We start from the raw sequence: 56,299 nt of genomic DNA on the forward strand, positions 1-56,299 counted from the left end.
GTCGGCTGCCGGCGGCTGGGAGAGCTTCGCCGAGCCCGCGGCCACGCTCGTGCACACCTTGCCGACCCAGGCCACCGCGGCGGGATCGGCGTGCCGGCCGGAGGCCGCGGGTGCGTCCGAGGAACAGGCGGTGCACGACAGGAGCACGGCCGCCGACATCGCGAGCACCGCGCTGTGCATTCGTTTCATGGTTTTCGAGGCTACGCAGCACGGTCGTCGGCGGGCAAGAACGGAATGCTGTATTGGCACGCGCGTCAACATTTCCGGATCGGTGTTTGTCATGTGCGTCAGCGGCGCTTTGCCTCGCCAGGCCAGGGGAAAGTCGCCTGCGCCTGCTAGGAAACCGGGCGCGGCGGCGTGCCGATGTGACAATTTGCCGAACTGGCCGAGGGTTTTCCGGAAAAGCTCTTGATCGGCGCTGTCCGCAGTCGCTAGCTTGCTGATCGGTAGCGATTCCGGTTAAAACGCTCCGCCTTTTCGTATCACTGTTGATACACGGAAGGACCATCGTGAGTCACCCAAGAGGCAAGAAGAAGATGGCGGCCGCCGCGGCCGCGGGTGCGGTGGGGCTCGTCGCCGCCGCGCTGGTCGTCGGGGCGCAGGCCAGTGCCGCCGACCCGATCTCGCTGACGCTGAACTACCACTGCACTTTCCCGCTGGTGGGTTCGCAGTCGCTGAAGGTGGTGATCAACACCGACCTGCCGAAGACCGTGAACGCCGGGCAGGCGACCGGCGCCTTCGACATCAAGGCGGTGTCGACCATCAACGCCGACACGGTCAGCGGTCTGGCCCTGATCGGGGCCACGACCCTGGAAGGCAGCGCGACCGCGAGCGCCAAGGTGGCCGCGCCGGGCCTCGACCTGCCGGTCAGCGTCCCGATCGCGCTGGACAAGACGAACATCCCGCCCTCGGGCGAGATGAACATCAACGCGACCGGCAAGACCCCGTCGCTGACCTTCACCCAGGCCGGCCAGGCGAAGATCACCGTGGGCGACCTGGCTCTCAAGGTCACCCCGCGCAAGGCGGACGGCTCGGTCACCGGGATCACCCCGGACGGCACCATCAACGCGCCGTGCACCCAGGACCCGGGCCAGAACAACACCCTCGCCACGATCACCATCAACGGCGGCGGGACCTCCACGCCGCCGCCCCCGTCCTCGTCGTCCGAGACCCCTCCGCCGACCTCGGACACCCCGCCCCCGACTTCGGACACCCCGCCGCCGACCTCGAGCACCCCGCCGCCCGGCGGCAGCAAGTTCGTGTTCGGCATCGACGGGAAGACCTCGCTCAAATCGCTCGGCAGCACCGCGCCGATCAAGGGCGGGTTCGACGCCGACGTGGACATCGCGGCCAAGAAGTTCACCGGCGACCTGAAGATCGAGCCGACCAAGACCGACTTCAAGCTGCTCGGGTTCCTGCCGGGCAGCGCGACCGTCAAGGTCGTGGCGAACGGCACGCAGAGCGGCGAACTGGTGGGCACCGGGTTCAAGGCGCACATCAAGTTCGACGTCTTCCTGCCCACGGTCAGCCTGTTCGGCTTCCCGATCAGCAGCGACCCCAAATGCGGCACGGTCAGCCCGTCGACCAGCGAGATGAGCACCGGCGACGGCTTCGACCTGCTCAAGGGCGGCAAGCTGTCGGGAACCTACGCGCTGTCGGCGTTCCGGAACTGCGGTTCGTTCAACGACTGGATCAGCGGGTTCGCCAAGAGCGACGGCAACTCCCTCGACCTGAACCTCGCCCGCCAGTAGCCCGATCTGCCGGTCCCCGTCGCGGCGCGGCGGGGACCGGCGCCATGCCCCGGAAAGGGGGACCACGTGACGAAAGCCCGCTCGCTGCTCGCGGCAGGTCTGGCCTGCCTCGCCGTTTGCGCGGCCGCCCCTCCCGCGTCCGCGGCGACGCGGGTGGGCAAGGTGCTGGGCTACACCTGCCCGTTTCCCTTGATCGGGGAACAGAAACTGGCCGTCGAGGTGAAGGCGTCGTTCGACCTGCCGTCCGCGCCGGGCGGCCCGGTCACGACCTCGGGCCTCGAGGTCGCGGTGACCGTGCCGGACAAGGCCGTGCGCGGCCTGGCGCTGGTCGGCGCGGCGAGCATCGAAGGGACGGCGTCCGCAGGGATGACGCTGGCCAACGGCCCGCTGACCAAACCGGTGGCCGTGCCGCTGACCGTGCCGAAGGCGGCGCTGCCGCAGTCCGGGCCGTTCACCGCGCGGGCGACCGGCTCGGTGCCGCCGATCCCGGTGCCGAACGCGGGCAAGGCGACGGTGACCCTCGGCGGGTTCAGCACGCGGCTCACGCCGAAGAAGGCGGACGGTTCGTTCACCGGACTCGGCTCGTTCACCTCGGACTGCACGCTCGACCCGGGCCAGGACGCGGTGCTGCTGAGCTTCGACGTCGGGACCGCGCAGAGCGCGTACGACTTCGCTCTCACCGGAACGACGACGTTGAAAACCTTGGGGACGACGGTGCCTCTCGCCGGGTCTTTCGCCGTCACCACGCAGCCGTCGTTCAGCGGAGCCCCGGTGTTCGACCAGGCCCGCGCGGAGTTCAAGCTCTTCGGGTTCGTGCCGGGCACCGCTGATCTGCGCTTCACGCCGGACGGCCAGCAGACCGGCGAACTCGCCGACGGCGGATTCGTCGCGCACTCGAAGCTCGCTCTCGCACTGCCGCAGGTGTCGCTGTTCGGGCTTCCGGTCGCCGACGCGGGCTGCCGGGCGAGCGCGCCGATCCCGGTCGATTTGCGCACCGGCGGCGGATTCGCGCTGACGACGGGCGGATCGGTGGCGGGGACGTACGCGATCCCGCCGCTGACCGGGTGCGGGGCGCTGACCGCTTATCTCAGCTCTCTCTTTCAGGGAGAGGGCAACACGTTCTCCGTCGCGCTGACGCCGCGCTGACCGGAGGTTCGCCCAGACCCGGGGGTTCGGAGGCGGGGCACGGTGCTGGCCGGTGATCCTGGCCGTCACCGTGCCCCGTTGCGGGGTATTCGCTTGCGGGGCAATCCTTCTGCGCGGCCGGGTGCGCGTGGCGTTCGCCCGGCACAAGCGGCCGTCGGACTGGTCGCTTGCATACTGTCCACATAGGACACACGGAGACCCGGGCGCGGAAGACCCGGACCACCCGGCCTTCCGCGCCCGTGCGCGGATCCTGTCCCGGATTACTGCCCGGCGTCGACCCGGGCGGCCGCGAACGCCGCCGCTTCGCCGGCGTTGCGGGAGTAGCTGAGGTGGGCGAGGATGTTCGTCCCGGCCGGGCGGCAGATCGGGTCCCCGGCCGCGCAGAACTCCTTCGTCCGGTCCTGGTACTCGCCGGTGATGTGCTTGCCGAGCTTGGCGATCGGCGGCCCGAACGTCAGCAGCGCGGCCACCCGGGGCGCCACCTCCGGCGGGAGCGTCGCGACGATTGGCCCGCCGACGAGGGCGCCTTCGCTGCTGACGCCCACAGAGTTCGCGACCACGTTCGCGCCCTGCGAATAGCCGACGAGCACGAACCGCTGATTCCGGCACGCTTCGGCCTGGTGGGTGACGTGGTCGACGAGGTCCTGATTCCCGAGCGAAGCGGAATCGGGCTGCAGGCTGGCCGGGTACTCGACGGCGTAGGAGCTCACCGATTTCCCGGGAAGACCGGCTCGCAGGGCGGCGAAGACCGGGCCGCCGACGATCACCCCGAGCGGGCCGGGTTCGCCGGTGCCCCGCGCGACGACGACGTCGACGTCGGTGCAGGCGGCGGCTCCGGCCGGGGAGCCGGCGAGCACGGGGATCCCGGTGCTCGCGAGGAGGGCGGCGAACAGGCCGGCGGGACGGGCAAAGCGCATCCGGATCACCTTTTCTCAAGATCGCGACGGTGCGAACGCACGGAGTCTGGCGGCGCCGGCGCCCGCTCCGCATCGGCGATTCTGCGTATGCGCGGAAGATGCGTAGTTTCGACGACGCCTCCGCCCGGTCGCGGCGGCCACGATCCGGACATGCTCACCGACGAGCCGGTCGCGGCGGCAGTGCTCGACGAGGTCCGCCGACGGCTGCCGGAGTCCGCGCGGCTGCTTGACCGCGGTGCGACGCGGTTTCTCGCGTTCGTGCTGGGCCGTGGCTCGACCAGCGTTTCCGTCGCGGCACCGCTGGGCGCCGAGACGTTCCGCGCTCTCGGCGCCGCCGAGCTGCGGGCGACGGGCGATCTCGACCGGCTGCATCGCGCGCTCACCGCAGGTGCCCGCCGTGCGCTGCCGGTGCTTGCCCGTTCTCCGGACTTCGCCGGTGCCGTCGAACGGTTGCTGGCCGGGGTCGACGCGATCGCCCGGCTGGCTGCCGAAGGCGCCCGAGCCGCGGCCAAGGGCGATCGCGGACGTGCCCGGTCCCGGCTGCTCGCCGAACTCGGCAAACCCCGGCCAGCGGCGCTCGACGCCCTTGCCCGAGAAGCGGGCTGGCCGCTCCCGGACACCGTCGTCGCGGTGGCCCTCGACGCGGGCGGGCCGAGATCTGCCGACGACGTGCTGTGCGACTGGCGCGCGCCGGAACCGTGGGCGGTCCTGCCCGCCGCGGCGCCGGTGCCGGACTTCGGGGTCCGCGCCGCGATCGGACCCGAGGTCGCCCCGGAGGACACCGCCAGGTCGTTGCGCTGGGCTCGCCGCACCCTGGGCCTGCTCCGCCGCGGCGTGCTCCCGGACGCGCGCCGCGTTCGCTGGGACGACCACCTCACCACGCACTGGCTGCTGGCCGACGACGTCCTGCGCTCCGCGCTGGAAACGAGCAGCCTCGCGCCGCTCGAAGTCCTCGCGCGCACGGCACGGGACCGGGCGGCGGAGACGTTGCTCGCCTTTCTCACCACGAGCGGCAGCGCCCCGGAGATCGCCGGGATCCTCGGCGTGCACCCGCAGACGGTGCGGAACCGCTTGCGGACCCTGACCGCGCTCTTCGGCGACCGGCTGCACGATCCGGAGGAGCGGTTCGGCCTCGAGATTTCGCTGCGGGCGCGCAAGCTCCGGCCGACCGGGTAAGGAGCCGCCGAAACGGGTCCGCCGAATTCTCGTCAGCGAGGCGCCTAGTTCCCCGGACGGCCTCGTTCCCGGGGCCGGAGCGTGCCGGCCCCGGTCCTCCCGCGTGGACAACGGCTCCGGGTTCCGGTCAAATGGGCTGGACCTGGACAGCTGCGGGAGTGGGAGCGATGGCGGCCGGGACAGCGGAGCTGACGAGTTACGTCGGGCGCGCCGGCGCGGGCGACGAGGTGCGGCGGCTGCTCGGCGAGTACCGGCTGGTCACCCTGACCGGGCCGGGCGGCGTGGGGAAGACCCGGCTGGCCGGGAGAGCCGCCAGCGCGGTCACCCGGGCGTTCCCGGACGGGGTCGCGATCGTCCCGCTCGGCGAGCTGCAGGACGCGAGCCTGCTCGCGCAGGTCGTCGCCGACTGCCTTGGCCTGCACGACACGGCCGACCGCAGCGCGCGGGACGCGGTGCTGGCCTACCTGCGCGAGCGGAAGCTCCTTCTGCTGCTGGACAACTGCGAACACCTCGCCGACGGATGCGCCGCGTTCGCCGCCATGCTGCTGCGCCGCTGCTCGAAGCTGGCGATCCTGGCGACCAGCCGGTGCTCGCTCGACATCGCGGGGGAGTGCGTGCTCCCGATCGCCCCGCTCGCGGTTCCCGCGGACGACGTCGCCGACCCGGACGAGGCGCTGGCCTCCGACGCCGTCCGGCTGTTCGCGGACCGGGCCTCGGCGGTGGTGCCGTCCTTCCGGCTCACCGGGAGCAACACCCGGCACGTGGTGAGCGTGTGCCGTCAGCTGGACGGGCTTCCGCTGGCGATCGAACTCGCCGCGGCTCGGCTGCGCACGTTGTCGCCGCGGCAGATCGCGGAGCGGGTCGGGGAGAGCCTGACGCTTTTGACCACCGGCGCCAGGACCCTTCCGGACCGGCAACGCACCTTGCGCGCCGCCGTCGAGTGGAGCTATTCCCTGTGCGACGGCACCGAACGCGCGGTGTGGGAACGCTGTTCGGTGTTCGCGGGCCCGTTCGACTTGTCCGCGGCCGAGGAACTCGCCGAGACCCGCGACGGCGAGGGTCCCGCACTGGACCGGGCGGCGGTGCTGGACGCCGTCGACGGCCTGGTCGGCAAGTCGGTCCTGATGCGTGTCGACGGCGAGACCCGGGTGCGCTACCGGATGCTGCACGTCCTGCGCGAGTTCGGGCAGGAACGGCTGGCGGCTGCCGGAACGGCCGAGCTGTTCGCGCGCCGGCACCGCGACTGGCACGACCGGTTGCTCGAGCAGGCGAGCGGCGAATGGTTCGGCCCGCGGCAAGACGACTGGCTCGCCCGGCTGTCGGAGTCGCACGCCGACATCCGGGCCGCCTTGGCGTGGTCCCTGCGCACCGCCGAGGACGCACTCGTCCCTTTGCGCATGTCCACCTGCCTGGTCGAATACTGGGCGGCACGCGGGGCCGCCCGGGAGCTCCGGGAGTGGATCGACCGCGCGCTGGCGGCGGCCGCACCCGGCGCGCCGGGGCGGGCGCGAGGCCAAGCCATCGCCGCCTTGTGCGCGGCACTGCACGCGGACGTGCCGCGGGCGCGCCAGCGGCTCGATCTGGCGGCGGCCGTCGAGGACGAGGACGCGGCGCCTTTCGTCGCCCACGCCGAGGCTTTCGTGGCGATGCTCGTAGTCGAACCGCGCGTCCTCGAACACGCCGCCGAGGCGGTGCGGATCTTCGGCGAGCGAGGCGACCCGCGCCGGCAGATGCACCCGATGTTCCTCCAGGGAATCGCCATGGCGTACCGGGGAGATCTCGCCGGGGCCAGGGGCCTGCTGGGACGGATGCGGCGGATGTGCGCGGAGGCGGGCGACAAGCGGTATCGCTCGATGGCGTTGTTCGGGCTGGGCGTCGTCGAGGTCTGGCTGGGCGGCGACCTCGACGCCGGAGAGCGCGCGCTGCGCGAGGCGCTGGAGATCGATCTGCAGGGCCCGGACGTGCTGTCGGCCGCCTACCGGGTCGACGGGCTCGCGTGGGTCGCGGCGAAACGAGGCGACGCGGCGCGCGCCGCCGGCTTGTTCGGCACCGCCGCCGCGCTCTGGGAGCGGTGCGGCAGCGAACCGGACGTCGCGGTGGCCATGCCGCACCGGGAAATGATCAAAGCGACCCGGGACGCGCTCAGCGACGCCGCCTTCGAGAACGCCTTCGCCGCGGGGAAACAGCGGAACCCGCGCGACATCCTGGCCGCCCCCGACCCCGCGCGGCCGGATCCGCACCCCGGCCGCCCTCCCGCGCTCGCGCCGCTGACCCGGCGCGAATCGGAGATCGCCCGGCTGGTCGCCGCCGGGCTGAGCAACCGCGAGATCGCCGCGCGGCTGGTCATCGCGCAGCGCACCGCGGAGACGCATCTCCAGCACATCCTGAACAAGCTGGACTTCGTGAACCGGACCCAGGTCGCGATCTGGGCGAACGAGAGGAAGTCCTGAGCGCGAATGCTTCGCGCCGGCGCGGTCGCGTGATGTCCTATGTGGACAGATAGAGGGCGCTCGGCCGACGCGCGCGGGGAAGGCGTCTCGGGAGTACCTGCGACCACGGTGGACAGTCGTCGACTTTCAGGCCCGGGCCCTGTCGCTGGTACTCCACGAAGACAGAACTCGTTGCTGCCACCGGGAAACGGATCCGTTCCCGCTGCGGTCCGAGGGGGCGTTCTCCGCGCCGGATCGCGCTCGAGAGGTTCCGGCGTCGCCGCTGTGGTCCGCCCGATGGCCGGTCAGCTGGTTGGGCGCGTTCCCGCCGAATCGCGCAACCGCGCCGGGAGGCGACAAGGGGTCCGGACCGGCGGGTGGCGTTGACGCAACCTAGCGTCCGGACAGCCGAAACCGGCCGGGAAAACCCAGCCGGTCTCGGTGCGGTCCGTCCGGGCGGTCAGGCCGGGATCGCGGTCATGTGCGCGGCCAGGGCCGCCCGGTCGAGTGGCGGCGGCACTGGGCTGAGCTGTCCGCGCCGATGCCCGCGCAGGACGTCCGCGACGAACTGGGCGACGGCGGCCGGGGGCGGGGCGATCTGACGGCCGAGGCGGCAGATCACCGGCGGCTGGTCGTCGCCGCGCGGTTCGATCGCGATGGACCAGCCGAGCCGTTCGTCCCAGACGAGCATCAGGTCTCGCCGGGGGAGATCGGCGGTGCGGGCGGTGAGCCCGAGATAGGCGGTCGCGGTATCGGTCACCTCGCAGGTCACCGCTTCGGCCGGGACGCCGATCCGCTCGGCGATCTGACGGGTGTAGTGGGTGAGCGCCGTCGCCAGGTCGGGTCCCGGCGGGCCGGTTCCGGCCGCGGGTTCCAGGCCGAGGATCGACAGCAGAAGAATCTTGTCCTGCCGGTCGCGGGCCATCCGGGCGACCGTGCGGGCGGCGCGGTCGCGGTGGTCGTCGCGCTCGCGCAGCCCGTCGGCGTGGGAGGCGGCGAACCGGGCCGCCGGGCCCTCGGCGGGGCGCGGGGAGATGATCGACGTCATGGCCGGCGCCTCGCGGCCGGCCGGAGAGCCGGATACGACGGCGGGGCGGCGGGACGGCCGCGTCGCCGCGGCCGGCCCGCCGATGCGGTGGTGGTCAGAGGACCGACACCGCCGTGGCCTGCGGGCCGCGGTTGCCCTGGCCGACGTCGAACCGCACCCGGGCGTTTTCGTCCAGGCTGCGGAAACCGCCGCCGGCGATTTCCGAGTAGTGGACGAAGACGTCGGCGCCGCCGTCGTCGGGGGCGATGAAACCGAAGCCTTTTTCGGCGTTGAACCACTTCACGGTGCCTTCGGACATTCACGAACTCCTTGTCGCGTCGAACATGCGGCACGGCCTCGGACGAGGCGGCCAGGCTGCGAGCGCGGGAAATCAGAAGCCGGAAAGGCATATGCCGACACTCGCCAAAAACCTCTGCGGGCGTCAGGAAAAACGAACACAAAAATCTTCAACCGCCCCTAGTGGACCACAGCCGGGCGGCAACCGTCAAACGATCTGCGTTTTCCAGCCCTGACGCGGCGAGTCCCGCCGGGAGGGCGTAGCGTGGCGGTCAGCGGGTTCGCGCCGTGCTTCCCCGGCACTGGTCACGCGGAGCCGTGACGACGCTCTTCCGCCTGCGATCACCGCGGTCGCCGAAACGGCGCGACCGGTCGTCTTTCTCTTCCCCGGCACCATGATCGGCGCCGGTCCAGCATCAAGGAGTTCTTCTGTTCCGCACATCCGCACCTTCCCGGCACGCCGCGGCACCGGTCCCGCAGGTGCACTTCAGCCATCCCCAGTCGCACCCCGCCGCCTACGGTCCGCCCGAGGCGGGCCCGCACCCCGTGCGCGCCGTCCGGTTCTCTGCCTCAGCGGCCGCGCTGACGACCCGGCACCGGTGACGCCTTCCGGCCGGTCCAGGGGCTGACCGCCGCCGGACGAGACGACCCCGCAGAAGGCACACCCGTCACCCGGACCGGACGCGAACTCATCCTCGCGCCAGGATTTCCGGCGCGCCGCCAAGGGTTTCCCGGCTGGAAACGCCGACGGGGATTCCCGGCAGTCCGTGCCGGGCAATTTCGCGTTCTTCTCCGGACCGTCCCGCACCATGGTGTCCCGCAGGTCGCAGCGGGCCGCGAATGCGGCGTCCGCGGCCATGATCATTCCATCGCCCGTTCGCGGCGGACGTCGAAGAGGAAACTGCGCGGAAAACCCTTTCGTGCTCGCGGTTTCCGGACCGGATCAGGCTGGATTTCCCGGCGCGAGGCCAGCGCGCAGCGGACCCGCCAGCAGCCCGGGTGTGCTAAAACTTGCTTCTAGCAAAGGGGCCCTCGTGCACCAGCTCACTCTCGGCGTCATCGCGCGTTCCCGGAAAGAGAACGAACGGCGGTTGCCGATCCATCCGCACCATCTCGACCGGATCGACGCGGATCTCCGGCGGTCCATTCACCTCGAACACGGCTACGGCGAACCGTTCGGCGTTCCCGACGAGCGCCTGGCCGGTTTGGTCGCGGGCCTGCGCACGCGCGAGCAGCTCATCGCCGAGTGCGACGTCGTCCTGCTGGCCAAACCGCTCGCGGAGGACGTCGCCGAACTGCGGCCCGGTCAGGTGCTGTGGGGCTGGCCGCACTGCGTGCAGGACGCCGAGCTGACTCAACTGGCCATCGACCGGCGGCTGACCGTGATCGCCTTCGAGGCGATGAACCACTGGCGGAGCGACGGGTCCTTCGGCCTGCACGTCTTCCACAAGAACAACGAGCTGGCCGGTTACTGCTCGGTGCTGCACGCACTGCAGCTGATCGGGCTGACCGGGGACTACGGCCGTCGGCTGCGGGCCGTGGTGATCGGTTTCGGCGCGACGGCGCGCGGCTCGGTGACCGCGCTGAACGCGCACGGGATCCACGAGGTCGACGTCCTCACCGCACGGGGGCTCAGCGCGGTCGGCTCGCCGATCCATTCCGCGACCATGGTGCAGGTCGAGCACGACGCGAACAACCCGGGCGACCTCCGCCGCAGCCACGCCCTCACCGGCCGCGGCCGGGTGCCGCTCGCGGGATTCCTCGCCGAGCACGACATCGTCGTCAACTGCGTGTTGCAGGACACCGGCGCGCCGCTGACGTTTCTCGTCGAGGACGACCTCGCCGCGTTCGCCCCCGGCAGCCTCGTCGTCGACGTCTCGTGCGACGAAGGCATGGGCTTCAGCTGGGCACGGCCGACGACGTTCGCCCAGCCGACCTTCCCGGTCGGCGACGGCATCACCTACTACGCCGTCGACCACAGCCCGTCCCACCTCTGGAACTCGGCGACCTGGGAGATCAGCGAAGCCCTGCTCCCGCACCTGCGGTCCGTCCTTTCCGGACACTCCGGATGGGACGAGCACGAAACCGTCCGGCGCGCCGTCGAGATCCGGGACGGCGTCGTCCGCAACCCCGCGATCCTGTCGTTCCAGCAGCGCTCGCCGGACTATCCGTACCGCCGCTCGCTCTCGTGAGAAGTACCGCCAGCCCTCCGCGCATGAGCGGGCGCTTTGTCGCTGTCCACAATGGATATTGTGGACATGACCCTGACGAGTGGCCTGGGCGTGTCACTGGACTGTACGAAGAAGCCTGCCCGGATAAAGTGCTGTCGACGCGATAGAGACGCAGCCGACAGCAAGGGAATCCCATGGGCCACCATCACAAAGACAACGACGACTTGCGCGAGGACCGGCGGGAGCAGGAAGAGCACCGTCAAGAGTTGCGGGACGAGGTGTCCGAGGAGACTGACGGCGAAGCGGGCGACTTCGGCTCTCAAGACAGGCGACGCGAGGAAGGCCGGAGGTCGCTCTGACGCTTGAACACGCGTCGAAAACCGCGTTCCGCCGTAAATCGGTGACTCGCCACGACGAGAACGGTCAGGACTCACCGCTTTTTCGTTGGCACCTCAGGGAATTATCGGCAGCCAGTGCGTGTACGGCCTACAGCGCGGGCCGGTGTTCCGCGTCGTAAGCCCAGGGGCGCAATTGTTCCAGCGCCTTGCCGATGCGGAAGACCATGGGGTCGTCGTACGTGTGCCCGACGATCTGGAGCCCGGTGGGCAGTCCCCAGCTGGAGGTGCCGCTGGGGACGTTGAGCACCGGGCAGCGGTTGTTGATGTTGAACGGCAGGGCCATGGCCGCCCACATCGGCTCGCCGACGTCCTCGCCGTGGACGGTGATCCGCTCGCCGGTCAGGTCGTCCCCGGCCGGGACGCCGGGCACTGCCGTGGTGGGGCACAGCAGCGCGTCGAAGGAGGTCATGGCCTCGGCGAGCTGGCGTTGCATCCGGTGTTCGGCGCGCAGTCCGGTCAGGTAGGTGATGTGCTGCCGGGCCAGGGCCATTTTGTCGGCGAAGTCCTGGGCGTAGCCGGAAAGCTGCTCGCGGTGCTCGGCGGCGGCCTCGGTGACCACCATGCCGAAGATCTGGGAGAAGTGCGCGGCGCTGGCGGTGAGGATGTCTTCCCTGGTCCAGGGCAGGGTGATCTCCTCGGCCCGGGCGCCCGCGTCGGCCAGCGCCTGGGCGGCGGCCCGGGTGTTGGCGGCCACTTCGGGATGCACCTCGTAGGCGCCGAGGTCGAGGCAGAGCGCGAGCCGCAGCCCGGTGATCGGGGCGTGCGCGGTGGGCAGTTCCAGTTTGGGGCGCAGCGAGGTGTGGTCGCGGGGGTCCGGGCCGATGAGGGCGTTCGCGAAGGCGAGGCAGTCGTCGACGGTGCGGGCCATGGGGCCGTCACCGCGGTAGTGGTCCTGGACGAGCGGGCCCATGCCGGGGATGCGTCCGTAGGGGGCTTTGAAACCTACGGTTCCCGTGTAGGCGGCCGGAATGCGGGTGGAGCCGCCGATGTCGGAGGCCGAGGCCAGAGTGGTGGTGCCGGACGCGAGCGCGGCGCCTGCCCCGCCCGAGGAGCCGCCGGGGGAGAAGTGCGGATTCCAGGGATTGCGGGTGACGCCCCACAGCCGCGAGTGGGTGAAAGCGGCGAGAGAGAATTCCGGGGTGGCGGTGCGCGCGTGGATGATGCCGCCTGCCTCCAGGATCCGGTCGACGACCGGGGCGTTCTCCTCGGCGACGGTGCCCACCCGGGTCAGCGAGCCCTCGGTGAGCGATCGCCCGGCGATGGCGTGTTTCTCTTTGACCGCAACCGGAATGCCTTCCAACGGGCGCGGGTCGCGGTCGCCGCGGCCCAGGTAAGTCTGCTCGGCCTGCTTCGCCTGAGCCATCGCCTCCTCGTACAAGGTCTCGGTGAAGGCGTTGACGACCGGCTCGGCCTGCTCGGCGCGGTCGATGACGGCCCGCATCAGCTCGACCGGCGACAGCTCACGGGTGGTGAACAGGCGCAGCGCCGCCGTGGCGCTGAGGTACGCGAGGTCGCTGCTGTCTGCGGGACGCGAGGTCATGGGCGGAGTCCTCCGGGAGCGGGTCTGCGGTCGTGCTGTGCCAGCGCTCCCTGATGATCGGCGGAACGGGGGGCACACCGGCCGAATTGCAGGAATCCTTCACACCTCCGTCGTGGACGCACGAATCAGCGATTCCCCCGGAAGCGCTGGACGAGCTCCCGCTCCTCCTCGGCGGCGTGCTCGTCGGTCCAGAGCCACAGCGGGATCGACCGCAGGCTGCGCCCGCGGGGGTCCAGGAGACGGCCGCCGCCGCCCTTCATCGCCCACAGCGTCACCGCCCGGTCGGCGATGGCGAGTTCGGGAAAGCGCCGGGCCAGGCGTGCCTCCAGTTCCGCCAGGTCACCGGCCGAACGCAGCCACACCGCCAGCAGCAGGTTGTGCTGGCCGGACAGCGCCAAGCACATCCGCGTCTCCCGCATCCGGCTCAGCGCCCCCGCGATCCGCGTGGTCTCGGCGGGCGGCGCGGAGCACCAGAGGTGCGCTCCGACCGGCCAGCCGGAGAGGTGCCGGGAGACCTCGGCGCGGAAGATCAGCGCCCGGTTAGCGGTGAGCACGTCGAGCCTGCGGCGCACGGTCGCCGGGCTGAGCCCGGTGCGCTCGGCGAGATGGGCCAGCGAGCTTCTGGGTTCCTCGGCCAGCTCCCGGGCGATGGGGAGGTCACGGAGGTGGACGGTGCGCGCGGGGCGCTGCCCGGGCGGTCTGCCGGCGAGGCGTTCGAGCTCCGCGATCCCGGCGTCGTCCAGCCGGTCGAGACGCCACTGGCTCGCGTCGGAGTGCACGGCCGTGCAGAGCTGGACGCGGGACGCGGAGATCCCGTCCACCCGGCCCAGCCGGAACCCGAGATAGCGGGAGAGCTCGGCCTGGTCCCGGAAAACGGCCTGGACGAGCAGGTCGCGGGCACCGGTGACGTGTTCCATGCTCAGCACGTTGCAGTCGCCGCCCAGCTCGGCCGCGACCTCGGTCAGCCGGCCCGCCGAGCAGTCCACCTCGATCAGCGCGAGCAGGATTCCCGGGCCTTCGACCTGCGCGGGGTAGCAGGACAGCCAGGCCACTCCGGCGTCGGCCAGCCGCTGCCATCGGCGCGCGGCCGTCGTCGCGTCCACGCCCAGCGCCGCGCCGATCGCCTGCCACCCCGCCCGCGGCGCGATCTGCAGCGCGGTCACCAGCCGCAGATCCAGCTCGTCGAGCGAGCTGACTGATTCCTGCGTGCGAGGGCTCGGCATCGTTGATTCCCGGCAATCTGACTGGCGTATGCGATGTGACCGGAACCATATCGCCCACACCTCGCCACGACCGCCGGGAGTGCCCGCGTACTGAGGAGCGCCGATGTCCCCTGCCACCCGCACGTCGCCGAGCTCGGACTCCAGAGCAGGCCCGTCCGCCTCCGCCACCGCCGTGGTCGCGCTGCTCCTGGTCTTCGAATTCGTCAACGGCATCCTTCAGGGCACGATCTCCCCGCTGCTGCCTTCCATCGGCCGGGAACTCCGCCTCAGCGCCGCCGATCTGACCTGGATCACGTCCTCGGAGCTGCTGGCCGCCGCGGTCAGCGTCCCGGTGTTCGGCCGCCTCGGCGACCTGCACGGCCACCGCCGCCTGCTGCGGGTGGCGATCGCCGTGGTGGCGCTCGGCTCGGTGGTGGTCGCGCTCGCCCCGTCGATGCCGGTGCTGCTGGCCGGACGGGTCTTGCAGGGAGCGGAGGCGGCGATCGGCACCCTGGTGATCGCTTTGTACCGGGACCGGCTGCCGGCGGGCCGGGCGCGGACCGCGATCGGCTGGCTGGCCGGGGTGCTCGCCGCGGGCATCGCGATGGGCGCGATCCTGGTCGGCGCCCTGGCCCGGCCCCTCGGGTCGGTGCATCTGGCGCTGCTGGTCCCGGGGATCCTCGCGGTGCTCTGCGTGCCGCTGTCCTTCTCCCGCAGGCTGCCTGAATCCGAACACCGGGCGCGGGGAAAGGTGGACTGGCCCGGGGCGGTGGTGCTCGCCCTCGGAGTGGTCCTGCTGCTGTACGGGGTCTCCGTCGCGGAAAACCACGCCTGGGGCTCGATCGCGGTCCTCGTCCCGCTGGCGCTCGGCGCACTGCTGCTCGCCGGATGGGTGGGCCTGGAGCGCCGCGCCGAGCATCCCCTGGTCGATCTCAAAGAGACGTTCGGCCGGGAAATCTTCCCCATGTTGATCTGCACCTTCATTTTCGGGGTGTCCTACTTCGGCAACCAGGCCGCGGGCACCACCTTCCTGGCGGCCGATCCCCGGCTCACCGGCTACGGATTCAAGCTGGACGCGCTGGGCATCTCAGCCGTCACGCTTCCCTCGGTGGTGCTGGCGGTGGTCGGCTCGCTGCTCACGAAGCAAGCTGCTCGGCTGCTGCACGGCTACCGATGGGCGGTGACGACCGCCTTCGCCGTGATCGGCCTCTGCTACGCGCTGATCGCCTTCGCCCACAGTTCGTTGTGGTACTTCTTCGTCAGCCAGGCGATCGGCGGGCTGGCCGGAGGTGTGGCTCTCGGCACCATGCCGGTGGTGGTGGCCGAGGCGGTGCATCCCACCCGCACCGGGGTCACGACCGCGGTATACAACAACTTCCGCACCCTGGGCGGCACAGCCGCGGGCGCCCTCACCGCCTCTGTCCTCAGCTCCTTTACCCTCGCCGACCACAGCACGCCCAGCGTTGCGGCCTACCGCACCCTGTGGATTTGCACCGCATTGCTCTGTTTGGCCGCCGCTGCTGCTGCGGCCTGCGCCCGCCGCTCGGAATGACGCGCGGTATCGTCCGGCCGCGGTAGGAACGCGCGGCGACGAGAAGGCCGATTCCCCAGACCAAGAACTGCGGGATTCCGTAGACGAAGGCCAGTGTCCGCGGCCAGCCAGGACAGGTAGGGGCCGCCGCCGACGGCGTACCAGTCGTGGAACTTGTTCTCGTCGGCCCACAGCGGAATACCGAGCGCCCATACCGAATGGAACGGGATAAATCCGACGTTCGCGGACAACGGACAAAGAATGCTGCTTCGCATTTTTCCAGAGGTCTGCTGGCCACCACATCCGCGCGGAGGTTGATGACCATTCCCGCCCGGGAGCGAATTCGGCGTCGGCTTTGCCGTCGCGAGCGAGCCCGCGACGGCAGTCCGTTTGACCGGATCTTTCGGCCTCAGAGCATATCTCGCGGTATACCCGGGTATGTTCTCCCACGCGGGCCCGGTCGCTCCACCCCCCCCTCGACGACCGGGCCCGTCTCGTCGACCGCCGCGGCAAGACTCGCCGTCGGCGCGCGGCAGGGAATGCGGTCGGCGCGTTGCCCCTGCTACAGCCAGTCCCGTTTCTTGAAGGACAGGTACAGGCCGACGGACAGAATGACGATGACCAGCGTGGAGGTCCAGAATCCGGCGGTGCTCTGGAAACCCGGGTAGGGGACATTCTGTCCGTAGAAGCCGGTGACGGCGGTCGGGATGGCGATGATGGCCGCCCAGCTGGTGACTTTCTTCATGATCGTGTTGAGGCGGTTGCCCTGGATGTTGAGCTGCGTCTCCCGGATCGTCGTCACCAGGTCGCGCAGCGACTCCGTCCATTCCGAGGCGCGGAGCACGTGGTCGTAGATGTCCTGGAAGTAGGGCTGCAGTTCGGCGTCGACGAGGTGCATGTCGCGTCGCATGACCGTGTTGACGACCTCGCGCATCGGAAGCACGACGCGCCGGATCCGCACGAGGCTCTTGCGCAGAGCGAAGGACCGCCGCTGCATGTCGGCGTAGCGCGGACGTTCGTCGAACACGAGGTCTTCGAGCGTCTCGATCTGCTCGTCGAGCGATTGCACGACCTCGAAATGACCGTCGACGATGTGGTCGAGCAGCCCGTGCAGCAGGAACCCGACGCCGTTTTTGGCCAGGTCCGCCGCGGAGTCCCAGCGGGCGACGACCGCGTCGATCGGGAAGTTCTCGTCCTTGCGGACGGTGACCAGGGCCTGGTCGGTGATGAAGGCCGCGAGCTCCGACACGAGCAGCGTCCCGTCGGTGCCGAGCGCGGCCGAATAGGCGGTCAGGAACGAATGGGAGTCGTACCGGTCGAGCTTCGCGCGTTGGTGTTCGTGCACCGCGTCCTCGACCGCGAGGGGGTGCAGACCGAGTTCTTCGCTGATGGCTGCCAGGTCCGCCTCGGTCGGAGCGCAGAAGTCCAGCCACACAGTCGTGTGGGGGTCGGCGAGGTAGTCCGACACTTCCGCGACCGGGATCCCTTCGGCCGCGAGCACTCCGTCGCGATATACCCGCGTGCGTGACATGACGCGCCCACTCAGAAGGAGAACGCCGGGTTGTCGGCGTCGGCACGGGAAGAATTCGCGGCAATCATTACGTCTCCAGGCACATCGCAGAACCTACCCCGTTCGCGGCGAACGGGCCACCGGCGCAACCTCTACGAGAACCGCTGTGAGGACGCTGAGAACCGCGGGGCGCGGTTGGCGAAAACGAGGTTTCGGAGCAACGGCGGCGGGGGATTCCCCGGATGTCCGGTCCGGCGAGGTCCGGTGAGGAAAGGATTCCGGCAGAAGGGGCGGGCGACGGGAATCCGTTGGTGAGGCGGCCAGCGACGAGCAGTGGAGAAGGTCATGCTGGCATTGCTGGGTTTGCTGTTGGTGATCTGGGTGGCGTGCATCGTGGTCGGGATCGCGGTGAAGGGATTGTTCTGGCTGCTGGTCATCGGCGCGGTCCTGTTCGTCGCCACCGGGGTGATCGGCTTCGTGAGGCGCGAAGCGTTGGGGCGCGGCAAAAGCTGATCCGCGACCGGGTCCTGTCCTGCGGTATGCGAAGTGCGGTCGATCAGGGAGGGACTTGAGGGGAACCGGTCGTCGTCGTTGCCGCGCTGGTGTTTTCGTTGAGTGCGAAGATTCCCCGCCGCCGCGGGATGCAGTTCGATGTCCGAAGTGGACGGAACTGCATCCCGCGCACCTGGCGGGGCGTGTTTCGGCGGTCGCCCCCGGCGACTGACAGTGCCGGACGTCAGCCTCGCTGCGGGTGATCCAGTGCCAGCAGCATCGCCGCCGACCAGCTGAAGCCGCGTGAGTTCATCGGCGCGCCGGTGGTGGGGTTGTAGTTCTCCATCAACGGCCCGTTGCCCGACATGCCGGCCGCGTTCGAGCGCAGCTGGTCGGCCAGTGCCGCCGAGTCGGTGCCGTATCCGTAGCGCTGCAAGCCCGTCAACGCGAAGTACGCGTGGTCCAGCCAGACCGCGCCGCGCCAGTAGCCGGTCGGCTGGTAGTACGGCGAACTGGCCGAGGTGGTCGGGAACGGCATGCGGGTGTCGAAGTCGGTGGGGGACAGGAGGTTCTTCCGCGCGGCTGCGGCCTGGCCGGGGGTGGCGACGCCGGCCCACAGGGGGATGGCGCCTTCGATTCCCTTGCCGCGTGCGGTCAGCCGCCGGCCGGTGCCCAGTTCCGTGTCGTAGAACCAGCCGGTGGCCGGGTCGAACATGGTGCGCTGGACGGTGGCCGCGACGCTGGCCGCCGAGGCGCGGTAGGACTGGGCGGCCCGGCGGTCGCCGAGCCGGTCGGCGATCAGCGCGAGGGTTTTCTTGTCCATCGCCAGGTAGGAGTTGAGATCCACCGATTCCTGGGCGAGCGACGAGCCGATGACCTGTCCGGACGGTGAGGTGTTGTCGACGACGGTGGTGCCGAGCTTCGCGTCGAAGCGCGGTGCGTTGTCCATTCCGCTTTCCCATGCCGCCGCCAGACGCTTGTCTTCGGCGGTCGCGTTGGCCGGATCGACGGTGGCGCCGTACTCGGCGAGGCCGTTGTGGTCGTGATCGCGGTCGCGGTACCACCAGGCGTGGTAGGCGGCCAGCTTCGGGTACATCTCGCGCAGGAACCCGAGATCGCCGTCGCGCTGGTAGACCGACCAGACCGCCCAGGAGGCGAGAGGCGGCTTCGAGTTGCGCTCGTTCCAGTTGCCGCCGCCGTGGGCGGGGTCGTTGTAGAAGACGGCGTCCGGGATCATCCCGGCGTCCTGCGGCCGGGTCGTCGACGCCGCGGTCACCTGGTAGTCGAACATCGAGCGGATCTGGGATTCCGCCAGTGCCGGATCGAACACCGCGGTGCCGACCGCCTGCTTCCAGGTGTCCCACGCCCACAGGCCGTTGAACCACTTGTTGGAGATCGCGGGCGTGATGCCGTCGTGCTTCAACGCGCCCGCCGCACTGCGCCAGTTGGTGATCAGCGTTTCGGCCGACTTCACCGCCAGCCGCCGCCGGTTCGGCGGCACCCCGCGAGTCGCCGCCGCGACGTAGCCGTGCCAGCGAGCGTCGTCCTCGGCGACGGTGCGCCACGGCTGAGTCAACGCATGCCTCGCCGCCGACGCGTCGGCAGCGGCCTCGGCGGGAGTGAAGGTGTAGGACTCGGTCCAGGTCAGCGTTCGCCGGCCGTGCGGGCCGAGCAGCAGGGGTGCGTCGCGGGTGGTGGTGTACGTGTCGCCGGTGACCGTGGTGGTCACCGGGTCGGCGTGGGCGACCTGGAACCGTTCGGTGCCGTCGGTCAGGTAGTCGTTGGTTTCGCGCACCTTGGCGAAGCCGACCGCGACCCCGTCCTTGGTCGCGGAGAGGCGGGGAGCGTCGTGCTGGGGTCCGGCGTCCGGCCGCAGCAGCGTGCCGCTCCAGCCCGCGCCGACCGCCCGCGGCCGGTACCCGGTGTTCTCCACGGTGGCCTGGACCAGTGCGGTGCGGTTGCTGGCGTAGCGCAGTTCCATGACGACGCGCAGACCGTCGACCTCGAAGCTCTGCCTTAGCGCGCCGGGCAGGGAGTTGAAGGCCGGGTCGCGAGCGTCGGCGAGGTTGATCGGGTGCCCGGCTTCGCTGAGGTTCAGCCGGCTGAAACCGGCGCTCAGCCACCACGGGTACTCCTGCGCGAGGTACAGCGGCCCGGTGAACGCACCGTAGGACGCGGTGTCGCCGACCTTGGGCAGCGCGTAGGCGTGCCACGCGCCGCGGTCGGCGAATACGTTGATGTCGCTGACATCGCCGCCGGCCGAGCCGGGCAGCGCCGACGTGGGCACGCCCTGCAAGTCGAGCACGTCCGCGTAGGACGACGCGGCTTCTTCCCCGGAGGACCCGGCCGCGACCGCGGGCGGCGGGAGCAGGAGAGCGGCGCCGACGGTGATCGCCGCGAGAGCTGTGCGCGAACGGAACATGAACACCTTCCTGAGCGAGGGACTCGGCAGCGGGCCCGCCAGCAGCCCGCAACGGCTCCGGTCCCCGCTTCTCCACATCCAGGGGGACGATATCGCCTGCCTGCCACCACACCCGGGCGGGACGCGATCTTGGTCAGTTCGGCTGTTTCCGCGGCTTGGTCCGGCCGAACGGGTGGATCCGGTGCCAGGCCGTCTTCCGGTCAAGACCAGCCGTCGAGCAAGCCGATGGTGACGCTGGTCCGGGCGGACGTCGCCCCAGCGCAAATCGTTTCCGGGAAAATTGACGCGGTCGTGCCGAAGCATTTCACGTCAGTGACATTATGGGCTGCGGTGTGGCGGATCCGAGCACGCAGCCTCATTTCCGGATCGACGTTTTCCCCGCAACTGTGCGAAATTCCCGCGGCTGTCTCCAGTGACGCTGACCTGGCACGTGCCCGGCCGGGACCCTGCAACCTGACGGCCGCGATCCGCGAGGCGTTCGCCGCCAAGGCCGCCTGATCAGCGCCACATGGCTGCCGCGGCGCGGGCGTAGTCGGCGAAGGAGATCGGCGGACGGCCGGTGATTCGCTGGACGTGGTCCGTCACGTCGGCGGCCCAGTCGTTGCGGATGCCTTCGTACATGGCGGCGTAGAAGTCGGCGACATGCCCAGGCGTGCCCCCTCCGAGCATGGCTTCGCGGAACTCGGCCGGGTCCATCGCCTGGTACCGCACCGGCTTTCCCGCGGCGTCGCCCACGATCGCGGCCATGTCCGAAAAGGGCAGCGAATCGGGGCCGGTCAGGGAGTAGGTCTTGTGCTGATGCCCGTCCTGGGTCAGGGCGACCGCGGCCGCGGCGGCGATGTCCTCGACGGAGATCGGCGCCACCCTGCCGTCGCCCGCCGGAACCGTGACGACACCGCTGCGGATGCTCTGCAGGATCGAGGGGTGTTCGGAGAAGTTCTCCGCGAAGACGTTGGGGCGCAGAATCGTCGCGGGCACCGGCCCCGTTTCGAGGAATCGCTCGACTCCGTGCCTCGGGAAGCCCTCGCCGGACAGTTGCGCCGTCGTGTTGGACAAGTGGACCACCCGGCGAACCCCGGCGGTCCTGGCGTCGTTCAGCAGCGCCGCGACCTCTCTCGTGGGGTCGGGGCAGATCGGCAACCACTGGTAGATCGCGTCCACGCCTTCCAACGCGGGCGGGTAGGTCCTCGGGTCGCTCCAGTCGAAGCGGACCGGCGTCACCGAACCCTCCGGTCTCCCCGGGATTCGGCTTGCCGCCCGGACCGTGTGTCCCCGCTTGGCCAGCAAGGACACCACACGGCGTCCGGTGCGGCCGGTCCCGCCGAGAACAAGAACTGTGGTCGGCACGCGTTCCTCGCAAGGTAGGGTCGAATCGGTAGCAACATCACCGTAGGAATGGGTTATCGACGCGCGCCATGACAGCTCTCGACAGGTTCATGTCCGATCGGCGCCGAGCCGGTGCGAATCGGGCGTGGCGGTGACGGCGAAAGCGGCCGGTCGTGAGCGCGACCATGTGGCCGACGTCGTGGGCCAGGTCGTCGCCGCCTTGCGGAGCGGCGCCGTTGTCTACGGCCGGGCGCTGCTGAGCGCCCCCTGGGGCATCGCGTTCGAGTCGCGATCGATCGCGACGATCTACGTCGTGATCGCCGGTTCCTGCGTGCTCGTCCCCGACGACGGGCAGGCTCTGCGTCTCGCCCCGGGGGATGTCGCGTTGCTGCCGTCCGGCGCCGGGCACGTCGTCGCCGACACTCCAGGCAGGCCGGCTCCCACCGTCCGAGAGCTGTTCGGCGCCGACCTGGAGGAGCTGTCGGCCTCCGACCTCGTCATCGAGGGCGACGGTCCCGAGACCGTCCTGGTCTGCGGGGCGTACCTGCTCGAACCGGCGCCGCAGCACCCGTTCACCGCCTCCTTGCCCGACGTCGTGCACGTCCCGGCGGACCAGATGCGCGGCGCCAGCCTCGCCGCCGCCGTCCAGTTGCTCGCCACCGAGGTCGACCACTCCGGCCGCGGTACGCCCGCCGTGGTGGCCTCGCTGCTCGACCTGCTGTTCACCTACACCCTGAGGTCCTGGTTTCTCGGCCAGCCCGACCAGCTGGTCGGGTGGGCCCACGCGCTCCACGACCCCGCGGTGGGCCCCGCGCTCGCGCTCTTGCACGACGACCCCGGCAGACCCTGGACCGTGGAGGCACTCGCGCACGCTGTCGGCGTCCCGCGTGCCCGGTTCAGCCGCCGATTCACTTCGACGACAGGTCACACTCCCATGGAGTACCTCGGGATGTGGCGGATGACCGTGGCCGCCCGCCTGCTGCGCGAGGGCCAAGCTCCTCTGCGTCAGATCGCGCGGAAGGTCGGTTACGACTCGGAATTCGCGTTCGCCCGCGCTTTCAAGCGGGTGGTCGGTCACGCTCCCGGTCGTTATCGCGCGATGCACAGCTCTGAGGGCGTTGTTGATACGCGGCGATGACTCGTAGTCGGTTGATTGCCGCAGCCGTACGGTCCCCGGCGCGCACCTGGTGCCACTCACCCGATTACGTCCGGGAGCGGAACTCCCTTGAGCTCCGTGGCCCCGGACAGGTGCTGCGGGGCGGGCACGTGCGCGCTGCTCGCGCCGGACGTCCTGCTTCGATGAGGAGCTGCACGCGGCCATCCGTGAGGCGGCCCAGCCTCAGCCCGGCCGCCGCGATCTCTGCGGCCGAAAACGGGTAAGCCCACTCGGCGTCGGATTCCCTCAGCAGCGGAATTGCCGCGCCGCCGAGTCATACGGGCCGAGACCCTCCATTGTGGACACTGCCCGTCGGATCGCGGTTTCAGGCGCGGCGGCGCGGGTCCAGCCGGTCGGCGTTGCGGGCGGCGAAATCGACGAGGGCGGCGGCCCGGTCGGTCAAGCGGACCTCGCGGGGCCACATCATCGCCACGTTCGCGGCTGGGTCCGCGGGTTCGAGGTCGCACAGTGCGAGCGGCAGGTCCTCGTACGACCGGTTCACCGTGGGGCGCTGGATCAGCACCGAATAGCCGAACCCGCGCGCGACGAGGGAGCGGGTCAGCTCGAAATCGGCGGTCCGGTGCGCGACGCGAGGCTCGACCCCGGCCCGTTCGAACAGTTCGCGGGTGTGCTGGGCCGCGGGCGGGAAGTCCAGCATGATCATCGGCTCGTCCGCCAGTTCGGCCAGCCGCACCGTGCCTCGGCCGGCCAGCCGGTGCGCGGCGGGCAGCAGGGCATAGGGCGGGGCGCTGTACAGCCGGACGGAATCCAGTCCGTCCGGCAGCGCCATGTCGTAGCCGACGGCCAGGTCGAGCCCGCCGGCCAGCAGCCGCTGCGGCAGTTCGGCCTGGTTGCCGGTGACCACCGACAGGTCGACGCGCGGGTGCTGGTCGCGCACCCACTCCATCAGGATGGGGGCCACCGTCGGCGCCACCGTGGAGTAGCACCCGAGCGCCAGCGGCCCGGCGAGTTCGCGGCCTCCGCCCGCGGCCGCCCGTTCGAGTTCGTCGGCGTCGCGCAGCAGGCCGGCGATGCGCTCTCGCAGGTACTGCCCGGTCGGTGTCAGCGTGATGCCGTGCGCCTTGCGGCGGACCACCAGCTGGGTGCGCAGCACGCGTTCCAATTCGGTGAGCGCCGAAGCCACCGCGGTCGGAGTCACGTGCAGCACCGCGGCGGCCGCCGAGATCGACTTCGCCTCCGCCACCGCCGCGAAGTACTCGAGCTGGCGGAGGGTGTAGCCAGCCATAACCAAACCTCAGCTGTGGTTGTTCGCAGGTTAATTGAACTTTACCTGTCGTGGTGGCGTGGCTCACGCTGGGAGCGAGGAGGTCGACGATGACAATCGACACGACAGCGGCGCGCGAGATCCCGACCGCGGACTGGGTGGAGATCCCCGCCTTGTACGCCGACCCTTACCCGGCCTACGAGCGGCTCCTGGCCCAGTCTCCGATCCACTGGGTTCCGGCGCTGGATCGCTATCTGGTGGTCGGCCACGAAGCCTGCCACACCGTCGAACTCGACCAGGAGCGGTTTTCCGCCGACGAAGCGCAGTCGTTGATGAAGCGCTCGATGGGCCACAGCATGCTGCGCAAGGACGATCCCGAGCACGATGCCGAGCGGAAAGCGTACGGCGGGGTGTTGCGGCCGAAGGCGGTCAAGCAGCAGTGGGAAGCGGTCTTCGAGCACAACTACCGCACGTACGCGGAGCGGTTGCGCGCCGCAGGCCCGGGTGCCGATCTGGTCGCCGAGTTCGCCGCACCGTATGCCGCCGACAATTTGCGCGCCGTCCTCGGGTTCCGCAATGCCGCTCAGCGGGATCTGCAGCGGTGGTCGCAGACACTCATCGACGGCACCGGGAACTACGCCGACGACCCGCGGGTGTGGGCCGCCGCGGAACGCTCGTCTCGCGAGGTCGACGAGGCGGTCGACGAACTGCTGCCGATCCTGCGCGCCGAACCCGACGGCAGCCTGCTGTCCGTGCTCGCCGCCTCCGGAATGCCGTCGGATGCGTTGCGCGCCAACGTGAAAATGACGATCGGCGGCGGGGTCAACGAACCGCGCGACGCGCTCGCGACCGCGGCGTGGGCGCTGCTGACCCATCCCGCGCAGCTGGCGGCGGTGCTCGCCGGGCAACGATGGCGGGAAGCCTTCGAGGAATCCCTCCGCTGGGTCGCGCCGATCGGCATGTATCCCCGGCAGACGACGCGGGACACCGAACTGGCCGGGCTCGCGGTGCCCCGGGGCGCGCGGCTCGGCGTCGTGATCGGCGCGGCCAACCGGGATCCCGCGGTGTTCGGCGATCCGGCGGTCTACGACATCGACCGGCCGCGCAAACCCCACCTCGCCTTCGGCGGCGGCAACCATTTCTGCGCCGGTGCGTGGGTCGCCCGCTCGTCGGTGGTCAGCGTCGCACTGCCGCGGCTGTTCGCCGATTTCCCCGGGCTGCGGCCCGATCCGGCCCGGCCCGCGACGGCAGGCGGCTGGGTCTTCCGCGGCGTGCTCTCCCTGCCCGTGCACTGGGACTGAATCCTCGAGGAGAACCGAATGCCCAAGGTCACCTTCCACCACGACGGGGCCGTCAGCACTGTCGTGGCGGCGGCCGGCAGCACCGTCATGCGCGCCGCCGTGGAAAACGGAGTCGACGGGATCGTCGGCGAATGCGGCGGCCAGGCGATGTGCGCGACCTGCCATGTCTACGTCCGCGAGCCCTACCTGGCCGTCGTGCCGCCTCTCTCCGAAGACGAGGACGAAATGCTCGCGTGCACCGCGGCGACCCGCGACGAGCGGCGCAGCCGCCTCGGCTGCCAGCTGAAACTGGGCGGCGCTTTGGAAGAAGTCGAGGTGGACGTGCCTGACACCCAGCTCTGAATCCCGGGTCGCGCGCGTGCCGGATCGCCCCGGGGAGGAGCCGTTGTCGCGGCAGATCGCGAGGATGCGGTCGTAGAGCCGCAGCTCCACCTCGACGTCGAGACCGACGCGCTCGGTGGTGATCGAGGACCTCGTTGACCAGGTTCTGCAGGGTCTGCGGAACATCGGCCCTTACACTTTCGTGCGAGCAGGGAGCCGACGGAGCTGAGCCAGCGTCGCGCTCGCTACTTCGCACCGAAGCGAGGCAGTATGGGCCAGGAGTACGCACTGACATGCGAAGCGATCGATGTTGTCCTCTCTGACTCGCCGGTGAAGGCGAAGCGCCTTCTTCTGGGCGATGTCCTGCGTCGCATGCTGAAGGCGGACGTCTTCGCCTCCTTTGTCTGCGATGCGTCCGGGCCGTACGCCGATCCGGTCCAGCTCGACCTGGGCGACGACGCGCTTCGCGCCTACCACCGGCATTTTCGGCACGTTGACGACCTGACCCCGAGGCTTTTCGCGCGGGGGAGCGCTTCGCGGGTCACTCCGGCCGCCGGGGTGTCCGCCGAGTTCGTCCGCGATTTCCTGCATCGCGGCGGCATGTACCACGGCATGAACTACTTCCCGCCGAGCGCCGGCCCCGGTTCGGTGGACCTGCGGGTGTGGCGGGGACGCGGAGACCGCGCGTTCACCGAGGCGGACGCGCGGGTTTTCCGGTCTTTCGGGGATCTGGTCGCCCGGACCTGGCCCCGGGAGGCGCCATCCGGTCAGAAACCGCTGTCCCGGCGCGAAACCGAGGTCGCGGAGCTGGTCGCGGACGGGTACAGCGACAAGCAGATCGCCGCGGCCCTCGGCATCGCGCCGCCGACTTTGCGGACCCACCTCAGCAACGCGTTCGCCAAGACCGGTGCCCCCAATCGCGCGGCCCTGGCGGCGCACCACCTCCGCCATCGTCAGAAATGACGATGGCGGAGACCGCGCGGCATGCCGAGACTCCCGGATAAGCCCCATTCGCTGCAAAGGAGCCCCGGATGCCGCTTACCCCGGCGGGTGTCGCCCACCCCACTGTCTTGGACGCGGTCGAACGACCGGAACCAGGAGAGTGGACGCAAACCTGTACTGCCGACGAAATCGCGGCCCAGTTGCCGTTCGCGGGCGGGAAGCCGTATCCGCTCGCGGTGAAAGCGAACATCGCGGTGCGCGGACTGCGCCGATCCGCGGGATGCGAGCTCTTGGACATCGCGCCGGAGGAGGCCGACGCCCCGGTCGTCGCACTGCTGCGCCGCTCCGGCGCGGTGGTCGTGGGCATGGCGAACATGCACGAACTCGCCTTCGGGATCACTTCTCAAAACACCTCCTACGGAGCGGTGCGCCTGCCCGGCCGCCCGGGTTATCTGGCAGGGGGGTCCTCGGGCGGCAGCGCCGCGATCGTCGCGCGCGGCCACGCCGAGGTCGCGCTGGGCACGGACACCGGGGGCTCGATCTCGATCCCGGCCAGCCTGTGCGGGGTCGCGGGATTCCGCCCCAGCACTGGACGCTGGCCGACCGCGGGCATCGTCGGCCTGTCGTGGACGCGAGACGCCCCCGGGATCTTCGCGCGATCGGTGCGGCGCCTCGCCGAGATCGACCTGACGATGCTCGGCGGAACAGCGGATCAGGACCTTCCGCGGCCCCGGATCGGGGTGCCCGCCGAACTGTTCCGCGAGCTGCACCCCAGTACGCGAGCGGCGGTCGAGCCGGCCTTGGACGCGCTCGCGGATACCGTCGAGCTGGTGCCGGTGAAGCTCACGGAGATCTGGGAGCTGAGCCACGCGGCAGCGATGCCGATCGTTTGCTGGGAAGCCCGCCGGCTGCTCGGAGACGTCGCCGCCCGCGCCCTGGGCATGAACCCCGAGCAAGCGTTCGCTCGGCTGGTCGCTGACGTGCGCAGTCCTGATGTCCGGCAGATCCTGGAAGCGGAGGCATCGTCCCCGGTGTCGCCCGACGAGTACGCGATCGCCCAGCGGCGAACCGAGCAAGCGAGAGCGTGCTACGCGGAATTGCTGCGCAGGCACGCGCTCAGCGCGCTCGCGTTTCCCACTACGCCCGCTCCAGCTCCGCCCGTCGACTGCGACGGGACTGTGGAGCATCTGGGCGACCGCGTCGACGCTTTCGAGCTCTACACCCGGAACACGACGCCAGGCGCGATGCTCGGGGCGCCCATGGTCACCTTCCCGCTGGCCGTCCCCGCGAGAGGTCTTCCGGTCGGGCTGACGATCCAAGGAGCACGGTTCGACGACCGCCGGACACTGCGTCTCGCCGAACGCATGGCGGAGACGCTGTCGAACACCGCCGACCGGGCCGGTTGACCGGGCGAGAGCGACGTCAGCCTGGATCCGTGCGGACCTGCTGATGCGCAGCCGTGCTCGCCGCGTCTGCTGCTGTGCCGCGGGCAGCGCTGTTGCCAGGTCGTGGGCCGTGTGGAAGGCGCAGCACGAGGCCGCCGTGGCGGGCGGATCTCGTCGCGCGGCCGGATGGTCGGCGGGCAGCAGTGGGCGTTCTCGCCAAACAACGGCCCGACTCCCGCATCTGCGGCTACCCCAATCTCGGCGTTGAGTTGCGCGGCGGACATGACGGGTTCTGCTTAGGCGGGATTTCGACAGGCGCGGCGGGATAGGCGAGGTTTTCGGTGTAGGCGAACGCGTCGCAGGCGGCGGCGAAGGGCCGGGGTGTTCTGGTCCGGACCTGGCAGCGCATGACGTGGTCTCCGCGGTTCTCCTCATCCCGCAACGGACGCCCCGCCGAGATGGCCGCCGCGGGATGCGAGAACGCCTAGACCGCGTCGATGAGCTGGGCCACCGCCGCCGAACGAGGCTGGAAGACGTCCAGCACGCCCACCGCCCGCAAGGTCGGGACCAGCTGCTTGAGCTGGTCGACGATCTGCTCGTGGTCGGTTCCTCCCGGCTCGGCCTGCTCGAGTTGCTTCACGTTGGCCACGAACGCCGCGACGGCGCCTTTGCGGACCTCGAGGCCGCCGAGGGCGGTGCGGTCGACGCCGTCGGGCAGCACGTCTTCGGGGCGAATCGGCTCGGGCATGGTTCCTCCTCAATAAGCGTGCACCGTGCGCGCGAACCGGATGCACCTCTACGACACGCTTCTCGAGGGCCACGCCGGAGTCGATCGGTGGACCTACCCGGTACTTTCCGGGCTCGCCCGGGCCGGCTCGTCCTCCGCCAGCGAACTCGCCGACCAGATCGGCCTCGATCGCACCGTGACCACCCGCTACGCGACCCGGTTGCAGGAGGCCGGGCTGCTGACCAGGCAACCCAGCCCCCAGGACCTGCGAGCCACCGTGCTCCAGTTGACGCCGGCGGGCGAACGCTGCGTCCAGACGCTGCGCGCGCGCCTCGACGATCTCGTGCTGAGTGCTCTCCCGGACTGGTCGCCTGACCGAATCCACACCTTCGCGCTGGACTTCGACCAAGTCGTGCAGAACCTCATCGGCGCACCCGCTGCTGCGGACCACCAACCCCCCGATGCTTGAAACTGCCTGTCCGCCCCGGAAATGCGCCGCTGCGCCCGAGGGCGCACGTCGATCCCCGATGAGAGCAGGAAGCCGTGCTGAGAATCCGGTGGTCTAGTCCGGTGATGCGGCCACGCTGTACGGCGACGTCGCGATCCGTATGACCCGGGTCGAACGCCGGGTCAACGGAATCAAGTCCACCGGGCGGAACGACAAGGGCATCCAGTACCGCTTCGGCCTGAAGTACGGGCAAGCGGCGACAGGCCGGTGCGGTGGGGTATTCGACGCTCAGGCGATCAGCCTGGTCGACGACGGATTCAGCCGCGGACCAGAAGCTGACGTCCGCGGGCACTGGGACTGTGCTGGTCGGCCGCGCGCTCGGCCCGGTGCTGCTCGCGCTGGCGATCCGCGCCCGCGTCAAGCGCTAGGCGTGCTGAGGCCGCGCGGGCTGTTGGGGGTGAAGGTTGTCGGCTCGGGGACGGCGGCCCAGTCGCCCGGGCTGGGAGGGATGCCGGTGGTGCTGGCGTAGATCTGGGTCCGGTTGGTGCCGTCGGCGTTCATCACCAGCAGTCCTTGGGTGTCGACCATGAACAGGAGCAGGGCGCTGTCGGGGGACCAGGCGGGGAAGACGTCGTTGTTGTTGGCGCCGGAGATGTTGGCGGGGTTGGTGCCGTCGGCGTTCGCGGTGTAGACGTGGGCGCCTTGGGGATCGGGGTTGAATGCCGAGAAGGTGAATGCCCAGAAGGCGATCTGCTTGCCGTCCGGGGACCAGCGCGGGTGGTGCAGGGTGTGGCCGGGGACGCTCACCAGAGGGGTGTTCCCGGTGCTGTCGGGCGTGACGGTGGAGATCAGTCCGTCGGAGGAGCTGTAGGCGATCCTGGCGCCGTCCGGGGACCAGGCGGCCTCGAGGCCGCCCACGCCTAAGGTGACCGGGTCGGTGCCGTCGGCGTTCATGACCGTCAGCCTGCCGCGGTCGCTGCAGGCGAGTTTGGAGCCGTCCGGGGACCAGGTCAGCGACTGGCCGTCGGCGTAGGCTCCGGACGTGATCTGGGTGATCTCGGTGCCGTCCGGGTTCATGGTGAGGACTTGGACGTCGGGGCCGACGCGCCTCTCGAACGCGACCTTGGTGCCGTCCGCGGACACACGCGGGACGAAGGAGTCCTGGCCGCTGACGACGGTGGCGATCCCGGTGCCGTCCGGGTTGATCGAGAGAATGGCGCCGGACTGGGTGAAGAAGATCTTGCCGTTGCCGCCGGGCAGCGCCGCCTGCGCGGGCCCGGCCGACACCGCGGCGGCGAGCACGCCGCACGCCGCCAGCACCGCCAGGCGGCGGGGTGCGCGAGCCCGGGGTCTCGCTACTGTTTCCGGGGTTTTCCGGACTGGCCTGAAAGGCGTCATGGGAGCGGGTTCTCCTTCTGTGCCCGCACGTGGCGGCCTGTCGGTCCAGAACCGCGTCGGTCACGACCGGGCGTTACTGGCGCAGCCGCCCCGGCGCACGGCGTGCAACCCGGCGCGTGACGGCCGGCGTCCACGCTCCCGCATACCCGAGATCGAGCGCAGGGGCCGGAACTACCGCAAAACGGTGACCTGCGGCCTCTTGCGCCGCACCCGGCACGCGATCTCGAAGCAAAACTGGGAGGGCGGCGTCGCGTTGAATCAGTTCTGCAACCGGAACCGGGCGATCGAGAAGAACCCGTTCTGGGTGACGATCCGCTAGCCGAGGCCAGGAGGAACGCGTGAGCGAGCCGGTGAGGGCAGCGACCGCTGAGACATTCGAGGCGTACGCGATGGTCCGGTTGATCTGGACCGGGATTTCGGCGAGATCCTGGAAGCCCGTCGGGCCGAGCTGCTCCAGGTCCGAGTCCGCGCTGACGATGCCTCCCCGCCGACTGGTGTCGCGATCGCCCAGCAATGCGGCGTCGGAAAGGCCAACCTGCGGGCGGTCCGTGACGCGTACTACGTCCGGTATCTCGGACTGCCGCCCTTCGACGCACGAACCGCTCGGCAGCACAGCCACGCCAGCACGCATTCGGAAGCCCGGTCTTTGCGCCGGATAGCAACAAAAAGCGGCCCGCAGAGGCCTCGCTGGCCGTGTCTGACGTCGGATGCGGCCAGGTCGGCCGGCTCGGGGCGCGGCTGTGCGCACACCCCGCCGGTGCTGGTCCGCGCCAGTCTTGCGCTCGCGTCCTTCGTTGCAGCTCAGGCATTGCGCAGTGCGGCCGAACCCGCGCTGTCGGCGGCGGGAGCGGAGATCTCAGGTGAGCGGAGCGGCGTTCGTACTACCGCACTTTCTTGGTTGTTCTGCGGAGTTTTCCGCGCAGTGCGCGGAGTGCGATCGGTCCGAGGTCGTCGACCACCTCGATCAGCACGGCCAGCCGGTCGAGTGCGTCCAGGGCTGCCTGGGTCCCGTCCGGGTCGACGCCTTCGTAGAGCTCCAGTCCGACGAACCCGGCGCTCACCGCGCGTGCGAGGCCCGCGATGTCGATCACCTCGGATACCGGGGAGCCGGCCAGCAACCTGGTCAGGGCACTCTCGATCGGGGTGATCCACAGCTGCAGGGCCGTCGCGGTGGCTTCGGCGAGCTTGGGGTCGGCCTGGGCGCCGGCGAGCATCTGGGCGAGCACCGTGACGTTGCCCTGGGCGCGTTCCTCGGCATGCAGGCCGCGGCCGAGCGCGAGAAGCTGCCGCAGGTCGGTGACCTGGCCGAGACGTTCGGCAAACGGTGTCACCCGGGCCTGGGTCGCGGCGAGGCACGCGGCCTGGAGCAGGTCGTGGACGGTGCCGAAGTGGTAGAAGACCAGCGCCTGGTTGATCCCGGCGGTGGCCGCGATGCTCCGCGCCGTGGTGCCGATGAGCCCGTGCGTGCGGATCGTCTCGATCGTGCCGTCGATCAGGCGTTGTCGGGTGTCGGCCACGGCTTCACCGTAGAGGCCCCGGCCGCCGGTGGCTGACGGCACCCGGGTGAGGCAGTCGCTCCGGAGGGCCAGCGGGCCGGTACTCGAAATGCCACCACTCGTTGTCATACACCCGATACAGGTGATGGCGCGCGCCGTTCCGCTCCAGCCAGCGCGAACCCTCGACAGGTCGCACGTCCAGGGCAGTGCCCGCGACATGCCGGGACTCGTGCGGCGGCAGCGCCCGCCGCCGGGCCGCCGCCGGCGACCCGCTCCGACGGACCTCCTCGGCGAACAACCGTTCCTGTTCCCCGGCATCCCGGTGCCCGGAGGTGAGCCCGATCAGCTCGCCGTCCCGCCACAACGCGTGCGTGCGCGCCGCGGTGAACGCCGCACGGGTCGCCGGCGTCAGGCCGGTGAGGTCCTCGGCGGGGAAACGCACCGCCAGGGCCCATTGGCAGGCTGTGCGCCGAGCCCGGCGCGGCGTGATCACGAACGCAACCGGCAGCAGCGCTGCTGCCAGCATCCGGGTAACCGCCTTGTACCAACGGTCACGGCGGTGTGCACGGCCACGATCGGCAAGAACGCTCGTCACGACTAACCCCCCACTCCGGTCGTGCGCACGACCGCCCAACTCGCTCTTGAGCAGTTGCTCAAATCAGAGCATAACCGAGATTTGAGCAACTGCTCAAGCAGCCTCGTCGTCGCCGTGAAGACGTGCTGGTGTTGCACGTCGTGCGGTGGCCGCACCCGAATCTCTCGAAATTCCCGTTGCGCGCCAGTGCTTGTCTGTACCTGACGTCCCCGCCCGACGACCTGCTCGCGGCGTGGCGGGCGGGTTAAGCGGTTCTGCGGCTTTGGGCGACGTACTGGTTGTGAACCTGTGTCTCCGGAACGGATGTCCTGCTGCTCGGCGGCTTGCGGTCGTGGGCGGCGGCGTGCCAGGTCGCCGTGACGGCGGCCGTGCTGGGCGGGCTGCGCTGGCGGCGCAGTGCGTTGGGATTGGCCGCGGCCGCACCGAGCGTGTGGAGACGGTGATGCCGCGCTGCACTTCTGAGCAGACCTCCAAGGAGGTGCCAGACTTGTTCACCGTTCTCGCGCACAACGGGTTTGGTCGTTGACGGGTAGGGGTTGACTAAGGCCGGCGGATCGTCCGGGAACACAACTCAAGCAAGGTCCTGGCCGACGGCGACGCGTTCTGACCCCATCCAAGAAGATGGCTATTCGAGTTCCCTTTTGCCTGGCAACGAGGGACTGCCGCGGTCGCATGGGGGTGCTGCGGAAAGCGTTGGGGGTCGGAGAAGGCCGCTCCCGCATGCGCGGCGACCCAATTTGATTTGGGGCCCATCTCGGTTTCGTGGTGCGTGGACGGGAAGCCGCGCCCCATCCGGTCGGGCACGGGCGAGGTCGACTGGCGCCGGCGAGGACCCCCGCGCGCGGGGGAGACGATCTACGCGGACCTGTTCCTGAGGCTCGTCCGGATCGCCGACGGTCTGTTCGCCACGACCCTCACCGCCCGCCAGCGTCCCGCCCGGTGGCTTTCCTTCGCGATCGAGTGGATGAAGTCCATCCTCGTCCCGGCACCGGCGCACACCTTCACCGCCCCGCCCCGCTCCACCGCGTCGTTCTGCAGGTCCTCAACCGCGAAAGTCAGGAGCGCAGAACGAACGCGGCGACGTCGCGGCCGAGCTGGCGCCCGGCGTCGTGGTCGAGCCGGGTGTGCACGCCCGCGGGGATGCGGCTCAACCCCGCTTCGTTGGCCACGTCCTGGAACGTGCTGAACCGCCGGACCACGTTCGGCAGCGCCTCGGACGTGACCTCCAGTGCCCATCGCGACCCGTACTCCTCGCGCAGGACCAGTGCGCCCGCCTGCGAGACGACGCTGTGCGCGCCGGGGTACGCCGGATCCGCCGGGGTGGTGGCGAGGCTCGACCAGTCCGGGATCGCGTCCGTCGCCGGGTTTCCGTCGCTGTCGGCGAGGCGGGCCGCGGTGATCGGCCGCCAGATCCGGTAGTGGTACTTCGCTTCGTAGAACGCGATCACGGCGTCGGCGAAGGTCAGGTTCAGCTGTGCGAACACCCGGGCCGCGTCGAGCAGGTTGCTGCGCGAACCGCCGACGACCGACTGTGCGATCTCGTTCCAGTAGTTCCAGATCGGTGCCGCCCAGAACTTCGCCTGCACGGTCTGGTCCGCGGTGCGGGTAGTGCTCGTGTCCCGGCCTGTCGCGGCGACCTCGTTCAGCGCTCTCGCGTACCGGGCGCTGTCCAGCGCGGGGTATGGACAGGGCCGGAACTGCCCGGCCCGGTCGAGTACGAATGGCGTCACGGCGGGCCAGTGGGTGAACACCGCGTGCGCGAACGCGGGCGGCGTCGGCCGGTACTGCCCGGGGGCGGTGCCCGGCGTCAGCACCGGCGGGACCGCCGCGGAGCCGTCGTCCGCGCGCAGGCCGAGCAGCAACCGGGCCACCAGCCGCCCGGCTCGCACGCCACCGTCGCGCGGGGTCGGCGGTATGCCGTTGAGCTGCCCGGTCAGCAGGCTCGCGAGTTCCGCGGCCCGGGTGGGGTAGAGCGCGGCCAGGACGTCGTGCGCGGCCTGCGCCGCCGCCGCTTCCGGCGACGCGAGGCCCCGGACATCGAGCGTGAACAGGTACGGATGCCCGTTGTCGGTCGTCGCGACGACGGCGTCGTGCATCGCCGCGTGCAGCAGCGCGAAACTGCGCGTCGGGTGCACGGTCGCAGGCTGGAGGCCGGGCGTGCGCACGATCGCCAGCAGCTCGCGGTTCCAGGCGAGGACGACGTCCGCGCCGCCCGATCGGATCGGCGTCGCCGCGGCGGCGGGTCTCGGCAGGCCGGCGGTGGCGAGCACGGCGGCGGCCGCCCCGCCGGTGACGAGCAGTTGCCGGCGTGACATCGATGTGGTCATTTCTCTCCCCGGGTCGTCGGAAACTCTGTTCACAGATACGGTCTCCGGTTACGGCGTAACCCCGGTTCGTATCCCTCTGGTGGTGGGAAGAACGCGGTGGGGGAGAAGGCGGGCGGTGCCGGTGGCACAGCGGTTCCGGCGCAGACGCGTCGAACAGGACGAAGCGGGCGCGGCGCCCCGCGCGCGGCTGCACGCGGTCGGCGCGGACGTCTACCCGGACTGGGAGGCGGTCTACCGCGACAACGTCGACCGCGTGTTCCGGCTGGTGTTCTCGAAGGTCGGCAACCGGCCCGACGCGGAGGACCTCACCGCGGAGGTCTTCCTGACGGCGTTGCGGCCGCTGCGGGTCTCGGCGAGCGTGGGCGAGGTCCGGGCGTACCTGCTGGCCACCGCGCGGACGGTGCTGGCCGGGCATTGGCGGCGCACGCTCGGCCGGGAGATCACCGCCCTGGACGAGGAGCGCGACATCGCCGCGTTCGAAGCGGACACCGTGGACCCGGGCGTGCTCGTCCGCGCCGAGGCGATCCTCGCGCAGCTGCCCGAGCGCTACGGCCGGATCCTGCGCCTGCGGTTCCTGCAGGCCTGCTCGTTGAAGGAGGCGGCGGCCGAGCTGGGCACCACCGTCGGCAACGCGAAGGTGCTGCAGCACCGCGCGTTGCGCCAGGCGGCCCAGCTGGCGGAAGGGATGGAGACGTGAGCACTCGAGGCGTCCGCCGGTTCGTCAAGGACCTCCTGCGCCGGCGCCGGCCGCGCCCGTTCGAGGCCGGCCCCGGCGACGAGGCTGAGCTGCGGACCGCGGTGCTGCTGCGCGCCGCCCGGCCCGGTGGTGCGGCGGCGAGCGAGGAGTTCGTCGCCGCGCTGCACCGCCGGCTCGCCCAGGAGCTGCGCGAACCCGAGCCCGTGCGAGGCGGCAACCGGCGCCGGTTCATCCAGGTGTCCTCGGCCGCCGCGGTGGCGGCCGCGGCGGGCGCGGGCGTCGAGTACCTGGTGACGTCCGGGGCCGAACCGGCCGCCGCGCCTCCGGAAGAGAAGACCCTGCGGCCCGAGAACGGCCAGTGGCGGGCTGTTGTCGCGGCCCGCGACCTGCCCGAAGGCGGCGTGCTGCCGTTCGACTTCGGGGCCGTCGCCGGGTTCGTGCAGCGCTCCGGCGGGCAGGTGCGCGCGGTTTCGGCGACCTGCACGCACCTCGGCTGCCGGCTGAACCTGGACGCGCCGGCCCGGCGGCTGAACTGCCCGTGCCACCGGACGTCGTTCGCCGTCGACGGCGCGGTCCTCACGCACCAGCTGCCGGTGACCCCGCCGCCGCTGCCGCACCTGGTGGTGCGCGAGTCCGGTGGCGTCGTCGAGGTCCTGGTACCGGTGGAGGGAGCGTAACCCCCGCACGTATTCCTGGTATGAGGAAATCCGTTGGGGTGAAACACTTTCTGCTCATCACTGCGGCCGCGCTGGCGTTGACGGCCTGCGGCGCGCCGCCTCCCGCCGCGCCGCCTCCCGCCGCGCCGATGACGTCGATGCCCGGGATGATGCCGTCGTCGTCGACCGCGGCCGCCAGCTCGAGCGCGAATGCCGTGGCTATCAAGGATTTCGCGTTCGCGCCCGCCGCGACGACGGTAAAGAAGGGCACCACCGTCACCTGGACCAACCAGGACCAGGACGCGCATACGGTCACCAGTACGGGATCCGGCGGCCCGCTGCGGTCGCCGACCCTCCAAACCGGACAGTCCTATCAGTACACTTTCGGCACGCCCGGCACCTTCGAATACCTGTGCACCATCCATCCGTTCATGACGGCGACCGTGACGGTGACCCCGTGACCGAAGACGACCACAGCCCGGAAGGCATGACCCGGCGCCAGCTCCTGTGCCACACGGCGTGGTTCGGCGCCGCGGTGGTCCTGACCGTCACCGGCGGCGAAGTCATCAGCCGGATCGCCGCGCCGGACGACGCGGCCGCCGACGGCGACCCGAACGCGCTGCGGTTCGTCCAGATCAGCGACAGCCACCTCGGCTTCACCGGGTCCTCGAACACCGCCGTCGAGTCGTCGTTTTCCGAGGCCATCACGCAGATCAACGCCCTCGGCCACCGCCCGGACTTCGTCATGCACACCGGCGACCTGACGCACCTTTCGACGCCCGCCCAGTTCGACCAGGTCAAGCAGATGATGGGTGCCCTCGACACCGGGCACGTGGCCACGGTGCCCGGCGAGCACGACTCGATCGACGACGCCGGCCAGAAGTACCGCAAGGCGTTCGGCGCGGGCACGGCGGGCGACGGCTGGTACAGCTTCGACGTCAAGGGCGTCCACTTCATCGCGCTGGTCAACACGCTGAGCCTGGAAAAGCTCGGCCACCTGGGCCCGGAACAGCTGGAGTTCGTGCGCAAGGACGTCGCGAAGCTAGGTTCGGACACGCCGATCGTGGTGTTCAGCCACATCCCGATGTTCGCGATGTACCCGGCGTGGGGCTGGGGGACCGACGACGCGACCCAGGCGCTCTCGTACCTGCGGCGGTTCTCGTCGGTGACCTGCCTCAACGGGCACGTGCACCAGCTTTTCACGAAGACGGAAGGCAACATCACCTTCCACAGCGCGACGACGACCGCGTACCCGTTGCCCCAGCCGGGATCGCGGCCGGCGCCGACGCCGGTGACGCTGCCCGCGGGCAAGCTCAAGGACGCGCTCGGCATCCGCGAGGTGTCCTACCGCCCCGGCGGGCCGGGCCTGGCGGTGAAGGACGTGAAGCTGGCATGAACACCGTCCTCCGCCTCGCGACGGCGGTGTTCCTCGCGGTGAGCGGCTATCTCCACGCGCAGCTGTACATCGGCGGCTATCGAGTGATCCCGGTGATCGGACCGTCGTTCCTCGTTCAGGCTTCCGCGGCGTTCGCGGTGGCCGTGCTGGTGGCTCTGGGTGCCCCCTTCCTGCTGCGGCTGGCGGCCGCCGCGCTGGCAGCGGGCGCCTTGGCGGGCTTCGTGCTTTCACGGACGACCGGATTGTTCGGCTTTTCCGAACGGGGCTTCCAGCCCGCGCCGGAGGCTTTGCTGAGCGTCCTGGCGGAAGCCGCAGTGCTCGTCCTGGTCGCGATCACGCTTTACCGGGCGCGCCAATCCACGCGGACAGCCCACACCTGAACTCCGGCGGCGCACCGCGAGCGGCAGGCCCCCGCGGTGCGCTCCGGTTCACGGCCTCGCGACGGGGCATCCGCTTTGCGGTGGCCGAACTGGCCGAGGACAGTGGCGTGGACCGGTGCCGCACCTGCACCGCCATCGCCGACCAATCCGCGCCTACCGCAGGCATTTTCGGCACGCCGATGATCTGACCCCGAGCTTTTCGCGCGGGGGAGCGCTTCGCGGGTCACTCCTAGTGAGTGACCGGGCGTGACCATTGGTCGTCCGGCGGTGACGAGTCGGTAGGTGACCCAACCGAGCAGGCCGGCGTCGCGGACTCGTTCGTACGCGCGGTCGAGCACCTGTTGTCTCTCCGGCTGCGGACGCAGGTCCGGTCCGCTACAACAATGAAAAAGAGGCGGTCGTAGTGACCGCCTCTCCCCGTGTGTCTAACGTATGTGTCCGAGGGGCGAGTTGCACACTATCCACAACGCTCACGCTGGGGCAAAGCGCTCGGCCTTTGACATAGTCCGCGTACTCCGGGAGCACCGCGTCAAAGTTCTTCCTCAGTCGGAGATCCGACGCGGGTTCACCGGACGGCGCCGGATTCCAATCGGCTTCTCGTTCCAGTGCCTTGTGCGGCTCGCCTCGCTGCAGCCGCCCACGAATCGGGTGACTTGCCCTCGCGGTTGACGACTTTGAGGAGGTGGTCCGCGCCTTCCTGGCCGTAGGCCGCGAGCACTTCGAAGTTGAGGTGCCCGGACCAGTTTTGATAGTCGCCGATGACGACCAGACGGCGGCGGGCGCGGGTGACGGCAACGTTCAGAAGATTGGGTGCCTGTGCTGCCCAGTCGCGTGACCAAGCCTGGTCGGCAGCCGTGCCGAGGACGAGCAGGACGATATCTGCTTCTTTCCCCTGAGTTGTGTGGACGGTGCCCAGCCGATTCGATCCTGGCAAGAGCCGGGATCCGACTACGGTGCGGAGGTTGTCGACGACTTCGCGGAACGGACTGACGACAAACACCGCTTCGGAGACCCGCCGAGTGAGTTCCAGCTTCCGCGTCCGGTCGTTCTCGGCCCAGGGGGGAAGTGCGGTGCCTGCGTCTGCCAGTTCGGACTCCATGCGGTGGGCGATGCGTTCCTGGATGGTGTCCAGTGTGGCGACGACGTAGCGTCCTTCGACGGGGTTCCACTTGGAGGAGCCCCTCGGCTGGGCACGGACGTCGAGCCAGGTGTCCTGTGCGATGAGATCGAAATCCGGGCGCGGCGGCACGCCGTAGACCATCATGCCGTCGTAGGCGATCTTGTTGGAAACCTCGAACATGAGCCGGTCGCACCGGCGGTGGACACGCAGGGGAGAACCGACCCAGGTGTATCCCTCGTCGTCAGGCGCTGGCAGCCAGGTCCCGAAGGCGTTCAGCCGATCCGCGATCGACTGGACGGACGCGTTTTTCGGGGCCCATTGCAGGTCGACCCGAAATTGCCGGCACAGGCGTTTCTGGCCGGACCACGGCAGGGTGAGCACGGGTTCCAGCTGCCGAGGATCACCGACAACGACGGCGCGCTGCGTCCTCCAAAGAGCACCGACGGCTGCCTGCGGCACGGCCTGCCCGGCTTCGTCAATGAACAACCATCCGAGTGCCTCGCGGCCCAGGGACCTGAACATCCGCGACATCGACGCGAACGTCGTGGAGACGACTGGCACGACGAAAAACAACATCTGCCAGGCGGCCAGTACTGTGCTCGCCGGGAGATCGGCTGGCGCGCTACCGCCGACCACGTCCATCGCCGCGCGCAGGTTGCCCCAGCACCGGCGGGGCTCGGCGGCCAGCACTGCCTGATGGAGCTCCAGCGCGGCGAGAAAGACTCTCGACCTGGCCGCGGCGAATTCCTCGTCCATCCAAGGCGCAGAGGTCTCCCGTCGCTCCATTGCCGGCAGGTCGCCGGGTTCGGCTTGCCATTCGGCGCCCGGCACGTGGGCAGGCCATTCGCGAAGCGCCTCCGAGAGCCGCTGGGCTTCGAGCTTGAGCTCCGCTCGCCGGGCTGCCACCGCGCTGTCGGTTGAACCGACTGCGGCGGCCGCGAGCTCGATTTCTCGCTCGCACCGGGAGAGCCAGGCCCAATTCCTCTGCTCTCTTTCGGCTGCTTCGTGCAGATATCGTTGCTGTGAAGTGAGCAGTGCGGCGCTCCGACGATAGGCTGCGTCGGCCGCGTTCATCAGGCGGTCAGCTTGGTCGAGCGCCTCGGCAAGGGGTTGTGCCTCGCCGCGCCATTCGCTCAGGGCGCGCCGTGAGAAGAGCCTGCGGACCAGGCCGGGCTTACCCGAGATGTGGCTGTACAGCGCGGTACTGGCTGCCTTGACGTGGAAGCTCGCTCGGTCGCACTCCTTTTTCGAGGTCGTGAGGGCGTTCCGCGCTTTCTCGACTTCGTTCTCTGCACGCCAGCGCTCGTCGCGGGCAGCCTTGGCCTGCCGTCTCAGGTTGTCGCTATGGGCCTGGAGCCGGGTCGCCTGATCACGTGCGTCCTCGGCCTTGCCGCGCAAGAGGCGCAGCAAGGCATCCGGTTCGTCAAGTCGCCCCAGAGATGCCGCCACTGCCTGCCTCTCTTCGGCGAGCAGTCGCACCTCGTCCACCGCGGCGTTGAACTGCTTGACGGCGTCCTCCCAGGACGGCACTTGGGCTGCGGTACCGTCCTTGAGTGCTTTGAGAATCTTCTGTAGACCGAGAAGCTCCGAGGATTTCTTCGGAGCATTCTTTCGCCGGCCAGTGCTTCCCCACCAGAATCGGTCGACGAAGTCAGATCGGTAGTCCCGCCGGCCCAGGCGGGCCGCGACTGCGCCCCAGCAGGGCGTTCCAGCCAGCAGGCTGGCGGGTCCGGCGAGGTAATCGGCATCGGGAAACGATTCGAGGTCGACGTTGGTCACGGACGGTACCTCGAGCGTGATGTTCTCTACTGCTCCGTTGTTCGACGAAGCGACGACGATCTCGAAGCCCGTCAGTTCGGAGTGCAGCGGAAAGATGGCCTGCCTGTAGACCTTGGAATCCTCGCCCACCTCCCACGCGACAGACGACTTCTCGAATGCGTCGCTCGCGTTCTTGAGCTTCGCTAGTCGGAGGGCGCGTTCGACCACCAAAGCGGCGATCATGTCGCGTAGCATCGTCGTCTTGCCTGTTCCAGGGGGACCGTTGACCGCGTACACGCCGCGCGCTGTCGGCTCCTTGAATCCATTGAAGATCTCGTTGATGGAAAACTGCTGGCTCAGTGTCAACGGACGGTCCGGAGCAGCCGGCCAACGCCCGAGCGGCATCGAAGCCGGCTGCAAAGACCGCAGCATGGTATGCGGAGACGTACGCAAGTCGACTCTGCGCGAAACGTCGATGGATTCATCGGCGCGCAGATATGCTGCCAGCGCTCCGCCGGCGTCGCCGCTTGCTACTGCGTCGGCTACTCGATCAAGATCGTCGGCGTAGAAACTGTTGAGGAACTCGTCGGTCGATACGTCGTCGCTGGACTTCAAGGGTACTTGGTAGCTTTTGACGCGGACCGTGTCCGGTTTCAACTCCTCCGCTACACCCAGAGTCTCGGAGACCCACCGGGTGATGGCGGCTAGGTCGTCTACGGTCAAAACCTTCGTGCCAAGGCCGATCGGCGGAGGCTCTGGCTCGCCGGCATTTCCCCTTTCTTCGATCCGCTGTCCCGCGGGTTGCTCTTTCTTGTGTTTCGCTGTCGCGCTGATTGTTTCATTGAGATCCTTGGCCAGCGCATCACCGACTTTCTCGATAACCTTCGCGGCGATCGGACCGACCGACGGTGCGGCAACTGCGCCCAGCACCGACGGCAGTGACGCGATACCCCCGGTCACGACGTCGAGAGCGAGCCGGGCCGCTGTGCCGGCGACAAGTCCGGTCTCTCGTTTGCCGCCCGGTTCGACCGGAATCTTGCCATCACCGATCTCAAGAAGATAAGCTCGCAGCTGCTCCTCGTCCGTTTCGAATCCAGCCAGCCAAGCGTCATCGTCCGGACCTGGCGTCAGGGTCCTGCTCACGGCCCACCCACAGGTGGAAAGAGTAACGCTGTCCTGCAGCAAACGGCCGCGGCTGTCGACGGCGAAACTCAGGAGTGCGCTCTTGCCCCCGACGCGACCGTCGAAATCGTGTTCGTCCTCGGGCGCACGGAGGGTGTTCTGGAGTACTTCACGCACCTTGCCGACGTCGAATACTCCGGCGTACACCGTGTGCCGCCACGTCCAGTTGTCCTTCGCCGGGCCGAGCGTGTCCTGTTCCCAGGGCAACGCACGTCCGTGCATCACCGCACGCATCCCTTTGCGGGGATCGATCGGATCGACTTTCGGCGGACTGAAATACTCCACCGCCCGCCAGTAGCGGAGAATTTGCGCTTGGCGTTCCAGCTCGGCGTTCCCGTGTTCCATACCCCTGACCCCCTCAAGCCAGTTGCTGCGCCGTGACCTTACACCCGTGCCTTTCGACAACTTCGCCGGACGGCTGATGCGGTATCGCGTTGGCGCTCAGCAGACAGTCGTCGTGCGTGGCGGGCTGCCGTCATCCCGTCGTGCTGGTGAGGCATGGACCGACGACATGTCCAGGTCCGCCTGGATCCGACCGGCTCTTCCCGCTCAGTCACGCTTCCGGACAGACGGACTCATTCGGACTTCGTGGGCCGACGTCCTAGGCGTCGCCAGTAAAGCTGGACGGAGATTTGGAATTACCTATTCGCTGTCGCACGCGTGGTGCGACGGGTCCGGCTCATCTACGGTATTACGCTGATCTGTAAGGGGGTGTTGGCTGACGCCAGCGAGATTGCCCCTGAGACCAGAGCTGAGCGCGCGAATGTGAACAGTGTGCTTGGCGACAGCGTCTTGTCCAAGCGGTGAATCGCGTACGCGAGCCCCTCCGGGCGGCCGCCGAGTGCATCGTCGCAAGCGGTATGCCGAGCGCTTGGGGCGGCGCGGTCGCGATCGCTGTTTGTTGCCGTGGCAGGGTTGATGACGGGTGTGTCGGCCGTGTTGTCGGCGGATCGCCGGCACATTGGTCTGGGGGGCTTAGCCGCAGCTCCGTCGGTGCTGCGCGAAGCCGGGGTGGCGTTGCCGGACGGGATCGCCCGCGGTGCGACTTGACACCGGCCGGGCGGGCGGAGACGCCTGCAGAACGATTTCACGTTCTCGTCCGGGGAGGGGACTGAGGCGAGAACATGCTGCTCCTCCGGGTGCCGACGCTGCGTGGACCCGGCGATCTCGCCCGAACCGAGCTGGCCGATCCGAATGCCTCAGCAACGACCCCGCGGAGACGGACTTCGTGAGAGGGATGCCGGATCGCACCGACAGAAACGAAGTGCGATAAGCAATCGGGGCGGCTGCGTCTCCAACCGCACCACCGATCTGGTGGATCCCTAGGGAGTTGAACCCCCAGTGTCCGAGGGGTGAGTTGCACACTAGCCACACGCCTGCACCTGGCCCAGTGAACGACGGAGCTTTCCCGTAGAAGGCAGCACGTCGGTTTGGCTCTGGCCTACTGTCGGCGGAAGGTGACTCCACGGGCGTAGCGCGCGTTGGTTATCCGAGTGCGCCGAGCTGCTGCAGGCGTGCCAGCGCAGCTGCAGCGTGCTGGCGCAAGGCTTCGTCCAGGTCACGTCGCTGTGCTGGTGAAGCTTCCGGCGATACGAAGTACTCGTCGACCTCGGAGAACAGTTCGTCGAGGACGGCGAACACGTGGTCGGGGTGCAGGGCTTCGTCGTTCTTAATCAGGTGGAGGTATTGCTGCTCGAACTGGCCAGTGTCGATCGTGCGGTCAACGAACCGCGCGATCAGCTCGCCGTAATCGGCTCTGTCGCGCTTGTTCTCTTCGGAAGCGTTCACCTTCACCCCCCGCCCAAGGATCCTCGTTCGATGACGTTGCGAAGCTGCTGGACGTTCAGTTTCGAACCCGTCCCGTATGCTCCATCAGGTGCCAGCGTCTCGCAGACGCGGGTGTTCTCGTTGTAGATCAGGATCGCGGGGTCCCAGCGGCAGCGGCCGACGTCCGCTGTCTTGATCGAGTTCGCCAGGTCTTCCGCCAACTTTCGCAGCGCGTCCTAGTTGGCTTTGGCGCTGGCGTTGCTCCGGTTCTGGTCGACGCTGAAGTCCTTTGCGTGTTTGAAGTGGCTCAGCAGCTGGCCGTTCGGACAGTCCGGTTCAGGGACTTGGTGCACGGTGAGTTCATCGCTGGTGAAGCCGCCAAGAAGGTTCCGTCCCAGCGGGCCATCCGCCCGTGACACGAGCACTATAGGCCGGACGGGTGCCGAGAACTCCAGGGGGAGCACCTGATCAGCGACGAATTCTGAAGTAGCGCATGCACTCGATCCGAAATGGGGTCAGGGTTTCTCGAATGCGGCACGCCGTGGCGTGCCGAGCGGCACGGAGGTATCGCCAGGGAACCACCCCTGTCACGGTCATTCGTATCGGTGACTGCGGCGCTTGTAGGGCCGGGGGAGCAGGGCGAGGCGTTCGGAGGTCCAGAAGTCGTTGTCTTCGTGGATGTCGAGGGCACCGTTCTTGCGGACCAGCCAGAGCACGTCCAGGTTGCTGAAGACAGCGTCTCCGGGAATGCGTTCCAGCAGAGCGGTGGTGAGGCGGATCAGGTCTTCTTGCTGTTCGACGACCTGGTCGTGTTTGTCAAGCTCGAACAGTACTTGGACGGTGGGCGTGATGGTGCCCAGTTCGGATACTTGCGGGTGCCACGGTTGCGGGCGGGCCGGGCCGACCTGCAGCCAGGTCTGGCGGGTCGTCGTGCTCGACGCGAGCAGCTGTTGAGCGGTGACGGTTTTCTCGACGATCCCCAGCGACAGGCCGGCCTTGGCAACCTCTTCGGCGACCTCTTCCGGTGTCAGACGGGTTGTCAGGTCCAGGCTGTAGTCGAGTGACATGTGACCTCCTCGGTCATCAAGGGAACAGATGGACAATGGTGCCATCGCGGTCGACCGCGATTACTTCCTTGAGACCTTGAATGGGCCAGGTTTTCAGTTGTTCGCTCAACGCCTCCGCGGTGACCGGGCTGTCGCCCAGGTTGACCACGATGTGGTCGGCTTGTCTTCCGACCTTCTTTTCGATTGCTGTCGCGATGCTGCGCGGGGCGTCCGCCGAGGGGGCGTAGTTGTCGAAGATTTTTCCGTTGATGCGGTAGTCCGGCTTCGTGCCGTTGGGCATCTCTCCGGGGTTCTGTTCGACGTCGTAGCCAGCGCGAGCGAGAATGTCGGCGGATTCGTTCTCGCGTTCGAGCCCGCGGCGTGTCGTAGGGTCGGCTCGTTCCGGGATCTTTGTCGGGCGGCCGCCGGGTTTCGCATTGGGGTCCGGTGCTCGGGCAGGTTCGGTGTGGCCGCTGACCTGGTCGCTGATCTTGGTGGCGTCGGCGCCTTCGACGTTCGGGTTCGGGGTACTGCTCATCGCTGTTTGCATGGCCGGCACGACGCCTTGGGTGATCGCGATCGCGCCGCCTGCGGTGATCAGGACGGCTTCGGCGGCGGTGACCACTTCGGCCACCGGGGCGACGAGTGCGCCCGCGGCGTCGACGCCGAACAATTCCAGGCCCTCGATTACCGCGGCGATGAGGACGTCGAGGGCGCCGTCGGTGGCGATGCTGCCGATGACGAGGATGACACCGACGACGGCCATGTCGTCGACGACTTCTTTGATCTTGTCCTTGATTTTCTGCTGGGTGTCCACGTTCCAGACGCGGAAGTCGACCAGGCTTTCGCCCAGTTTTCCCAGTACGGCCGGCAGTTCGGCGAGGATCGACTGTGGTCCTGCGGCACGCTGCCAGAATTGCTCGAGCGCGGTCAGGTCGTCTGAGCTGTTGTTGCCGACCAGGCTTTGCAGCTGGGCGTGGAGGCCGTTGACGAGGTCCTGGACCGCTCCGCCCGCGTTGCGGCAAGCGGTCACCGCGTCGTCGAGCCGGTCGGTGTCCGCGGTGGGGATGTGTTTTTCCAGGAATCCGGGCATCCACCAGGGCGAGTCGCCGGTGAGCACCGCGAAGTCGGTGTTCCCCGGCCACTGTTGTGGCGTCAGCGGTGCACGCGGCGGCCCGCCCGGGTTGCCGGGCACGCTCGACTGATCTGCGCCGACGTGGTTGAGGGCGGAGACATCGATGCCCTTGCCGATCGAGCCGAGCAGGTCGAAGGCGGTGCGGAAGCCGTCGTTGACGATCGAGTCCATCGCCGCGGCCCAGCCGTTCTGGTACTGGTGGGCGCCGTCGCACGCCCCTGCGGCACCGGAGGCGGCGTCGAGAGCGTTGAGGAAGTTCTGCCGGATCTGTTCCAGTCCGCCTTGGGCGTCGACGAAGTGCTGCGCCGCGGAGTGGAAGTCGGTGGGCACGATTTTGACCCGCGTGGACGGCGCGGCTTGAGCTGCGGCTACCGCAGGCGGCATCAGGACACCCGCCAGATCGAGACATTGGTGTGCACTGCCCGCGCGTGGTTGTCGTGGGCGTTCAGGACGACCTCTCGTACCCAGTGCAACTGGTCGCGAAGCTCGCGGGCCGAGCGGGACCATTCGTCGATCGCGTCGTGGAAGCGGTCGTGCGCTTCGCCGTGCCAGCTCCGCCCGAGGTCGCGCACGAGTTCTTCGACGCTGTCAAGGTCCTCGGTCGTCGCGTCGATGTGCCTGGCGATCGAATCCGCCAGATCACTGAGTACGGCGAAGTCCGCCGTCAGCTGATCCACTGGCCTCTCCCTCGGAAGGTCCGCACCTTCTCCCCGACGCCAGGCTAAGCCAGCGAAGGGTCAGCTGTGATGCTTTTCCGTAGCCAGTCCGTAACGCCCAGTATTGTCCGGTTTCTCCGGCTAAAGTGGGCTCGGCGTTCCTGAGCTGGTTGCGCCGGCGTCGTGGCGCTGTGCTGCCCGACCACTCGTGTACATCTGGGGCATTGGCCAGGGCATGGTGCACGCGGTTGAGCACGCCCGGCGCACCTTCGCCATGTCCGGAGGCGGCCTGATGCCCGCCGAGCCGGACGAGAAGCCGAACACCGTGGGCGAGTGCACGCTCCGAGGGACCGCGGAAGCGTTCACGGTGGGGCGCACTTCAAGCACGACCCGCTCACCGGCGAGCTGCGAAAACAATGCGGTCACCCCAGGTTGGGGGCGGTCCGTCGGACGGCCCACCCCCAACACTGCTTCCGTGCGAGGAGCAATCGCGCGTGTCGCGGGCCTGGTCAGCGCTGGCGGCGTACCCACGGACCGGCCGGATACGAGGCACTTCGCCGCGCAGCGTCTCCGGGCCGGGTCTGGCTGAGGTCGTTGGCCGTTCCGCTGAACACCGGCCACTACATGTCCACTGTGTCCTCGTCCGGCGTGTTGCCGCCAGCTTTGCCCTGCGCATTCGGATTAACCATGTCGCGGAAGTGCCGCAGCGCGAGTTTTCAGAGTACTGACCTGGGGCAATGTTGTGGCCGAAGACGATCTTGCTCGCTACTCACATGCTCGGGCTCCGAGACTTCGGCGCCGCTGTCCGGCGCTTGCTTGTGGCGCCTAGGTGGGGCGCGCTAGCTGAAGAATTCGAAGGGCGGTCTCGGCCGGCTTCCGGCCAGCGGTCAAGGTGTCCAAGGTTGTCACGCACGAGCGCCGGTCCGTCGGGTTGAGGCCGAGACGTGCGCGTTCCCGGACGCCGTCGAGACCTTCGGCGAGCGAGCGGTTCTGCGGAACCCACTGCTCAGCTCGTTCAGTGAATGGCGGGAGCGCCCTGTGAGCCGAGTTCCATCGCCCCACGATCGGCGGCTTGACATTGCACACTCTGTGTACTCGACTTTAAACAACGGGTAGTAGGGGGTGTGATGGGGGCACTGTACATGCCCATTCTGAAGGGCAAGGGCGGCGAGTTCGAGGCACTTGCCCATATGGCCCGAAGTACGGCGAGTTCAGTCACGCCGCTGATCGAAGCGGTGCCAAAGTCCGGCGCTACAGAACTTGACGTGTCCTGGTTCGTCCGTGAGATCAGGACCGTTTGGCCGCTTAGCGAGATGGTGGTCATCGATCTCTGCCATCTTGGCGCCGCCGGTCAGCCAGCATTGTGGGAAGAGGTGCTCAGCGAGGCTCGGCACTACCAGGCCAAGGTCGTTCCTGCCGTGCATTTCGATGACGAAGCATCAGTTGTGGAGTTGCTGGGTCGGGCATTGGCTGTGGACAGACGTGGCTGCTGCTTGCGCATCGATGCGGCGGACCTTGGCGAGGACCCCCAAGACCTCGCCATATGGGCGGCGGACCTGCTTGCTGACCTGCGCATCGAGCCCGATGACGCGGACTTGGTCCTTGACTTCGGCGCGCTGAGCGACGACCAGACCGTCTCACGCGCGATCGAACGAGCCATCGAACATCTAGAGCGGCTTCCGCGGCTGGAGCGGTGGCGTTCTGTCGTGGTCGCCGGCGGAGCTTTTCCGGAGAACCTGTCGAAGGTGGATTCGTGGTCGCTGACGTCGTTGCCCAGGCGGGAAACCGGCCTGTGGGCAGGCTTGGCATCGCGGAAGAACTTCTTTCGTCAGCAGCCGATTTTTGGCGACTATGGCGTCGCCTACCCGCCGCATACGCGCCCAGTTCGGGCCAATCCTCCGCCGAATATCCGCTACGCAGTAGATGGTCACTGGATGGTTTTGCGTGGCAGGAAAAACGATCCGCGAGGAAACGAGCAATATCGCGAGATCTGCCGGATCATGTCTCAGCTACCGGATTTCGGGGGCGCAGAGCTGAGCTGGGGCGATTCGTGCATCGCCAAGGTCGTCGCCAACGAGATAGGCCCTGGCAATCCTAAAAAATGGCGGGCGTACGGGACGAGTCATCACCTCGAATACGTCACGAGCAGGCTTGCCAGTCTGGGCGCGCCATGATTGCAGCGTGCACGGTTCGCTGAATGTCATCGATCGACATCGTGTCCGCCATGCGCTCCCAGAGCCGAAAGCGAGTCGCCGAAGAGAGCCCACGATGAAGGCCGCGCAGGCGCAGGGCGGCCATAGCCTCGTCGCGCCAGAGCAACTGAGCGACGGTGTAGGGGTCGGGGGACGGATTGCGTGATGCCCCACGTATCGGCTGGAAGGCAATCTGGCCGTCGCGGCCGTCGGCTACCCAGATGCCCCACCAGGCGGGCAGCATGGCTGATGCCTTGGCTTCGTGACGAGGTCCGCAGACCAGGGTGGCAAAGTCGAGCACCCGGCTGTATCGATCGATCTGGCCTGGCAGCCGGTCAAGCCTGTCGCGGTCGCTCTTGATCTCGAACCCGGCGAGAGTATGCCCGATAACCGCGATATCGACTCGGGTGTCTCCCAGACACAGCCCGAGTTCGTCGCGGATGATCGCACCGCTTAATGTTGTCGACTCGAGGTGCGCGCGCAAAGCAGTCCGGATGTCGCGGTCGTTCACTCGAGCACCATACGTCACATCTGCTCCGCCCAGCCGCTGGCCGGGCTGCTCCCTGAACGCCCCAAGAGTTCGCCTCCCTACCCTGCGCCAGTGGCGCGGCCAACTCGGGCCTCCGAACGCCAGCCGGACCGACAAGCCTCCCCTTGTCCTTCCGTATACGACCAGCCGGACAGTCTGCGGCCAAGTGCTATCGGGACGCTCGCGGCGAGGCTCACGGGCACGGACCAGGCGGCAGTCGCAGCGTTCGATTAGCCCCTCAGGTTCGTCGTTGGCCTGGCAAGAGGTGACCGACCTCGTTTCACTCGGCAGGCCAGACGATCGGTTTCCCCGCGAAGCAGCAAAGGCCGGTGGCTCTGATCCTCACTAGGATCAGAGCCACCGGCATCGAGACACGGGTTCAAGTCCATAGGGACTTGAACCCCCACGTGTCCGAGGGGCGAGTTGCACACTATCCACACGTCTGTTCCTGCCGACGTGAGGGCGGAGCCACGTCACAGCGCGTACGGGTACCGCCGGATGTGCGTTTTGCCCTCGGTCTCTTCTGCGTAATCCCACGGTGAGCGGCCGCGAATCTTTGGGTTGCGGGCGACGTTGTCGTCCGCAGCAGTACAGCGGGCGCACCATTCCCAGTCACGAACGTGGGAGGCTGGAAGGCCTTCGCCCCTCAACGCCAGCACCCCCGCCTAGCCCGTACGGTCGATCAGCTGAGGGCTTTCCCGCCCAGCAGGGTCTCGCCGTAGGCGAACACGTAGCCGTCGCCCACCGTGACTGGACGGAGCGCGGCCAGGTCCTGGTCGGCTGTGAGCACGTCTGGGGCGAACTCCAGCTCGGCACTGCCTTTCCACACTGTCGAGTACTCGATGTCGGCGACCCTGCTGGACACCAGTTCGTCGACCTCGGTGCCGCTCGGCACCCAGGCGGGAAAGGTCCTGGTGTGGGCAAGCGGCAGAGTGTTCAGCACAGGCGGGGCCGGCGCTTCACCGGTTAGGACGACCCGGCCGTTGACGATCCGCCGGTCGTTCGCGGCCAGCGAGGCTCGGTAGGCGGCCCCCGCGGCCGCACGGGGCCCGGCCCGGCCCGCGCGGACCGTTTCGGTCATCCGGACCGAGCCCAGTTGCTTGGGCATCCCCTGCACCCAGCCGCGGACGAGCGGCACCGAGCGGTCCACCCAGGCGTACGGGCAGCGGGCCATGGGCCGATCGCGGTGCACGACCGACAGCAGGAGCATGAACTCGCTGAACTGGCAGCGGGCTGGATCGTCCAGTTCGGCTTCGCTGTCCGTGCACCACTGCCAGCGGGAGAACGCCGCCGCTGCCGCACCGGCGTCCGGGCCGAGAGCGAGTTCCGGCGGGAGAAAAGCGGCTGCGCGGTCAGGGTCGACGCGGTAGTCGATCCAGACGAACTCGCCGGAGAAGTGCCATGGCGGTGGCGCGACCAGGGACGCCCGTCCGGACGGCGACAGCGGAAGCGTGTAGCCGTGCGGCGCGGATCGGGTGTTGTGCTCGATCATCGGTCCTCCGTTACCAGGCGACGGGCAGTTCGGCGAGGCCGCGGAACAGACGGCCGGTGGTGAAGCGCAGTTCCTCCAGCGGTACGGCCAACCGCATCTCCGGCAGTGAGCGGGCCAAAGCGGCGAGCGCAGCACGCAGCTCCATCCGAGCCAGCATCGCTCCCAGGCAGTAGTGCGCGCCGTGGCCGAACGCGATGTGCGCCTGCGGACGACCGGGGCGGAATTCGCCGGGATCGGCGAACACCAGATCGTCCATGTTCGCCGAGCCTATCGCCGGCAGGACCCCCTCGCCCGCATGCACGAGGACCTCGCCGACTTCGATGTCGGCGGTCGCGATCCGGATCAGTCCGCCGCCGACGGTCAACGGGTTGAGCCGGAGCAGTTCCTCGACCATCGGCTCGACCAGCGCAGGCGACGCCGCCAGGTCGCGCAGCCGATCCGGGTGGCGGAGCAGGAACAGCGAGGCGAGGGCGATCTGGTTCGCCGTGGTGTGGAACCCGGCTGTCAGGAGCGTGCGGCCCAGCGCTACCAGTTCGTCGACGCTCAGGCTCTCGGACTCTCGCTGCGCGCAGACCAGTTCGCTGATCAGGTCATCGCCAGGTTCCCGGCCCTTGACCGCGACCAAGTGCAGGAAGTAGTCGTTGAGTTCTTCCCGCGCCGCTTGGACTTCTTCGGTTAGGTGCGCGGTCAACGACAGCACTGTGTCCGCTAACCGCTGGAAGCGGGAGCGTCCGTCTGTTGGTACGCCGAGCAAGTCGCAGATGACGCCGATCGGAAGCGGCATGGCCAATCCGGACACGAGGTCGGCTGTCGGGCCCGCCGATTTCAGTGCGTCGACGAGGTCGGCGGCGGTGCTGTCGATCTTCGGCCGCAGCGCGGTCATGCGGCGCGCCGAGAACGCGCGGGACACGAGCCTGCGCAGCCGGCTGTGTTCCGGTGGATCCATCGACAGCAGCGAGTTCGGATCGGGGGGCACCGGCTGCAGTCTGGGCGCGCCCGGCGCGGTCGCGGTCGCCCGGCTGAATCGCGGGTCGCCCAGCACCTGTTTGTTCTCTGCGTAGCCGGTCACCAGCCATGCCTGATCGCCCGACGGCAAACGTACCTTGGCCACCGGCCGCTCGGCCCGCAGCCGGGAGAATTCGGCCGCCGGTTCCCAGGGAGTCGTTGTGGGAAAAGGAAAAGCGAGCAATTCGTCCGACGCGGATGGTGTGGTTTCCACGGCCATGGTCCTCTCGTGGCGGATCGATGTCGTGGCCGATGGTGCAGTACCGCGTTTGAAGGCGGCTTGTGCCGTGGCCAAAGCGCTGCGGGGCAACCCCGGGCGGCACCGCGCCGGATTGGCACGGGGTCCGGCAACGCTGATCCCTCCAGCTCGGTTCCAGCCCGCTTTCAACCCGGGTCGGCACGATGGGAGGCACACCGGAATCCGATCTTGGAGGGGCGATGACGCGAACGGCCGATACCGCTCCGCCCGCTGTGCGGCGCTCGTGGTTCGTGTCGTTGTTCATGTTGGACATGTGGGAGCGCTTCAGCTTCTTCGGCATGGTCGCGATCCTCTACCTGTTCGCGGTGGACTCGCCCGGCCATGGCGGGCTCGGCCTGTCCGCGAGCACCGCCGGCGCGCTCGTCGCGACGTACATCGCGGGCGCTTTCGTCGCCGCGGTGCCGGGGGCGTGGCTCGGGGACCGGATTCTGGGCACCCGGCGGGCCTCGTTCTGGGGCGCGGTGGGCATCGCCGCCGGGCACCTGTGCCTGACCTTGCCGGCCATCGCGTCGTTCTACCTCGGCTTGCTGTTGATCGCCGCCGGGACCGGGCTGCTCAAACCGAACATGACGGCCCTGCTCGGCTCCTGCTACTCGCAACACGAGCAGGGACAACGGGAATCCGGCTTCTCGGTGTTCTACATGAGCATCCAGATCAGCGCGTTGCTCGCGCCGATCGTCACCGGGTTCCTCGGCGAGCGCATCGACTGGCACGTGGGATTCGGCGCGGCGGCGGCCGGGATGCTGATCGGCATTCTCTGCTTCCTGCGCGGCATCAGGAGGTTCGGCGACATCGGTGCCGTGCCTGCCGATCCGGCCGGGTCGCGGGTCCGGGCCCTGGCGGGCCGCCGAGCGGCGGTTGTCGTCGTGGCAGCGTGCGTGCTCATCGCGGTGGACGTCCTCCTTGGCGCGTTCCAGCCCCAGCACGTCATCGCGTTGGTGGGCCTGGCCGTTCTGGTGGTACCCGTGCTGGCCTTCCGGGCAATCCTGCGCCACCCGTCCACTTCCGACGCCGAACGGGTCCGGGTTCGCGGCTACCGCTGGATCTTCGGCTGCTCGGCGGTGTTCTGGGCACTGTCCAGCCAGTCCGCCACCGTGCTCACCATGTTCGTGCAACTCCACACCGATCGCGCGGCCTTCGGTGCGGTGGTGCCCGTCGGCTGGTTCCAGGCCCTGCATCCGCTCTTCGTATTGGCAGGAGCCCCGATCGCGGCCGCGCTGTGGTCACGGATGGGGCCCCGGGCAGGGGTCTCGTCGAAGTTTGCGGCGGGCCTGGCGCTGGCCGGCGCGGCTTACCTCGTGATGGCCGTCGCGGTGCTCACCGCGGACGGGCCGGTCGCGCCCGGTTGGCTCGTCGCCACCTATCTGCTCCAGTCCTTGGGTGAACTCGCCCTCGCGCCGATCGGCCTGGCTCTGACAGTCACCATCGCCCCGGCTGCTTTCAGCAGCCAGATGATGGGCGTGTGGTGGCTCTCGGCCGCGCTGGGCGCGGCTGTCGGCGGGCAGAGCGCCGGACTGTTCGGCGCACTGGGCGCGGCCGGCTACTTCGGACTGTTCGGCCTGGTGCCGATCGGCGTCGCCGCGGCGCTGATCGTCCTGCGCGCCCGGCTGGAGCGCTTGCTCGCGGTATGACCCGTCAGTTTTCCGACCGAGGAGTGTCCATGACCGTAACCACGTCCCAACCGACCGCCGCCGGACCGGCCGACATCTGGCGGTTAGGCATCTCGAACTTCGCCCGCCACACCGTTCTCGCCGCGGCCGAACTGGGACTCTTCGGCCTCTGCGACGACGAAGCCCTGACAGCGGAGGAGATCCGCGCTCGGCTCGGCCTGCATCCCCGTGGCACGGCCGACTTCCTCGACGCTCTCGTCGCGCTCGACACGTTGTCCCGTGTGGACGGTCGCTACCGGGCGACGCCGGCGGCGAGCCAGTTCCTGGACCAACGCAAGCCTTCGTACCTCGGCCGGTTCCTGCGGATGGCCGACACCAGATGGGCCAGGTTGGTCGAAGGGCTGCGCACGGGCGAGCCGCAGAACGGAACCCGCGATACGAGCGCCATGTTTACTGAGCAGTACCGTGACGACACAGCGACCTGGCGCTCGTATATGGTAGGGATGGACTACCTCACCGCGCCGCTGTCGGCGAAGCTCGCGGATGCGTTCGACTGGTCGCGGGTTCGCTCGTTCGTCGACCTCGGCGGCGGTCGCGGAACGGTGGCCGCGACCATTGCGGCCGCGCACCCGCATCTGCACGGCGGCGTGTTCGACCTGCCGCCCGTCCGCCCCGTGTTCGACGAACACATAGCCGGGACCGGTCTGGTCGACCGGATCTCGTTCCACAGCGGGAACTTCTTCAGCGACGACCTGCCGACGGCAGACGTGCTGGTGTTCGGCCACGTCCTGCACGACTGGGGGGAATCCGAGCGGAGGCAGCTGGTCGAGGCGGCGTTCCGCGCGCTGCCGCCGGGCGGCCACGTGCTGATCTACGACCCGATGATCGACGACGACCGGTCGCGTCGCGCGTCGAGCCTGCTCGTCAGCCTCAACATGCTCCTGGCCACCCCCGGGGGCAGCGAGTACACCGCAGCCGAGTGCGTCGAGTGGTTGTCCGGCGCGGGTTTCGCTGAGCCGCACGTGGTGGCCCTTGACGACCACGACTCGCTGGTCACCGCGCGAAAGCCGCTCGAGGACTGACCAGGCCCGCCTCGCCGGACCGACCGATTCCCTCAAGGAGGAACCCGTGCACCAGACGCTCATCGTCGCCCGGATGGACCCGGGCAACGCTCCCGCTGTGGCCGAGGCGTTTGGCCGATCGGACGCTTCCGAACTGCCCCGTCTGATCGGCGTGCACCGTCGAGTGCTGTTCGCGTTCCACGACCTGTACTTCCACCTCGTGCAGGCGGACGAGGACATCAGCGAGCGCCTTTACCAGGCCCGCAGCCACTCGCTCTACCAAGGACTCAACAGCGAACTGGGCCAGCTCATCACACCGTACGACCCGAACTGGAAAGAGCCGAAGGACGCCATGGCCAAGCCGTTCTACACGTGGCAGAGCCACTAGTCGACAGGGGGAACGCAGTGTCCGCAGACGACCGACCAGTCCGTGTCTCGTGGTCGGAGACCCCGAGCAACCGTCGCCGAGGCGGCGACGTCCGAGTGCTGCTGAGCCCGCGCACCGTCGCTGCGACGTCGGGGTTCATGGGCACCCTTGCCCTGGCTCCCGGCGAGTCGGTCACCGAGCACCTGCACCCGTACTCCGAAGAGTTCCTTTACGTCACCCGCGGAACCATCCACCTGCGGGCAGGCAACGACTGCGTACGCCTGGACGCGGGTGACGCCCTGATGGTGCCGATCGGTGTCCCGCATCGCGCCGAGAACCAGGGGACCAGCACCGCGCAGGCGGTGTTCCACCTCAGTCCGTTGGCTCCCAGCCCGGAACTGGGCCACGTGGACACCGAAGAGCTGGCCGACCCGCAGGCCCCGCACCCGTTCGCGGGCGGCGCGCAATGAGCGCCCGGCGGGTGGTGGTGACCGGGATCGGCGTGGTCGCGCCGGGCGGTGTCGGGGTGAAGGCGTTCTGGGATCAGCTCACCGCGGGCCGGACTGCCACCAGAGCCATTTCGCTGTTCGACGCGACCGGGTTCCGGTCGAGGATCGCGGCCGAGTGCGACTTCGACCCGCTGGCGGAGGGGCTGAGCCGCCAGGAGATCCGGAGGATGGACCGGGCGGCGCAGTTCGCGGTGGTGTCGGCCCGGGAAGCGCTGGCGGACAGCGGCTTGGCGTCCGATGTGCTGCCGGCGCACCGGACCGCCGTGAGCCTAGGCAGCGCGGTCGGCTGCACCATGGGCCTGGAAGAGGAATACCTGGTGCTGAGCAACGGCGGCCGGGACTGGCTGGTCGACCACAAGTACGCGGTTCCCCAGCTCTACGACTACATGGTGCCCAGCTCGCTGGCGGTCGAAGTGGCCTGGGCGGTCGGGGCCGAGGGTCCGGTCGCCCTGATCTCCAACGGGTGCACGTCCGGACTGGATTCCATCGGCCACGGAGCCGAACTGATCCGCGAGGGCAGTGCGGACGTGGTGCTCGCCGGAGCCACGGACGCGCCTATCTCGCCGATCACAGTCGGCTGCTTCGACGCGATCAAGGCGACCTCGCCCGCCAACGACGACGCCGAACACGCATCGAAACCGTTCGACCTCGACCGCGCCGGTTTCGTGCTCGGCGAGGGCGCGGCCGTGCTGGTGCTCGAGGAGGCCGAGCGTGCTCGCCGGCGAGGTGCTCCCGTATACGCGGAGATCGCCGGCTTCGCCGCGCGCAGCAACGCCTTCCACATGACCGGTCTCAAGCCGGACGGCAGGGAGATGGCCGAGGCGAT

General features: G+C 69.1%; 52 protein-coding genes (2 of these 52 running past the window's edge). 27 read left to right on the plus strand and 25 right to left on the minus strand.

Features of this window, described 5'->3' with window-relative positions; translation table 11 throughout:
* Positions 1–189 carry the 5' end (the start) of a hypothetical protein gene (locus tag ACZ7SW_RS20165; protein WP_470231938.1) on the minus strand. 375 nt of this gene lie to the left of the window's left edge, so the window shows 189 of its 564 coding nt (coding positions 1–189); it begins with the start codon at positions 187–189; its stop codon lies beyond the left edge, outside the window.
* A gap of 320 nt (positions 190–509) precedes the next feature.
* On the opposite strand from ACZ7SW_RS20165, the gene ACZ7SW_RS20170 reads away from it, so the two are divergent.
* Together ACZ7SW_RS20170 and ACZ7SW_RS20175 are read left to right on the plus strand one after the other, a co-directional pair.
* Complete coding sequence (locus tag ACZ7SW_RS20170; RefSeq protein WP_470231939.1) at positions 510–1,751, plus strand: DUF6801 domain-containing protein; 1,242 nt, start codon at positions 510–512, stop codon at positions 1,749–1,751.
* Between the two features lie 66 nt (positions 1,752–1,817).
* Positions 1,818–2,897 (plus strand): DUF6801 domain-containing protein, encoded by a 1,080-nt coding sequence (locus ACZ7SW_RS20175; RefSeq protein WP_470231940.1) that lies wholly within the window; start codon positions 1,818–1,820, stop codon positions 2,895–2,897.
* A 260-nt stretch (positions 2,898–3,157) separates the two neighbouring features.
* Here ACZ7SW_RS20175 and ACZ7SW_RS20180 read toward each other — a convergent pair whose 3' ends face one another.
* The gene (locus ACZ7SW_RS20180) at positions 3,158–3,814 is read right to left on the minus strand and encodes a cutinase family protein (RefSeq protein WP_470231941.1); all 657 of its coding nucleotides are present in this window, start codon (positions 3,812–3,814) and stop codon (positions 3,158–3,160) included.
* A 150-nt stretch (positions 3,815–3,964) separates the two neighbouring features.
* Here ACZ7SW_RS20180 and ACZ7SW_RS20185 point away from each other — a divergent pair, with 150 nt between their 5' ends.
* Together ACZ7SW_RS20185 and ACZ7SW_RS20190 are read left to right on the plus strand one after the other, a co-directional pair.
* Complete coding sequence (locus tag ACZ7SW_RS20185) at positions 3,965–4,990, plus strand: helix-turn-helix domain-containing protein (protein WP_470231942.1); 1,026 nt, start codon at positions 3,965–3,967, stop codon at positions 4,988–4,990.
* 167 nt (positions 4,991–5,157) lie between these two features.
* Positions 5,158–7,440 (plus strand): ATP-binding protein, encoded by a 2,283-nt coding sequence (locus ACZ7SW_RS20190; protein ID WP_470231943.1) that lies wholly within the window; start codon positions 5,158–5,160, stop codon positions 7,438–7,440.
* A 439-nt stretch (positions 7,441–7,879) separates the two neighbouring features.
* On the opposite strand, the gene ACZ7SW_RS20195 is transcribed toward ACZ7SW_RS20190, so the two are convergent.
* On the minus strand, positions 7,880–8,467 hold the full coding sequence (locus ACZ7SW_RS20195; protein WP_470231944.1) for a DUF6292 family protein: 588 nt from the start codon (positions 8,465–8,467) through the stop codon (positions 7,880–7,882).
* A gap of 94 nt (positions 8,468–8,561) precedes the next feature.
* Positions 8,562–8,765: a cold-shock protein gene (locus tag ACZ7SW_RS20200; protein ID WP_470231945.1), complete on the minus strand. Its 204-nt coding sequence runs from the start codon at positions 8,763–8,765 to the stop codon at positions 8,562–8,564.
* Between the two features lie 1,012 nt (positions 8,766–9,777).
* Between ACZ7SW_RS20200 and ACZ7SW_RS20205 the strand changes: the two genes are divergently transcribed.
* Positions 9,778–10,935: a N(5)-(carboxyethyl)ornithine synthase gene (locus ACZ7SW_RS20205; RefSeq protein WP_470231946.1), complete on the plus strand. Its 1,158-nt coding sequence runs from the start codon at positions 9,778–9,780 to the stop codon at positions 10,933–10,935.
* A 173-nt stretch (positions 10,936–11,108) separates the two neighbouring features.
* Positions 11,109–11,273, plus strand: coding sequence for a hypothetical protein (locus tag ACZ7SW_RS20210; protein WP_470231947.1), 165 nt, complete (start codon positions 11,109–11,111; stop codon positions 11,271–11,273).
* A gap of 127 nt (positions 11,274–11,400) precedes the next feature.
* On the opposite strand, the gene ACZ7SW_RS20215 is transcribed toward ACZ7SW_RS20210, so the two are convergent.
* Positions 11,401–12,852 (minus strand): amidase, encoded by a 1,452-nt coding sequence (locus ACZ7SW_RS20215; RefSeq protein ID WP_470231948.1) that lies wholly within the window; start codon positions 12,850–12,852, stop codon positions 11,401–11,403.
* A 125-nt stretch (positions 12,853–12,977) separates the two neighbouring features.
* Entirely contained in the window at positions 12,978–14,075 is a 1,098-nt protein-coding gene (locus ACZ7SW_RS20220; protein ID WP_470231949.1) for an Lrp/AsnC family transcriptional regulator, read from the minus strand.
* Between the two features lie 103 nt (positions 14,076–14,178).
* Here ACZ7SW_RS20220 and ACZ7SW_RS20225 point away from each other — a divergent pair, with 103 nt between their 5' ends.
* Complete coding sequence (locus ACZ7SW_RS20225; protein ID WP_470231950.1) at positions 14,179–15,606, plus strand: MFS transporter; 1,428 nt, start codon at positions 14,179–14,181, stop codon at positions 15,604–15,606.
* A gap of 541 nt (positions 15,607–16,147) precedes the next feature.
* Here the strand turns inward: ACZ7SW_RS20225 and ACZ7SW_RS20230 are convergent.
* A complete protein-coding gene (locus ACZ7SW_RS20230; protein WP_470231951.1) occupies positions 16,148–17,116 on the minus strand; it encodes a magnesium transporter CorA family protein in 969 nt (322 codons plus the stop codon).
* Positions 17,117–17,440: 324 nt separating this feature from the next.
* On the opposite strand from ACZ7SW_RS20230, the gene ACZ7SW_RS20235 reads away from it, so the two are divergent.
* Positions 17,441–17,608 carry a hypothetical protein gene (locus ACZ7SW_RS20235; RefSeq protein ID WP_470231952.1) on the plus strand — a complete coding sequence of 56 codons (168 nt, stop codon included), beginning with the start codon at positions 17,441–17,443 and terminating at the stop codon, positions 17,606–17,608.
* 223 nt (positions 17,609–17,831) lie between these two features.
* Here the strand turns inward: ACZ7SW_RS20235 and ACZ7SW_RS20240 are convergent, their stop codons facing one another.
* The gene (locus ACZ7SW_RS20240) at positions 17,832–20,009 is read right to left on the minus strand and encodes an MGH1-like glycoside hydrolase domain-containing protein (protein WP_470231953.1); all 2,178 of its coding nucleotides are present in this window, start codon (positions 20,007–20,009) and stop codon (positions 17,832–17,834) included.
* A gap of 225 nt (positions 20,010–20,234) precedes the next feature.
* Here ACZ7SW_RS20240 and ACZ7SW_RS20245 point away from each other — a divergent pair, with 225 nt between their 5' ends.
* Positions 20,235–20,507, plus strand: a complete 273-nt coding sequence (locus tag ACZ7SW_RS20245) for a hypothetical protein (protein ID WP_470231954.1) — start codon at positions 20,235–20,237, stop codon at positions 20,505–20,507.
* Here the strand turns inward: ACZ7SW_RS20245 and ACZ7SW_RS20250 are convergent, their stop codons facing one another.
* Positions 20,508–21,356: an NmrA family NAD(P)-binding protein gene (locus ACZ7SW_RS20250; RefSeq protein WP_470231955.1), complete on the minus strand. Its 849-nt coding sequence runs from the start codon at positions 21,354–21,356 to the stop codon at positions 20,508–20,510.
* Between the two features lie 124 nt (positions 21,357–21,480).
* Between ACZ7SW_RS20250 and ACZ7SW_RS20255 the strand changes: the two genes are divergently transcribed.
* A complete protein-coding gene (locus ACZ7SW_RS20255) occupies positions 21,481–22,473 on the plus strand; it encodes an AraC family transcriptional regulator (protein WP_470231956.1) in 993 nt (330 codons plus the stop codon).
* Positions 22,474–22,816: 343 nt separating this feature from the next.
* Here the strand turns inward: ACZ7SW_RS20255 and ACZ7SW_RS20260 are convergent, their stop codons facing one another.
* Complete coding sequence (locus ACZ7SW_RS20260; protein WP_470231957.1) at positions 22,817–23,737, minus strand: LysR family transcriptional regulator; 921 nt, start codon at positions 23,735–23,737, stop codon at positions 22,817–22,819.
* 89 nt (positions 23,738–23,826) lie between these two features.
* Between ACZ7SW_RS20260 and ACZ7SW_RS20265 the strand changes: the two genes are divergently transcribed.
* From ACZ7SW_RS20265 to ACZ7SW_RS20280, 4 genes are all read left to right on the plus strand, one after another.
* A complete protein-coding gene (locus ACZ7SW_RS20265) occupies positions 23,827–25,017 on the plus strand; it encodes a cytochrome P450 (RefSeq protein WP_470231958.1) in 1,191 nt (396 codons plus the stop codon).
* An 18-nt stretch (positions 25,018–25,035) separates the two neighbouring features.
* Positions 25,036–25,359: a 2Fe-2S iron-sulfur cluster-binding protein gene (locus ACZ7SW_RS20270; RefSeq protein ID WP_470231959.1), complete on the plus strand. Its 324-nt coding sequence runs from the start codon at positions 25,036–25,038 to the stop codon at positions 25,357–25,359.
* 351 nt (positions 25,360–25,710) lie between these two features.
* Positions 25,711–26,301, plus strand: coding sequence for a helix-turn-helix transcriptional regulator (locus ACZ7SW_RS20275; RefSeq protein WP_470231960.1), 591 nt, complete (start codon positions 25,711–25,713; stop codon positions 26,299–26,301).
* A gap of 68 nt (positions 26,302–26,369) precedes the next feature.
* On the plus strand, positions 26,370–27,686 hold the full coding sequence (locus ACZ7SW_RS20280; RefSeq protein WP_470231961.1) for an amidase family protein: 1,317 nt from the start codon (positions 26,370–26,372) through the stop codon (positions 27,684–27,686).
* 463 nt (positions 27,687–28,149) lie between these two features.
* On the opposite strand, the gene ACZ7SW_RS20285 is transcribed toward ACZ7SW_RS20280, so the two are convergent.
* Positions 28,150–28,413: a hypothetical protein gene (locus ACZ7SW_RS20285; RefSeq protein WP_470231962.1), complete on the minus strand. Its 264-nt coding sequence runs from the start codon at positions 28,411–28,413 to the stop codon at positions 28,150–28,152.
* A 25-nt stretch (positions 28,414–28,438) separates the two neighbouring features.
* On the opposite strand from ACZ7SW_RS20285, the gene ACZ7SW_RS20290 reads away from it, so the two are divergent.
* The gene (locus ACZ7SW_RS20290) at positions 28,439–28,861 is read left to right on the plus strand and encodes a MarR family winged helix-turn-helix transcriptional regulator (protein WP_470231963.1); all 423 of its coding nucleotides are present in this window, start codon (positions 28,439–28,441) and stop codon (positions 28,859–28,861) included.
* A 251-nt stretch (positions 28,862–29,112) separates the two neighbouring features.
* On the plus strand, positions 29,113–29,268 hold the full coding sequence (locus ACZ7SW_RS20295) for a hypothetical protein (protein WP_470231964.1): 156 nt from the start codon (positions 29,113–29,115) through the stop codon (positions 29,266–29,268).
* Here the strand turns inward: ACZ7SW_RS20295 and ACZ7SW_RS20300 are convergent.
* The 5 genes from ACZ7SW_RS20300 to ACZ7SW_RS20320 form a co-directional block, all read right to left on the minus strand.
* Positions 29,258–30,238 (minus strand): TolB family protein, encoded by a 981-nt coding sequence (locus ACZ7SW_RS20300; protein ID WP_470231965.1) that lies wholly within the window; start codon positions 30,236–30,238, stop codon positions 29,258–29,260. The two genes, ACZ7SW_RS20295 and ACZ7SW_RS20300, sit on opposite strands and share 11 nt — an antisense overlap.
* A 73-nt stretch (positions 30,239–30,311) precedes the next feature.
* Positions 30,312–30,857, minus strand: coding sequence for a hypothetical protein (locus ACZ7SW_RS20305; RefSeq protein WP_470231966.1), 546 nt, complete (start codon positions 30,855–30,857; stop codon positions 30,312–30,314).
* A gap of 262 nt (positions 30,858–31,119) precedes the next feature.
* The gene (locus ACZ7SW_RS20310; protein WP_470231967.1) at positions 31,120–31,755 is read right to left on the minus strand and encodes a TetR/AcrR family transcriptional regulator; all 636 of its coding nucleotides are present in this window, start codon (positions 31,753–31,755) and stop codon (positions 31,120–31,122) included.
* 4 nt (positions 31,756–31,759) lie between these two features.
* Complete coding sequence (locus ACZ7SW_RS20315; protein ID WP_470231968.1) at positions 31,760–32,260, minus strand: D-alanyl-D-alanine carboxypeptidase family protein; 501 nt, start codon at positions 32,258–32,260, stop codon at positions 31,760–31,762.
* A gap of 1,124 nt (positions 32,261–33,384) precedes the next feature.
* A complete protein-coding gene (locus ACZ7SW_RS20320; protein WP_470231969.1) occupies positions 33,385–34,656 on the minus strand; it encodes a vanadium-dependent haloperoxidase in 1,272 nt (423 codons plus the stop codon).
* A 115-nt stretch (positions 34,657–34,771) separates the two neighbouring features.
* Between ACZ7SW_RS20320 and ACZ7SW_RS20325 the strand changes: the two genes are divergently transcribed.
* From ACZ7SW_RS20325 to ACZ7SW_RS20345, 5 genes are read left to right on the plus strand one after another with little or no spacing between them, the layout of a single operon-like run.
* A complete protein-coding gene (locus tag ACZ7SW_RS20325) occupies positions 34,772–35,353 on the plus strand; it encodes an RNA polymerase sigma factor (RefSeq protein ID WP_470231970.1) in 582 nt (193 codons plus the stop codon).
* Positions 35,350–36,030 (plus strand): QcrA and Rieske domain-containing protein, encoded by a 681-nt coding sequence (locus ACZ7SW_RS20330; protein WP_470231971.1) that lies wholly within the window; start codon positions 35,350–35,352, stop codon positions 36,028–36,030. Before ACZ7SW_RS20325 ends, ACZ7SW_RS20330 begins: the two co-directional genes overlap by 4 nt.
* Before the next feature lie 38 nt (positions 36,031–36,068).
* Entirely contained in the window at positions 36,069–36,470 is a 402-nt protein-coding gene (locus ACZ7SW_RS20335) for a cupredoxin domain-containing protein (protein ID WP_470231972.1), read from the plus strand.
* Positions 36,467–37,405 carry a metallophosphoesterase family protein gene (locus tag ACZ7SW_RS20340; RefSeq protein WP_470231973.1) on the plus strand — a complete coding sequence of 313 codons (939 nt, stop codon included), beginning with the start codon at positions 36,467–36,469 and terminating at the stop codon, positions 37,403–37,405. Before ACZ7SW_RS20335 ends, ACZ7SW_RS20340 begins: the two co-directional genes overlap by 4 nt.
* On the plus strand, positions 37,402–37,785 hold the full coding sequence (locus ACZ7SW_RS20345) for a hypothetical protein (RefSeq protein ID WP_470231974.1): 384 nt from the start codon (positions 37,402–37,404) through the stop codon (positions 37,783–37,785). Before ACZ7SW_RS20340 ends, ACZ7SW_RS20345 begins: the two co-directional genes overlap by 4 nt.
* A gap of 565 nt (positions 37,786–38,350) precedes the next feature.
* Here the strand turns inward: ACZ7SW_RS20345 and ACZ7SW_RS20350 are convergent.
* The 6 genes from ACZ7SW_RS20350 to ACZ7SW_RS20375 form a co-directional block, all read right to left on the minus strand.
* The gene (locus ACZ7SW_RS20350; protein ID WP_470231975.1) at positions 38,351–42,190 is read right to left on the minus strand and encodes a DEAD/DEAH box helicase; all 3,840 of its coding nucleotides are present in this window, start codon (positions 42,188–42,190) and stop codon (positions 38,351–38,353) included.
* A 1,140-nt stretch (positions 42,191–43,330) separates the two neighbouring features.
* Positions 43,331–43,639, minus strand: coding sequence for a colicin immunity domain-containing protein (locus ACZ7SW_RS20355; RefSeq protein ID WP_470231976.1), 309 nt, complete (start codon positions 43,637–43,639; stop codon positions 43,331–43,333).
* A complete protein-coding gene (locus ACZ7SW_RS20360; RefSeq protein WP_470231977.1) occupies positions 43,636–43,833 on the minus strand; it encodes a hypothetical protein in 198 nt (65 codons plus the stop codon). Before ACZ7SW_RS20360 ends, ACZ7SW_RS20355 begins: the two co-directional genes overlap by 4 nt.
* A gap of 372 nt (positions 43,834–44,205) precedes the next feature.
* Positions 44,206–44,679 (minus strand): SitI3 family protein, encoded by a 474-nt coding sequence (locus ACZ7SW_RS20365; RefSeq protein ID WP_470231978.1) that lies wholly within the window; start codon positions 44,677–44,679, stop codon positions 44,206–44,208.
* 16 nt (positions 44,680–44,695) lie between these two features.
* Positions 44,696–46,177, minus strand: a complete 1,482-nt coding sequence (locus tag ACZ7SW_RS20370) for a CdiA C-terminal domain-containing protein (RefSeq protein WP_470231979.1) — start codon at positions 46,175–46,177, stop codon at positions 44,696–44,698.
* Positions 46,177–46,470, minus strand: a complete 294-nt coding sequence (locus tag ACZ7SW_RS20375; RefSeq protein ID WP_470231980.1) for a WXG100 family type VII secretion target — start codon at positions 46,468–46,470, stop codon at positions 46,177–46,179. Before ACZ7SW_RS20375 ends, ACZ7SW_RS20370 begins: the two co-directional genes overlap by 1 nt.
* A gap of 1,121 nt (positions 46,471–47,591) precedes the next feature.
* On the opposite strand from ACZ7SW_RS20375, the gene ACZ7SW_RS20380 reads away from it, so the two are divergent.
* A complete protein-coding gene (locus tag ACZ7SW_RS20380; RefSeq protein WP_470231981.1) occupies positions 47,592–48,623 on the plus strand; it encodes a beta family protein in 1,032 nt (343 codons plus the stop codon).
* On the opposite strand, the gene ACZ7SW_RS20385 is transcribed toward ACZ7SW_RS20380, so the two are convergent.
* From ACZ7SW_RS20385 to ACZ7SW_RS20395, 3 genes are all read right to left on the minus strand, one after another.
* Positions 48,589–49,152, minus strand: coding sequence for a sce7726 family protein (locus tag ACZ7SW_RS20385; protein ID WP_470231982.1), 564 nt, complete (start codon positions 49,150–49,152; stop codon positions 48,589–48,591). The genes ACZ7SW_RS20380 and ACZ7SW_RS20385 overlap by 35 nt on opposite strands.
* Before the next feature lie 700 nt (positions 49,153–49,852).
* Positions 49,853–50,662 (minus strand): acetoacetate decarboxylase family protein, encoded by an 810-nt coding sequence (locus tag ACZ7SW_RS20390; protein WP_470231983.1) that lies wholly within the window; start codon positions 50,660–50,662, stop codon positions 49,853–49,855.
* A 10-nt stretch (positions 50,663–50,672) separates the two neighbouring features.
* Positions 50,673–51,881 carry a cytochrome P450 gene (locus tag ACZ7SW_RS20395; RefSeq protein WP_470231984.1) on the minus strand — a complete coding sequence of 403 codons (1,209 nt, stop codon included), beginning with the start codon at positions 51,879–51,881 and terminating at the stop codon, positions 50,673–50,675.
* Between the two features lie 224 nt (positions 51,882–52,105).
* On the opposite strand from ACZ7SW_RS20395, the gene ACZ7SW_RS20400 reads away from it, so the two are divergent.
* The 5 genes in view from ACZ7SW_RS20400 to ACZ7SW_RS20420 are tightly spaced (at most 46 nt apart) and all read left to right on the plus strand, a layout consistent with a single transcriptional unit that may run on beyond the window.
* A complete protein-coding gene (locus tag ACZ7SW_RS20400) occupies positions 52,106–53,557 on the plus strand; it encodes a peptide MFS transporter (protein WP_470231985.1) in 1,452 nt (483 codons plus the stop codon).
* A gap of 29 nt (positions 53,558–53,586) precedes the next feature.
* The gene (locus ACZ7SW_RS20405; RefSeq protein WP_470231986.1) at positions 53,587–54,618 is read left to right on the plus strand and encodes a methyltransferase; all 1,032 of its coding nucleotides are present in this window, start codon (positions 53,587–53,589) and stop codon (positions 54,616–54,618) included.
* Between the two features lie 46 nt (positions 54,619–54,664).
* Positions 54,665–54,985, plus strand: coding sequence for a TcmI family type II polyketide cyclase (locus ACZ7SW_RS20410; protein WP_470231987.1), 321 nt, complete (start codon positions 54,665–54,667; stop codon positions 54,983–54,985).
* 17 nt (positions 54,986–55,002) lie between these two features.
* The gene (locus ACZ7SW_RS20415; RefSeq protein ID WP_470231988.1) at positions 55,003–55,434 is read left to right on the plus strand and encodes a cupin domain-containing protein; all 432 of its coding nucleotides are present in this window, start codon (positions 55,003–55,005) and stop codon (positions 55,432–55,434) included.
* Positions 55,431–56,299 carry the 5' portion of a beta-ketoacyl-[acyl-carrier-protein] synthase family protein gene (locus ACZ7SW_RS20420; RefSeq protein ID WP_470231989.1) on the plus strand. Its footprint extends 400 nt past the window's final position, so only the first 869 of its 1,269 coding nucleotides appear in the window; it begins with the start codon at positions 55,431–55,433; the stop codon falls past the right edge of the window. The genes ACZ7SW_RS20415 and ACZ7SW_RS20420 overlap by 4 nt, the downstream gene beginning before the upstream one ends.

Source organism: Amycolatopsis sp. NPDC114484 (assembly GCF_055633755.1).

Coding starts and splice junctions, on each gene's coding strand:
- ACZ7SW_RS20225 (WP_470231950.1), top strand. CDS start 14,179: ATGTCCCCTGCCACCCGCACGTCGCCGAGCTCGGACTCCAGAGCAGGC.
- ACZ7SW_RS20380 (WP_470231981.1), top strand. CDS start 47,592: ATGCCCATTCTGAAGGGCAAGGGCGGCGAGTTCGAGGCACTTGCCCAT.
- ACZ7SW_RS20185 (WP_470231942.1), top strand. CDS start 3,965: ATGCTCACCGACGAGCCGGTCGCGGCGGCAGTGCTCGACGAGGTCCGC.
- ACZ7SW_RS20265 (WP_470231958.1), top strand. CDS start 23,827: ATGACAATCGACACGACAGCGGCGCGCGAGATCCCGACCGCGGACTGG.
- ACZ7SW_RS20210 (WP_470231947.1), top strand. CDS start 11,109: ATGGGCCACCATCACAAAGACAACGACGACTTGCGCGAGGACCGGCGG.
- ACZ7SW_RS20275 (WP_470231960.1), top strand. CDS start 25,711: ATGCTGAAGGCGGACGTCTTCGCCTCCTTTGTCTGCGATGCGTCCGGG.
- ACZ7SW_RS20190 (WP_470231943.1), top strand. CDS start 5,158: ATGGCGGCCGGGACAGCGGAGCTGACGAGTTACGTCGGGCGCGCCGGC.
- ACZ7SW_RS20390 (WP_470231983.1), bottom strand. CDS start 50,662: ATGATCGAGCACAACACCCGATCCGCGCCGCACGGCTACACGCTTCCG.
- ACZ7SW_RS20345 (WP_470231974.1), top strand. CDS start 37,402: ATGAACACCGTCCTCCGCCTCGCGACGGCGGTGTTCCTCGCGGTGAGC.
- ACZ7SW_RS20405 (WP_470231986.1), top strand. CDS start 53,587: ATGACCGTAACCACGTCCCAACCGACCGCCGCCGGACCGGCCGACATC.
- ACZ7SW_RS20235 (WP_470231952.1), top strand. CDS start 17,441: ATGCTGGCATTGCTGGGTTTGCTGTTGGTGATCTGGGTGGCGTGCATC.
- ACZ7SW_RS20240 (WP_470231953.1), bottom strand. CDS start 20,009: ATGTTCCGTTCGCGCACAGCTCTCGCGGCGATCACCGTCGGCGCCGCT.
- ACZ7SW_RS20200 (WP_470231945.1), bottom strand. CDS start 8,765: ATGTCCGAAGGCACCGTGAAGTGGTTCAACGCCGAAAAAGGCTTCGGT.
- ACZ7SW_RS20285 (WP_470231962.1), bottom strand. CDS start 28,413: ATGCCCGAGCCGATTCGCCCCGAAGACGTGCTGCCCGACGGCGTCGAC.
- ACZ7SW_RS20260 (WP_470231957.1), bottom strand. CDS start 23,737: ATGGCTGGCTACACCCTCCGCCAGCTCGAGTACTTCGCGGCGGTGGCG.
- ACZ7SW_RS20180 (WP_470231941.1), bottom strand. CDS start 3,814: ATGCGCTTTGCCCGTCCCGCCGGCCTGTTCGCCGCCCTCCTCGCGAGC.
- ACZ7SW_RS20245 (WP_470231954.1), top strand. CDS start 20,235: ATGGTGACGCTGGTCCGGGCGGACGTCGCCCCAGCGCAAATCGTTTCC.
- ACZ7SW_RS20365 (WP_470231978.1), bottom strand. CDS start 44,679: ATGTCACTCGACTACAGCCTGGACCTGACAACCCGTCTGACACCGGAA.
- ACZ7SW_RS20230 (WP_470231951.1), bottom strand. CDS start 17,116: ATGTCACGCACGCGGGTATATCGCGACGGAGTGCTCGCGGCCGAAGGG.
- ACZ7SW_RS20280 (WP_470231961.1), top strand. CDS start 26,370: ATGCCGCTTACCCCGGCGGGTGTCGCCCACCCCACTGTCTTGGACGCG.
- ACZ7SW_RS20370 (WP_470231979.1), bottom strand. CDS start 46,177: ATGCCGCCTGCGGTAGCCGCAGCTCAAGCCGCGCCGTCCACGCGGGTC.
- ACZ7SW_RS20195 (WP_470231944.1), bottom strand. CDS start 8,467: ATGACGTCGATCATCTCCCCGCGCCCCGCCGAGGGCCCGGCGGCCCGG.
- ACZ7SW_RS20400 (WP_470231985.1), top strand. CDS start 52,106: ATGACGCGAACGGCCGATACCGCTCCGCCCGCTGTGCGGCGCTCGTGG.
- ACZ7SW_RS20215 (WP_470231948.1), bottom strand. CDS start 12,852: ATGACCTCGCGTCCCGCAGACAGCAGCGACCTCGCGTACCTCAGCGCC.
- ACZ7SW_RS20270 (WP_470231959.1), top strand. CDS start 25,036: ATGCCCAAGGTCACCTTCCACCACGACGGGGCCGTCAGCACTGTCGTG.
- ACZ7SW_RS20315 (WP_470231968.1), bottom strand. CDS start 32,260: ATGCTGGCAGCAGCGCTGCTGCCGGTTGCGTTCGTGATCACGCCGCGC.
- ACZ7SW_RS20350 (WP_470231975.1), bottom strand. CDS start 42,190: ATGGAACACGGGAACGCCGAGCTGGAACGCCAAGCGCAAATTCTCCGC.
- ACZ7SW_RS20320 (WP_470231969.1), bottom strand. CDS start 34,656: ATGACCACATCGATGTCACGCCGGCAACTGCTCGTCACCGGCGGGGCG.
- ACZ7SW_RS20220 (WP_470231949.1), bottom strand. CDS start 14,075: ATGCCGAGCCCTCGCACGCAGGAATCAGTCAGCTCGCTCGACGAGCTG.
- ACZ7SW_RS20300 (WP_470231965.1), bottom strand. CDS start 30,238: ATGACGCCTTTCAGGCCAGTCCGGAAAACCCCGGAAACAGTAGCGAGA.